Annotated in this window: 54 protein-coding genes (1 of these 54 running past the window's edge); 47 read left to right on the plus strand and 7 right to left on the minus strand. The window is 41.6% G+C overall.

Going from position 1 to position 57,671, the window contains the following annotated elements; translation table 11 throughout:
- The first annotated feature begins 415 nt into the window (after positions 1-415).
- The 3 genes from WMO43_RS06795 (at position 416) to WMO43_RS06805 (ending at position 2,585) form a co-directional block, all read left to right on the plus strand.
- On the plus strand, positions 416-679 hold the full coding sequence (locus tag WMO43_RS06795) for a hypothetical protein (protein WP_353530667.1): 264 nt from the start codon (positions 416-418) through the stop codon (positions 677-679).
- A 20-nt stretch (positions 680-699) separates the two neighbouring features.
- A complete protein-coding gene (locus tag WMO43_RS06800) occupies positions 700-882 on the plus strand; it encodes a hypothetical protein (protein WP_353530668.1) in 183 nt (60 codons plus the stop codon).
- A gap of 920 nt (positions 883-1,802) precedes the next feature.
- Positions 1,803-2,585: a helix-turn-helix domain-containing protein gene (locus tag WMO43_RS06805; protein ID WP_353530669.1), complete on the plus strand. Its 783-nt coding sequence runs from the start codon at positions 1,803-1,805 to the stop codon at positions 2,583-2,585.
- Between the two features lie 86 nt (positions 2,586-2,671).
- Here the strand turns inward: WMO43_RS06805 and WMO43_RS06810 are convergent, their stop codons facing one another.
- The gene (locus tag WMO43_RS06810; RefSeq protein WP_353530670.1) at positions 2,672-3,769 is read right to left on the minus strand and encodes a prephenate dehydrogenase; all 1,098 of its coding nucleotides are present in this window, start codon (positions 3,767-3,769) and stop codon (positions 2,672-2,674) included.
- Positions 3,769-4,782, minus strand: a complete 1,014-nt coding sequence (gene aroF / locus WMO43_RS06815; RefSeq protein ID WP_353530671.1) for a 3-deoxy-7-phosphoheptulonate synthase — start codon at positions 4,780-4,782, stop codon at positions 3,769-3,771. Before aroF ends, WMO43_RS06810 begins: the two co-directional genes overlap by 1 nt.
- Positions 4,783-5,028: 246 nt before the next feature.
- On the opposite strand from aroF, the gene WMO43_RS06820 reads away from it, so the two are divergent.
- The 3 genes from WMO43_RS06820 (at position 5,029) to leuS (ending at position 11,102) form a co-directional block, all read left to right on the plus strand.
- Complete coding sequence (locus tag WMO43_RS06820; protein WP_353530672.1) at positions 5,029-7,116, plus strand: elongation factor G; 2,088 nt, start codon at positions 5,029-5,031, stop codon at positions 7,114-7,116.
- Positions 7,117-7,142: 26 nt separating this feature from the next.
- Positions 7,143-8,447, plus strand: a complete 1,305-nt coding sequence (locus WMO43_RS06825) for an InlB B-repeat-containing protein (RefSeq protein ID WP_353530673.1) — start codon at positions 7,143-7,145, stop codon at positions 8,445-8,447.
- Positions 8,448-8,684: 237 nt separating this feature from the next.
- Positions 8,685-11,102, plus strand: a complete 2,418-nt coding sequence (leuS, locus tag WMO43_RS06830; RefSeq protein ID WP_177962436.1) for a leucine--tRNA ligase — start codon at positions 8,685-8,687, stop codon at positions 11,100-11,102.
- A 110-nt stretch (positions 11,103-11,212) separates the two neighbouring features.
- On the opposite strand, the gene WMO43_RS06835 is transcribed toward leuS, so the two are convergent.
- Both WMO43_RS06835 and WMO43_RS06840 read right to left on the minus strand, forming a co-directional pair.
- The gene (locus WMO43_RS06835) at positions 11,213-11,494 is read right to left on the minus strand and encodes a hypothetical protein (RefSeq protein WP_353530674.1); all 282 of its coding nucleotides are present in this window, start codon (positions 11,492-11,494) and stop codon (positions 11,213-11,215) included.
- Positions 11,495-11,508: 14 nt separating this feature from the next.
- Entirely contained in the window at positions 11,509-11,838 is a 330-nt protein-coding gene (locus tag WMO43_RS06840; protein ID WP_353530675.1) for a hypothetical protein, read from the minus strand.
- A 124-nt stretch (positions 11,839-11,962) separates the two neighbouring features.
- On the opposite strand from WMO43_RS06840, the gene WMO43_RS06845 reads away from it, so the two are divergent.
- Positions 11,963-12,151, plus strand: a complete 189-nt coding sequence (locus WMO43_RS06845) for a hypothetical protein (RefSeq protein ID WP_353530676.1) — start codon at positions 11,963-11,965, stop codon at positions 12,149-12,151.
- 57 nt (positions 12,152-12,208) lie between these two features.
- Here WMO43_RS06845 and WMO43_RS06850 read toward each other — a convergent pair whose 3' ends face one another.
- The gene (locus WMO43_RS06850) at positions 12,209-12,421 is read right to left on the minus strand and encodes a chorion class high-cysteine HCB protein 13 (RefSeq protein ID WP_177962554.1); all 213 of its coding nucleotides are present in this window, start codon (positions 12,419-12,421) and stop codon (positions 12,209-12,211) included.
- A 181-nt stretch (positions 12,422-12,602) separates the two neighbouring features.
- Here WMO43_RS06850 and WMO43_RS06855 point away from each other — a divergent pair, with 181 nt between their 5' ends.
- The 21 genes from WMO43_RS06855 (at position 12,603) to WMO43_RS06955 (ending at position 36,664) form a co-directional block, all read left to right on the plus strand.
- Positions 12,603-13,985, plus strand: coding sequence for a hydroxymethylglutaryl-CoA lyase-like TIM-barrel protein (locus WMO43_RS06855; protein ID WP_353530790.1), 1,383 nt, complete (start codon positions 12,603-12,605; stop codon positions 13,983-13,985).
- Between the two features lie 17 nt (positions 13,986-14,002).
- Positions 14,003-14,698 (plus strand): GntR family transcriptional regulator, encoded by a 696-nt coding sequence (locus tag WMO43_RS06860; protein WP_353530677.1) that lies wholly within the window; start codon positions 14,003-14,005, stop codon positions 14,696-14,698.
- Positions 14,685-15,893, plus strand: a complete 1,209-nt coding sequence (locus WMO43_RS06865; RefSeq protein ID WP_353530678.1) for an NADP-dependent isocitrate dehydrogenase — start codon at positions 14,685-14,687, stop codon at positions 15,891-15,893. Before WMO43_RS06860 ends, WMO43_RS06865 begins: the two co-directional genes overlap by 14 nt.
- 76 nt (positions 15,894-15,969) lie before the next feature.
- Entirely contained in the window at positions 15,970-17,886 is a 1,917-nt protein-coding gene (abc-f, locus tag WMO43_RS06870) for a ribosomal protection-like ABC-F family protein (protein WP_353530679.1), read from the plus strand.
- Positions 17,887-17,916: 30 nt separating this feature from the next.
- Positions 17,917-18,600, plus strand: coding sequence for a redox-sensing transcriptional repressor Rex (locus WMO43_RS06875; RefSeq protein WP_353530680.1), 684 nt, complete (start codon positions 17,917-17,919; stop codon positions 18,598-18,600).
- 20 nt (positions 18,601-18,620) lie between these two features.
- Entirely contained in the window at positions 18,621-19,250 is a 630-nt protein-coding gene (locus tag WMO43_RS06880; RefSeq protein WP_353530681.1) for a hypothetical protein, read from the plus strand.
- A gap of 76 nt (positions 19,251-19,326) precedes the next feature.
- Positions 19,327-20,895 (plus strand): NAD(P)H-hydrate dehydratase, encoded by a 1,569-nt coding sequence (locus WMO43_RS06885; protein WP_353530682.1) that lies wholly within the window; start codon positions 19,327-19,329, stop codon positions 20,893-20,895.
- Positions 20,892-22,070 carry an alanine racemase gene (gene alr / locus WMO43_RS06890; protein WP_353530683.1) on the plus strand — a complete coding sequence of 393 codons (1,179 nt, stop codon included), beginning with the start codon at positions 20,892-20,894 and terminating at the stop codon, positions 22,068-22,070. Before WMO43_RS06885 ends, alr begins: the two co-directional genes overlap by 4 nt.
- 80 nt (positions 22,071-22,150) lie before the next feature.
- Complete coding sequence (locus tag WMO43_RS06895) at positions 22,151-22,498, plus strand: type II toxin-antitoxin system PemK/MazF family toxin (protein WP_353530684.1); 348 nt, start codon at positions 22,151-22,153, stop codon at positions 22,496-22,498.
- Between the two features lie 78 nt (positions 22,499-22,576).
- Positions 22,577-23,470, plus strand: a complete 894-nt coding sequence (locus WMO43_RS06900; RefSeq protein ID WP_353530685.1) for a hemolysin family protein — start codon at positions 22,577-22,579, stop codon at positions 23,468-23,470.
- A 34-nt stretch (positions 23,471-23,504) separates the two neighbouring features.
- Positions 23,505-24,233, plus strand: coding sequence for a YebC/PmpR family DNA-binding transcriptional regulator (locus tag WMO43_RS06905; protein WP_177962674.1), 729 nt, complete (start codon positions 23,505-23,507; stop codon positions 24,231-24,233).
- A gap of 54 nt (positions 24,234-24,287) precedes the next feature.
- Positions 24,288-25,097, plus strand: a complete 810-nt coding sequence (locus tag WMO43_RS06910; protein WP_353530686.1) for a CFI-box-CTERM domain-containing protein — start codon at positions 24,288-24,290, stop codon at positions 25,095-25,097.
- A 12-nt stretch (positions 25,098-25,109) separates the two neighbouring features.
- Positions 25,110-26,393, plus strand: a complete 1,284-nt coding sequence (locus tag WMO43_RS06915) for an O-acetylhomoserine aminocarboxypropyltransferase/cysteine synthase family protein (protein ID WP_353530687.1) — start codon at positions 25,110-25,112, stop codon at positions 26,391-26,393.
- Between the two features lie 33 nt (positions 26,394-26,426).
- Entirely contained in the window at positions 26,427-27,881 is a 1,455-nt protein-coding gene (gene glgA / locus WMO43_RS06920) for a glycogen synthase GlgA (protein WP_353530688.1), read from the plus strand.
- A 140-nt stretch (positions 27,882-28,021) separates the two neighbouring features.
- The gene (locus WMO43_RS06925; RefSeq protein WP_353530689.1) at positions 28,022-28,597 is read left to right on the plus strand and encodes a biotin transporter BioY; all 576 of its coding nucleotides are present in this window, start codon (positions 28,022-28,024) and stop codon (positions 28,595-28,597) included.
- Between the two features lie 138 nt (positions 28,598-28,735).
- Positions 28,736-29,395 carry a ClpP family protease gene (locus WMO43_RS06930; protein ID WP_177962679.1) on the plus strand — a complete coding sequence of 220 codons (660 nt, stop codon included), beginning with the start codon at positions 28,736-28,738 and terminating at the stop codon, positions 29,393-29,395.
- A 148-nt stretch (positions 29,396-29,543) separates the two neighbouring features.
- Entirely contained in the window at positions 29,544-30,422 is an 879-nt protein-coding gene (locus tag WMO43_RS06935) for an undecaprenyl-diphosphate phosphatase (protein ID WP_177962680.1), read from the plus strand.
- A gap of 15 nt (positions 30,423-30,437) precedes the next feature.
- The gene (locus WMO43_RS06940) at positions 30,438-32,954 is read left to right on the plus strand and encodes an FtsK/SpoIIIE family DNA translocase (protein WP_177962681.1); all 2,517 of its coding nucleotides are present in this window, start codon (positions 30,438-30,440) and stop codon (positions 32,952-32,954) included.
- Positions 32,955-33,007: 53 nt separating this feature from the next.
- Positions 33,008-34,678 carry a formate--tetrahydrofolate ligase gene (locus WMO43_RS06945; RefSeq protein WP_353530690.1) on the plus strand — a complete coding sequence of 557 codons (1,671 nt, stop codon included), beginning with the start codon at positions 33,008-33,010 and terminating at the stop codon, positions 34,676-34,678.
- Positions 34,679-34,687: 9 nt separating this feature from the next.
- Entirely contained in the window at positions 34,688-35,533 is an 846-nt protein-coding gene (folD, locus tag WMO43_RS06950; protein WP_177962683.1) for a bifunctional methylenetetrahydrofolate dehydrogenase/methenyltetrahydrofolate cyclohydrolase FolD, read from the plus strand.
- A 3-nt stretch (positions 35,534-35,536) separates the two neighbouring features.
- A complete protein-coding gene (locus WMO43_RS06955; protein ID WP_353530691.1) occupies positions 35,537-36,664 on the plus strand; it encodes a chitobiase/beta-hexosaminidase C-terminal domain-containing protein in 1,128 nt (375 codons plus the stop codon).
- A 66-nt stretch (positions 36,665-36,730) separates the two neighbouring features.
- Here the strand turns inward: WMO43_RS06955 and WMO43_RS06960 are convergent, their stop codons facing one another.
- Positions 36,731-37,306: a xanthine phosphoribosyltransferase gene (locus WMO43_RS06960; protein WP_177962685.1), complete on the minus strand. Its 576-nt coding sequence runs from the start codon at positions 37,304-37,306 to the stop codon at positions 36,731-36,733.
- Positions 37,307-37,419: 113 nt separating this feature from the next.
- Between WMO43_RS06960 and rlmH the strand changes: the two genes are divergently transcribed.
- The 5 genes from rlmH (at position 37,420) to WMO43_RS06985 (ending at position 41,061) form a co-directional block, all read left to right on the plus strand.
- Positions 37,420-37,899, plus strand: a complete 480-nt coding sequence (gene rlmH, locus WMO43_RS06965) for a 23S rRNA (pseudouridine(1915)-N(3))-methyltransferase RlmH (RefSeq protein WP_177962686.1) — start codon at positions 37,420-37,422, stop codon at positions 37,897-37,899.
- Positions 37,900-37,929: 30 nt separating this feature from the next.
- Complete coding sequence (locus WMO43_RS06970; protein ID WP_353530692.1) at positions 37,930-38,655, plus strand: hypothetical protein; 726 nt, start codon at positions 37,930-37,932, stop codon at positions 38,653-38,655.
- A complete protein-coding gene (locus WMO43_RS06975; RefSeq protein ID WP_353530693.1) occupies positions 38,652-39,335 on the plus strand; it encodes a DNA alkylation repair protein in 684 nt (227 codons plus the stop codon). Before WMO43_RS06970 ends, WMO43_RS06975 begins: the two co-directional genes overlap by 4 nt.
- 40 nt (positions 39,336-39,375) lie before the next feature.
- Positions 39,376-40,182 carry a hemerythrin family protein gene (locus WMO43_RS06980; protein ID WP_353530694.1) on the plus strand — a complete coding sequence of 269 codons (807 nt, stop codon included), beginning with the start codon at positions 39,376-39,378 and terminating at the stop codon, positions 40,180-40,182.
- A 141-nt stretch (positions 40,183-40,323) separates the two neighbouring features.
- Positions 40,324-41,061 carry a CAP domain-containing protein gene (locus tag WMO43_RS06985; protein ID WP_353530695.1) on the plus strand — a complete coding sequence of 246 codons (738 nt, stop codon included), beginning with the start codon at positions 40,324-40,326 and terminating at the stop codon, positions 41,059-41,061.
- A gap of 105 nt (positions 41,062-41,166) precedes the next feature.
- Here WMO43_RS06985 and WMO43_RS06990 read toward each other — a convergent pair whose 3' ends face one another.
- Positions 41,167-42,384, minus strand: a complete 1,218-nt coding sequence (locus WMO43_RS06990; protein ID WP_353530696.1) for an ATP-binding protein — start codon at positions 42,382-42,384, stop codon at positions 41,167-41,169.
- A gap of 265 nt (positions 42,385-42,649) precedes the next feature.
- Here WMO43_RS06990 and rsmH point away from each other — a divergent pair, with 265 nt between their 5' ends.
- The 14 genes in view from rsmH to mutS are tightly spaced (at most 58 nt apart) and all read left to right on the plus strand, a layout consistent with a single transcriptional unit that may run on beyond the window.
- Complete coding sequence (rsmH, locus tag WMO43_RS06995; protein WP_353530697.1) at positions 42,650-43,690, plus strand: 16S rRNA (cytosine(1402)-N(4))-methyltransferase RsmH; 1,041 nt, start codon at positions 42,650-42,652, stop codon at positions 43,688-43,690.
- Positions 43,691-43,714: 24 nt separating this feature from the next.
- Complete coding sequence (locus tag WMO43_RS07000; RefSeq protein ID WP_353530698.1) at positions 43,715-45,022, plus strand: pyrimidine-nucleoside phosphorylase; 1,308 nt, start codon at positions 43,715-43,717, stop codon at positions 45,020-45,022.
- A gap of 28 nt (positions 45,023-45,050) precedes the next feature.
- Complete coding sequence (locus WMO43_RS07005; protein WP_177962693.1) at positions 45,051-45,332, plus strand: YabP/YqfC family sporulation protein; 282 nt, start codon at positions 45,051-45,053, stop codon at positions 45,330-45,332.
- Positions 45,333-45,335: 3 nt separating this feature from the next.
- On the plus strand, positions 45,336-46,586 hold the full coding sequence (gene yqfD, locus WMO43_RS07010; RefSeq protein ID WP_353530699.1) for a sporulation protein YqfD: 1,251 nt from the start codon (positions 45,336-45,338) through the stop codon (positions 46,584-46,586).
- On the plus strand, positions 46,573-47,574 hold the full coding sequence (locus tag WMO43_RS07015; protein WP_353530700.1) for a PhoH family protein: 1,002 nt from the start codon (positions 46,573-46,575) through the stop codon (positions 47,572-47,574). The genes yqfD and WMO43_RS07015 overlap by 14 nt, the downstream gene beginning before the upstream one ends.
- The gene (locus WMO43_RS07020; RefSeq protein WP_353530701.1) at positions 47,571-48,770 is read left to right on the plus strand and encodes an HD domain-containing protein; all 1,200 of its coding nucleotides are present in this window, start codon (positions 47,571-47,573) and stop codon (positions 48,768-48,770) included. The genes WMO43_RS07015 and WMO43_RS07020 overlap by 4 nt, the downstream gene beginning before the upstream one ends.
- Positions 48,748-49,245, plus strand: a complete 498-nt coding sequence (gene ybeY / locus WMO43_RS07025) for an rRNA maturation RNase YbeY (protein WP_177962419.1) — start codon at positions 48,748-48,750, stop codon at positions 49,243-49,245. The genes WMO43_RS07020 and ybeY overlap by 23 nt, the downstream gene beginning before the upstream one ends.
- Before the next feature lie 17 nt (positions 49,246-49,262).
- Positions 49,263-50,351: a DUF3048 domain-containing protein gene (locus tag WMO43_RS07030; protein WP_353530702.1), complete on the plus strand. Its 1,089-nt coding sequence runs from the start codon at positions 49,263-49,265 to the stop codon at positions 50,349-50,351.
- A 15-nt stretch (positions 50,352-50,366) separates the two neighbouring features.
- Positions 50,367-52,022 carry a putative polysaccharide biosynthesis protein gene (locus tag WMO43_RS07035; RefSeq protein WP_353530703.1) on the plus strand — a complete coding sequence of 552 codons (1,656 nt, stop codon included), beginning with the start codon at positions 50,367-50,369 and terminating at the stop codon, positions 52,020-52,022.
- Between the two features lie 58 nt (positions 52,023-52,080).
- Positions 52,081-52,437 (plus strand): hypothetical protein, encoded by a 357-nt coding sequence (locus WMO43_RS07040; RefSeq protein ID WP_353530704.1) that lies wholly within the window; start codon positions 52,081-52,083, stop codon positions 52,435-52,437.
- A gap of 47 nt (positions 52,438-52,484) precedes the next feature.
- Positions 52,485-53,246, plus strand: a complete 762-nt coding sequence (locus WMO43_RS07045) for a DUF308 domain-containing protein (RefSeq protein ID WP_353530705.1) — start codon at positions 52,485-52,487, stop codon at positions 53,244-53,246.
- Complete coding sequence (locus WMO43_RS07050) at positions 53,239-54,495, plus strand: BaiN/RdsA family NAD(P)/FAD-dependent oxidoreductase (RefSeq protein WP_353530706.1); 1,257 nt, start codon at positions 53,239-53,241, stop codon at positions 54,493-54,495. Before WMO43_RS07045 ends, WMO43_RS07050 begins: the two co-directional genes overlap by 8 nt.
- On the plus strand, positions 54,492-56,090 hold the full coding sequence (locus tag WMO43_RS07055; protein WP_353530707.1) for an NAD(P)/FAD-dependent oxidoreductase: 1,599 nt from the start codon (positions 54,492-54,494) through the stop codon (positions 56,088-56,090). Before WMO43_RS07050 ends, WMO43_RS07055 begins: the two co-directional genes overlap by 4 nt.
- A gap of 51 nt (positions 56,091-56,141) precedes the next feature.
- Positions 56,142-57,671, plus strand: partial view of a DNA mismatch repair protein MutS gene (gene mutS, locus WMO43_RS07060; protein WP_353530791.1) — the 5' portion only. The gene runs 1,101 nt beyond the window's last position; 1,530 of the gene's 2,631 nt are visible here — the first part of the coding sequence; the start codon lies at positions 56,142-56,144; the stop codon falls past the right edge of the window.

Here is a 57,671-nt window from a genome sequence, read left to right on the forward strand (position 1 = left end):
GGACTAACCGCCTACCGTTATGGCAGTACCCATAATGTAATTATAGCAGTTTTTGACAGATTTTTCCATATTTTTAGATGTAACTTTCATTTCCATTTTCTTTATTTTTAAACTTATAGACTTCAATCGGTTTAAAGTCTATCTGCCTGCAACCAATCAGCTGCACATTGTGTAATGTCTTTTATTTTTTCCAAACAAAATTACCCCACTATTAAAAACTGTATAACAGCTTCCATGTACCGGGTATCCTCCGATACATTTTCCGGATTTTTCGACTTTCTTAGGTTAATCAAAAATTGTGTTACTTTAAAATCGCACAAAAGCAAAGGAATTTTATGCAAAATCAGGTTTTTAATTCAAAGAAGAAAGGAGACGCAGCGGATCGTATTTTAAATCCGCTGCTGATAAACACAAAATGAAAGAAATAAACAATATAGCAGATACAACCGGTCGTGCAACATACCAGTCTTCTCCAACAAAGATTTCTCCGGCTATGGAGCAATTATATTTTGAGATGGAGGATAAAGAGCATGTGTTCCAAATAGGACTTAAAACCATACTTGAATGTATCCTTTTTGGAGCAAAGGAAAAACAACTGCCAGATCTTCCACTTTCATGGTATACTGAGGTGTGTAGCAGGTATGATATTCCTATGTCGGAGTTATTTGGAGAAGATTAGGAATTGGGAAGGAAATGAATATGCCAACATCAACATTCGGAAAACAATTTGAAGTCAGACATGAAAAAGCTGCGGATTTAGTAAAAGAAATGTCTAAATCAGTGACTCCCACGCTGAAACAGGACTTTCATTCCAATATGGTGTTTTTACATCAAAATACTAGATTAAAAGAAAGTCTTATCCGGGCATTAAACGTAAGATGATATAAAAATCCTACATTAACAAGGGTACTGCTCATAATGATGCACGGAATGATAGCTGCAACTGTCAGCTTATGCAGTCGGAAATGGCTATTGTTTTTTATGTAATGAAATATCTGAATCAGAAGAAAGCCTGACATGAGTAAATGGCTAACTCCGTATTTTCAGATATTTGCATTGGTTTATCCGACTGCCACTAAGTAGTATCACAGTATCTCATCCCAAATCATAATGCAGTACCCTTGACTGGATTATATCATAAGTTTTTCTTGGTTTCTATAAATGAATGATGGATAGGCATTTATTTGCACTGGCAATACACAAAAAAATGATGTATTAAAAAGTGTTGTACAAAGATGTGACAAATGATAAGATATAGTTATAAAAGTCATTAAGTAAAGGGTTATAGAAAAATCTATGGCTCTTTTTTTTGAAAAAATATAAGAAGAAATAGAGATTTAGAAACTATGTTGATAGAAGAATTAGGAATCCCACTAAAAAAGAAAGAGATTTAAAATAAAAAAGGCAGAATGTTTTGGCACTGCACAGCTCCATCAGTTAAGAGAGCGTGTTAGTCGGGTACCTATCAGTCCTATTATATTTCAAGGATCATGGAATTTCCTAACAACTATAAAAGAATTCAGTTACTAGTGGATAAAATGTTTTTGTATTGAAAAAGTGTACGGTGAATGATAATATATAATTAAAAATGAACAAGAACTAAAAAATACATTTTTAAAATGCATAATTATTTGTGATTATAGGAAGAAAGAAATAGAGAATATAAGATAGCACACATCAGATTCGGAACAATAAAAAGGCAATAGAATACAAAAGTATCCTATATACAAAGATCACGATAGAAGGAGGAACGGGTTGAAATCATATATTATGTATACCGGATACCAACCCAAAATATAAAAATGATCATAGTACCGGAAAAAGAGGCGTTGATTCGTAAATTTGCAGGGAGAAAAATCAGATTTTATAGAAAAAAAGCAAAAATGACGCAGGATGAATTTGGCATACGTCTTGCAAAAGAGTTAGGAAAAAAGGCGGATATCCAGGCAACAACGATTTCAAATTGGGAATACGGAAGAGTTCCCATTCGTAATCTTGAAGCAATTGCAAAAGTATTAAATGTAACAGTGGATGATCTGATTCCGGGGGAAGAGGAGTTTGAAGAAGAATTGGGAACTAAAAAACTTACAGAACAGGAAGATGTCAGTCTGACATTGACTGATGAAAAATACAAGCTGCAATCAAATTTCCGTTTACCGGTTTCCGTTGAAGAGTTAGAACGCTATGATGGAGAACCTGTGTGGGTTAGAAGCAGAAATTCAATGTATAGTGGGAAATGGGGAATTGTAGATGCACTTCGTCAAACAATTGTTTTTAAAAAAGGAGTTTATACGAAATTTTCGGACATTGATGGTATCATATACCGTTTTCCTCAGCCGTTTTCACTTCCGGTAGATGCAATAGGCAGACCTTTAGCAGTATCAGAGGTAAGAAAAAGTATAGAACCAATCTGGGTTGAAATAATTAGTAGTGATATGACAGAGAAAATATTGATGAAAGGCTGGTACGAGTATTATCACAATTCTGATTGTGTATCGAATAATTCCGGTTCCATTCTTTCTCTATCGCTATATGGAAAAACATGGGTTGCATTCACAGACCCATGTAAAGCAGATGAAGATTAATCTGTTAAAAAATCACGAAAGGACTGCAATTACAAAGTTGCAGTCCTTTTTACATTTATTATCACTATAGAAAAGAGAAGTTTTACTTACCTTCTATGTACCACATAATGGTTATCCTCCATCAGCTTCACAGCCTTTTCAAGAGCATCCTCTTCATAGAACTCAATCTGGAGCACACCGTCCTCATATTCCCGGTTGTGCAAAATTCCGATATTTTTAATACTGATATTGTGGCTTGCCATAATGGTAGCTAAAGTGGCAATGGCACCGGCTTCATCGACAAGATCGCAGTAGACACTGTAATTTTTCTGCAAAGAACCACGGACAGGGGTTGTGATGGAATCACGGTAATCCTTGGCATTTCGGAAAAAAGAAATAATGTCATCGGACTTTGCATCTGCAACAGAAGAGCGGATATTTTGTAATGCATGGATATAGCAATCCGTCAGTTTTAAAATCTGTTCCTGATTGGATAAACAGATATTCTGCCACATCACAGGAGAAGAAGAGGCAATGCGCGTAATATCCTTAAAGCCGCCGGCTGCAATTGTACGCATTGTTTCCTGTTCATCATCTAAATCCGAAACTAAATTGACCAGACTAGAAGCAATAATATGCGGAAGATGACTGATCGCAGCCGTTGCAAAATCATGCTTTTCATAGTCCAGGATCATAGGCACCGAGCCTAAGGATTTGACCAGAGCATGAAAATCTTCAAGCTGTGCAGGTGCTGTCTTAGCCGTCGGGGTGATGATATAGTAGGCGTTTTCCAAAAGATATTCCGTAGCATTAAAAAAACCTGTTTTTTCGGAACCGCACATCGGATGACCGCCAATAAAATTCGCTTCTATATCCAGAGCAGTTACAGCTTTGTGGATATCGCTTTTGACACTGCCGACATCGGTAATGATACAGGAGGGTTTGATGACAGATTTTAATTCCTTTAAATAAATAAGATTCTGCTGCACCGGAGTACAGAGAAAAATGTAGTCACAGTCAGCAAAATCCGAGAGTGGCAGCAGCGTATCATTCTCGATGGTGCCAAAATCGTGTGCTTCCTGAATGGTGTCAGCATGTCTGGCAGTAGCGATCAGGGTTGTGTCTGGATATTTTTTCTTTATGGTCTTAGCAATAGAGCCGCCGATCAGTCCAAGACCGATAAAACCAACTTTTTCAAAAGACATTACAGTGTCCTCCCGGATAATTCAATGTAAGGCTTGATATTGTTCATCACCGAATCGAATTGTTCAAAGTTCAAAGACTGCGGGCCGTCGGAAAGGGCATGGGCAGGATCATTGTGAACTTCGATCATCAGACCGTCTGCACCGCAGGCGATGGCAGCCTTGGCAAGTGGCTCCACATAAGCACGGACACCGGTGGCATGACTAGGGTCAACAATGACCGGAAGGTGTGTTTTTTCTTTTAAAACGCAGACAGCACTTAAGTCTAAAGTGTTGCGTGTAGCGGTTTCAAAAGTACGGATTCCGCGCTCACAAAGGGCAACTTTGGAATTTCCGGCAGCCATGATATATTCAGCAGCATTGAGCCATTCATCGATCGTAGCAGAAAGACCACGCTTTAACAGTACCGGCATACCGGTGCGTCCAACCTCTTTTAAGAGTTCAAAATTCTGCATATTTCTGGCACCGACCTGCAGCATGGAAACATACTGTTCCGCAGATTCTACGGCGTGGGCGCTGGTTACCTCACAAATAGTTGCCAATCCGGTTTCTTTTGCGGCAGTCTGCATATATTTTAAACCTTCTACTTCCAGTCCCTGGAAAGAGTATGGGGAAGTACGCGGCTTATAAGCACCGCCACGGAGGATCGTTGCGCCGGATTTTTTAACGGCATGGGCAATCTTTAAAAGCTGTTCCTCTGTCTCTACGGCACATGGTCCGGACATGATCGTAATGTTGTTTGGACCGATCTTAGTGCTGCCAACGGAGAATTCCATCGGTTCCGGGTGGAACTTCTTATTAGACAGCTTATAGCTTTCCGTGATCGGGACAATTTTTTCCACGGAAGGGAGAGCACAGATAGCATTGGTGTCTAACTTGGATTTGTCGCCGACAACACCGATGATCAGCACTTCCTCGCCCTGGGAAAGATGCGTATGTAAGCCTTTTTCCTCAATTTTTGTAATAATCTTTTTGACGGCGGATTCTTCCGCGTTTGGTTTCATAACAATAATCATAATCGTACCTCTTCTTCTATAAAATAAATCATAAACTAAACATATCATACTATGAAATTTTTAAAAACGCAACACTTCAACGCGTTTAAGTGCTAAAATATTTTTGGAAAATGATTGTTAAAATAATAACATGAAAAATAAATTGTGAAAAATAAATAAAAGACTTGAGAATAATCAGAAAATTTTGTAAAATATAGATATCGGTAATGAGAAGTTGCCAAGATTAGTTTAAGGGAGGATTTTTATATGAATGTTTACACAACTGACAAAATTCGGAACGTAGTTCTTCTGGGGCATGGTGGAGCCGGAAAAACATCCCTGGTAGAAGCAATGGCATATTTATCCGGCATTACAAATCGTATGGGAAAAATCAGTGATGGAAATACTATCAGTGATTATGATAAAGAAGAGACAAAGCGTCTGTTTTCCATTAATACATCTGTAGTTCCAATTATCTGGGACGATGTAAAGATCAACATATTAGATACTCCTGGTTATTTCGATTTTGTAGGCGAGGTAGAAGAAGCAGTGAGTGCCGCTGATGCAGCGATTATCGTAGTATCAGGAAAGAACGGAATTGAAGTAGGAACGAAAAAAGCATGGGAAATCTGTGAAAAATATAAATTGCCACGTATGGTATTCGTAACCGATATGGACATAGACAACGCAAGCTACCGTCAGGTCGTAACGGATCTGCAGGAACTTTATGGAAAGAAGATCGCGCCATTCCATCTTCCAATCCGCGAAAACGAAGAGTTTGTGGGTTATGTCAATGTTTTACAGCAGAGAGCAAAACGCTGGACGGCAGACGGAAATGTAGAAAAAACAGAAGTACCGGAATACTCCAAAGAGAATTTAGGTATCTGCAGGGAAGCTTTGATGGAGGCTGTTGCAGAGACCAGTGAGGAGTTCATGGACCGTTACTTCAACGGCGAGGAATTTTCCGAAGATGAGATCCGACAGGCACTCCGTGTCAACGTAGCAGAGGGAAGCATCGTACCGGTGCTGATGGGCTCTAATATTTTAGCACGCGGAATGTATACCTTAATGGTTGATATCGTAAAATATCTGCCAAGTCCTGAAAAACGTGAATGTACCGGAATCAACGCAAAGACAAACGAAGTATATCCGGCAAATTACGATTTTGCAAAACCAAAATCAGCATATGTGTTTAAGACTATTGTGGATCCGTTTATCGGAAAATATTCATTAATTAAAGTAAATTCAGGTGTATTGAAAGCAGACGATGTGCTTTATAATCAGCACAAAGACGTCGAGGAAAAGATCGGAAAACTTTATGTACTCCGTGGAAATAAGCCGGAAGAAGTAACAGAGCTGCATGCGGGAGATATCGGAGCATTGGCAAAACTTTCAAAAGTCACAACAACCGATACTTTATCGACAAAAGCAAATCCGGTCCTGTATATTCGGACGCAAATCTCCACACCATATACATGCATGAGATATAAAGCAAAGAATAAAGGAGATGAAGATAAGATTTCCCAGACTTTGCAAAAACTGATGCAGGAAGATTTAACATTGAAGAATGTCAATGACAGCGAGAACGGACAGACGCTTTTATATGGTATGGGTGACTTGCATTTAGAGGTAACGGCAAGCAAACTCTTAGAGAAATACAAAGTGGAGATTGAACTCACAAAGCCGAAAGTTGCGTTCCGTGAGACCATTCGTAAAAAAGCAGATGTAGAATACAAGTACAAAAAACAGTCCGGAGGACATGGACAGTATGGTCATGTTAAGATGACATTTGAGCCATCCGGAGATTTAGAGACACCATATGTATTCGAGCAGACCGTTGTCGGTGGAGCTGTTCCAAAGAACTATTATCCGGCAGTAGAAAAAGGTCTGGCAGAAGCAGTGTTAAAAGGACCTATGGCAGCATATCCGGTAGTCGGAGTGAAAGCAGTGCTTTATGATGGATCCTATCATCCGGTAGACTCTTCCGAGATGGCATTTAAAACAGCAGCGATCCAGGCATTTAAGAAAGGCTTCATGGAGGCATCTCCGGTACTCTTAGAGCCAATTTCTTCTCTGAAAGTCATTGTTCCGGATAAATATACCGGAGATGTTATGGGAGATTTGAACAAACGCCGGGGCAGAGTTCTTGGAATGAATCCGATCGATGGCGGAAAACAGGAGATTCTTGCAGACGTTCCGACCATGGAACTCTATGGATATACCACAAGTTTGAGAGCGATCACCGGAGGAAGCGGAGACTACTCTTATGAGTTTGCAAGATATGAGCAGGCACCTTCTGATATCCAGGAAAAAGAGATTGAAGCAAGAGCAAATAAAGTAGAAAAAGCAGATTAAAAATAAAGACGGGTTGGAGATAACAGGTGAAGATCAGAAGGCAGAAAGCAGTTGCATGGATTCTGGTTCTGGTTTTCCTGTTAGAAGACCCTGCAGTTGTAAGGGCATATGGATTTCAGGATGGGAAACCACAGGAATTATCCGAAGATAAGAAAAAGTATCCGACAGATATCACAAAAACAGATCATCTGTTTGAGTACCGGATTACCTATGAGTTGAACGGAGGACAGAATTCAGGGAAAAATGCCGAGTCCTATCGCATGGATGATTTACCGCTTACTTTAGAATCGCCAAGGCGGGTAGGATACAACTTTGCAGGATGGTATGCAGACAATTATTTTGAAAAAAAAGTAACAACCATTGAACAGGACATGGTTGGGAATATGGTGCTATATGCAAAATGGACCAGAAAGATCAACGATGTCGAAAATATCAGCAGGTATTCTTATCATACGGATGCGAAACTTGGCAAAGACACCAAGACACTAAAAGACTGCAATTATAAAGTGTTAGACTATGTCAGCATTCCGGGAATGCCCTCGACAAGACAGGAGGACATCAAAACCCGGCGCATTTTAGATGAGGATCAATGTCCGCAGGGACTATGTCTGACAAAAGATTTTATTTTAGTGACGGCATACAGTTGTGATTGGGATGTGTTAGGGTCACTTTATCTGTTTGACAGAAAGAGTGGAGAGTATCTTGCAACACTCGGAATGAAGAGAAACAGCCACTTAGGCGGTGTTGCCTGTGATGGAAAAAATGTATGGATCTGTCATTCCGACAATAGCACCTTAGAAAGGATCCCATATCAGATCCTTGTGGAACTCGCAAAGGAAAAACCAAAAGAATTTATTGACTGTTCAAAGTCCATAGAGGCTTTTCGGGTGAAAAACCGTCCTTCCTGCATCACCTATCATGATGGAAAATTGTGGGTAGCAACGGAAAACGATTTTTTAAAATCCAAAATGATCTCCTATCGCTTTGCGAAAAACGAATTAAAAGAAATGGATTCCTATACGATACCGCCAAAGGTACAGGGGATTGCATTTGCAGACGATGGCAGAGTGTTTTTAAACACTTCGTTAGGAAGGACAAAATCCTCCTTTTTAAGAATATATCACTCGTTAGAAGCCTTGAATGAAAAGCCGACAAAACCGATGCAGAAGGTAGAAATGCCGCCCTGCTCGGAGGAACTTGAGATTTTTGGACAGAATCTCTATATTCTCTTTGAATCTGCGGGACAGAAGTATTATGAAGGAACGGATGGAAAAGGCAACAGTTTGTCGCCATTAGAAAAGATCATATGTATCAGATTACAATCAGTGTAAAAGAGTAAAAACGCAGGGCAGATTTCCTATGAAAATTGGGAATCTGCCCTGTTGTGTTATGGAGCTGTGTGGTGGTCTGAAATTTGCATTTCGGTTTCATGGAAGGACATGTTTTGTGTCCTTGTTTCGTGGGAATACTTGACAAATACTAGGTCTGTGCTAAAATTTTATCTATATGAGCAAAAATAAGAGAAAGTAGAGATTCGTAAGTCATACGAGTTTAGGAGGAACAGGAAAATGTCAGTCAAAGGAACACCATATAATCACAGAGCCATTGAGCAGAAGTGGCAGAAAATCTGGGATGATGAGAAAGCATTTGCAGCAACCGATGATTATTCCAAACCAAAATATTATGCACTGGTAGAGTTCCCATATCCATCAGGACAGGGACTTCATGTAGGTCATCCAAGACCATATACCGCATTAGATATTGTAGCAAGAAAGAGAAGAATGCAGGGTTACAATGTCTTATATCCGATGGGCTGGGATGCATTCGGACTGCCGACAGAGAACTATGCGATTAAAAATAAGATCCATCCAAGGATCGTAACAGAGAATAACGTGAAGCATTTTAAACAGCAGCTTCATTCTTTAGGTTATTCTTTTGACTGGGATCGTGAGATCAATACAACAGACCCGCAGTATTACAAGTGGACACAGTGGATCTTCTTAAAATTATTTAAAGAAGGTTTGGCTTATAAGAGTGAGATGCCGATCAACTGGTGTACATCCTGCAAAGTCGGTCTGGCAAATGAAGAAGTAGTCAACGGAGTCTGCGAGCGTTGTGGAAGTCCGGTAGTACGGAAAGTAAAGAGCCAGTGGATGTTAAAGATCACGGATTACGCTGAAAAACTCTTAGAGGGATTAGAGGACGTAGATTATATTGAGCGTGTCAAAGTTTCACAGAAGAACTGGATCGGAAAAAGCCAGGGTGCAGAGGTAGAATTCCAGGTTGCCGGCAAGGAGGAAAAACTGACCGTGTATACAACCAGACCGGATACTTTGTTCGGAGCAACCTATATGGTAGTATCACCGGAGCATCCGATGTTAGATAAATATAAAGAAGATATTAAGAACTGGGATGCAATTCAGGATTATCGTGAGCAGGCTGCAAAAAAATCTGATTTTGAGCGTTCAGAACTTGCAAAAGAAAAGACAGGTGTGGCAATTGACGGTTTGAGTGCCATTAACCCGGTCAATGAGAAAGAAATCCCGATCTGGGTATCAGACTATGTACTGATGTCTTACGGAACAGGTGCGATCATGGCGGTTCCGGCACACGATACCAGAGACTGGGAGTTTGCAAAAAAATTCGATCTGCCGATCATCGAAGTAGTGGCAGGCGGTGAGAATGTACAGGAAGAGGCATACACCGAGGTGGCTTCCGGAAAACTGATCAACTCCGGATTTTTAGATGGACTTGAAGTAGCAGAAGCAAAGAAAAAAATGATCGCCTTTTTAGAGGAAAAAGGAATTGGAAAGAGCAAGACCAACTTCAAACTGCGTGACTGGGTATTTTCACGTCAGCGTTACTGGGGCGAACCGATCCCAATCGTAAAATGCGAAAAATGTGGTTATGTTCCGCTTCCGGAGAGCGAGCTTCCGTTAGAGCTTCCGGATGTAGACAGCTATATGCCGACAGACAATGGAGAATCTCCATTAGCAGCAATGACAGACTGGGTCAATACCACCTGCCCTTGCTGTGGCGGACCGGCACAGCGTGAGACAGATACCATGCCACAGTGGGCAGGTTCTTCCTGGTATTTCTTACGTTATACAGATCCGAAGAATACAGAGGCATTAGCAAGCAAAGAAGCACTGAAATACTGGCTGCCAGTAGACTGGTATAATGGCGGAATGGAGCATACAACACTGCATCTTCTCTATTCCAGATTCTGGCACAGATTTTTATATGATCAGGGTGTTGTTCCAACAAAGGAGCCATACCAGAAACGTACTTCCCACGGAATGATCTTAGGAGAAAATGGCGAGAAGATGTCTAAATCCCGTGGAAATGTAGTAAATCCGGATGACATTGTCATGGACTACGGCGCAGATACACTTCGTACTTATGAAATGTTCATCGGAGCATTTGATCTGAGCGCTTCCTGGTCTGAAAATGGAGTAAAAGGATGCCGCCGTTTCTTAGACCGTGTATGGAAACTGCAGGAGATTTTAGTAGACGGAAATGAGTACCGCAGTGCATTTGAAACAAAGATGCACCAGACCATCCAGAAAGTAAGCAGTGATTTTGAAAATTTGAAATATAACACGGCGATTGCTGCAATGATGAGTCTGTTAAATGATTTCTATAAAGAGGGATCTATCAACCGTGCAGAATTCAAAACATTTTTAATTCTCTTAAATCCGGTAGCACCTCATATCACGGAAGAAATCTGGGAGAACTGCGGATACGAAGGAAGAGTCTATGCACAGACCTGGCCGGAATTTGATGAGGCAAAGACCGTAGAAGATACGATCGAGCTTCCGGTTCAGATCAACGGCAAGACAAGAGCAGTTGTAACTCTTCCGGCAGATGTAGATAAAGATACTGCAATTGCTGCAGGAAAAGAACTGATCGCAGATAAGCTGACAGGAACGATCGTAAAAGAGATTTACGTTCCGGGAAGAATTATCAATATTGTGCAGAAATAGTTGAAATAAAATATAAGAACATTGCACAGATGAATGTGCATTTGAAAAGACAGAATGGCGTAGTTTAGTGTAGCACTGACTACGCCATTTTACATAGAAATTGTGTAAAGTTAACGTCTTTTCATATTTTTCATCAGTGAGAGGATCATATCCGTCTTTTTTCGTTCCTCCTCTGACATGTTCTGTTTCAGGATATTGATCATCATATCCCGTTCGTTCTCGGAAAACTCAATCCCTTCCTTTTTGGCGGTAGAAGCAGCCTGCGAAAGCTCGGATGCCATTTCTTTTGCGTTGCCGGAATGGTTCTGATTGGCAAACTGCATTAAGAAGTTGAGCTTTTCAGGGGAAATATTTCCCATATTTCCCTGTTTTAATAAATCTGAAATGTCCATTAGATACCTCCTGATCAGCGGAACAATAAGTCATATGCGGAAAAGAGCTGGAACATATTGATAAAGGAATCAAGATTTTCCGCCTCTTTTTCATTGCAGTATGGGCGGATGTCATTCAGCATATTGACCACATTTTCTTCCGGATTTTCCATGGAACATATATTCAGACTGCTGGAGTCGTTTTCAAAAAAGTGTATTGTCTTCTGCAACTCTAAGATTTTGGCAAAAATTGCGAGATTCTTCTGCTGGGGTTCCTGCAGATAGGGAATTGAGGTTTTCAGAATCTGGAGTTCTTTGCTTTGCAGCTGTTCATCGAAAAGTGTTGGTTTCAGTTCGTCGTCCATAAAATCCTGTAGTTACCCTTTTTCTTTCAATATATGCATCAGAAAAAAAGCTATGCAATATTTTGAAGCCTGCATATAGTAACAGTAGGAGCTTTATGCCAAAATCAAGAATAGGAGCAGAAAAATGGGAAAACTGATCATTGACGGAAATAAAGTATATGAGATAGATGAGGAATGTCTTGAGAAAAAACGCCACAAAGAGCAGGAAGAACGAAAAAGAGAATGGGAACAGAAATGGGAGCGAAACCGTGAAAAAAACAGTCAGAACAGTCGTGAGAAGAACCGTAAAGGTGTAAGAGAAATTTTCCGATAAGAAAAACGGGTACTGCATCAGCAGTACCCGTTTCAGACTGTAGACAAAACAGAAAGGCTAGAAGCATCCGCCACCGCATCCGTTGCCACCGCAGCAGAAGAGTAATAAGATTAACCATAAACAGCTGTTGTTGCCGTTATCGCATCCGCCACCGATACCATTGTTGCCGCATCCGCAACAGCATAACAGGATGATCAACCAGATAATAGAGTTGCATCCTCCTTCGTTTTCGCATCCGCATCCACAGTTTGTTGCTGCTAAATCACTCATTTGAAATCCTCCAAATTTTTACTTACACTTCATCATATGTGGGGAACAAAAAAGTGTTACAGGGCAGCCATAAAAAATAATAAAATGTTGACAATACTTGCATAATTGTATACAATTATGCAAGAAGATAAATTGTATACTAAATAAGATCAGGAGGATGAAGATGAAAGCCATCGGAGATATGAGGGAAGTTGTCAAGAATGAAAAGACAAATCTATTACAGTTAGAGGAACATTTTTACCAGTTAAATGATGTGGCAGAGCCAAACGTATTCAGAAATCTGTTTCCATACGATGAAGTGCCTAAGATCGCATTTAATGACCGTATCGTGCCTCATAATATGCCGGAAGAAATCTGGATTACGGATACGACATTCCGGGATGGACAGCAGTCAAGAGCTCCTTACACGGCAGAGCAGATTGTAACAATTTATGATTATCTGCACAGATTAGGCGGACCAAATGGAAAAATCCGTCAGAGTGAATTCTTTTTATATAGTAAAAAAGACAGAGATGCCGTATATAAATGTTTAGAGCGCGGATACAAGTTTCCGGAGGTTACCAGTTGGATTCGTGCCAATAAGAAAGATTTTCAGCTTGTAAAGGATATCGGATTGAGAGAGACAGGAATCTTAGTCAGCTGTTCCGATTATCATATTTTTTATAAAATGCGAATGACAAGAAGAGAGGCAATGAATCAGTATTTAAGTGTCATCCGGGAATGTTTAGAGACCGGTATTTCACCGAGATGTCATTTAGAGGATATCACACGTTCCGATATCTATGGATTTGTCATTCCGTTCTGTTTAGAACTGATGAAGCTGATGGAGGAATATCAGATCCCGATCCGTATCCGTGCCTGTGATACGATGGGTTATGGCGTGAACTTTGCCGGAGCCGTCATACCAAGAAGCGTACAGGGGATCATTTATGGTCTGACCACACATGCAGGTGTGCCAAGTGAACTGATTGAGTGGCATGGACACAATGATTTTTACAAAGCGGTAACCAATTCCACAACCGCATGGCTCTATGGAGCGAGCGGTGTCAACTGTTCCTTATTCGGTATCGGAGAAAGAACCGGAAATACGCCGTTAGAGGCAATGGTATTTGAATATGCACAGCTTCGGGGAAGTTTAGACGGTATGGATACAACCGTGATCACGGAACTTGCAGAGTATTTTGAAAAAGAATTAGGATATGTGATGCCGGACCGTACACCATTCTGCGGAAAGAATTTTAATGTCACAAGAGCGGGAATCCATGCAGATGGCTTATTGAAAAATGAGGAGATTTATAATATATTTGATACGGAGAAATTTTTAAACCGGCCGGTACTGGTATCTGTATCAAACACTTCGGGGTTAGCCGGCATTGCACACTGGATGAATACTTACTATCATTTAGAGGGAGAACGTGCAGTAGATAAGAATTCAGAGTTAGTTCATCTTGTAAAAGAGAAGGTGGATCAACAGTATGATGATGGCAGAGTGACCGTTATGACGGATGCAGAATTGACAGAAATGATAAATGACTGTTGTCAAAAGCTGCAGATTGAATTATAACTATAGGAGGGTTTATAATGAGTGAGGATGGTCATTCCCTGAGTGCGCGTGTGTTTCATACCCTTCGGGAAGAAATTTTATCCGGAAAATATCAAAAAGATGAGGAACTCAAAGAAAAGACGATCGGAGAGGAACTCGGAGTCAGCCGGACACCGGTGCGGGAAGCCTTAAGGCAGTTAGAATTAGAAGGTTTAGTCACGATAATTCCAAACCGGGGAGCTTTTGTGGAGGGAATATCCAAAGATGATATCCAGGACATCTATGAGATCCGTTCCCTTTTAGAAGGACTTTGTGCGAAAAAGGCGGTCACCGGGATCACAGATAAAGAATTAGAAGAATTAGAAGAGAATCTTTATCTTACGGAGTTTCATATCCAAAAAGAACATTTTGAACAGATATTAGAATTAGACAATCGTTTTCATGAGATTTTGTATGAGGCGTCCAAGAGTAAGATGTTAAAACATGTGCTCAGCGATTTCCACCACTATGTGGAACGGGTACGGAAGGTTTCCCTTTCCGGGACAAAACGTGCAAAGGAGTCGAACGAGGAACATAAAAGGATTGTCGAGGCTTTGAAGGCTCATGATGCGGAAAAAGCCCAGCAGCTTGCAAACCAGCATATTATGAACACCATCCACAGCTATGACCGCTACGGATGGGATAAGCTATTAAATATGAACAGTATGGAGGAAGAAATTCATGGAAAAAATTAAGATGGCAACACCGTTAGTTGAGATGGACGGAGATGAAATGACAAGAATCCTGTGGCAGATGATCAAGGATGAACTGTTAAATCCATTCATCGAACTCAATACCGAATATTATGACCTTGGTTTAGAGCATCGTAATGCAACCGACGATCAGGTAACGGTAGATTCCGCAGAAGCGACAAAAAAATATGGAGTTGCCGTAAAATGTGCGACGATCACACCGAATGCAGCCCGTATGGATGAATATGACTTAAAAGAGATGTGGAAAAGTCCAAACGGAACGATCCGTGCGATCTTAGACGGAACCGTATTCCGTACCCCGATCGTAGTAAAGGGAATCGAGCCATGTGTACGCAACTGGAAAAAACCGATCACGATCGCAAGACATGCTTATGGTGATGTATACAAAGGTGTGGAGATGAAGATCCCGGCAGCAGGAAAATGCGAACTTGTATACACAGCAGAGGATGGTACCGAGATGAGAGAGACCATCCATAACTTTACCGGTGCGGGAATCGTACAGGGACAGCACAACGTAAATGCTTCTATTGAGAGCTTTGCAAGAAGCTGCTTTAACTATGCACTGGATCAGAAACAGGATTTATGGTTTGCAACCAAAGATACCATTTCTAAAAAATATGACCATACATTTAAAGATATTTTCCAGGAAATCTTTGATGCAGAATACAAAGAAAAATTCGATGCCGCAGGAATTGAATATTTTTACACATTGATTGACGATGCCGTGGCAAGAGTCATGAAATCAGAGGGCGGTTATATCTGGGCATGCAAGAACTATGACGGAGATGTTATGAGTGATATGGTATCTTCAGCATTCGGTTCTCTTGCAATGATGACTTCCGTATTGGTATCTCCGGACGGATATTACGAGTATGAGGCAGCACACGGTACCGTACAGCGTCATTATTACAAACACTTAAAAGGCGAAGAGACATCTACGAACTCCGTAGCAACTATTTTTGCATGGACGGGAGCACTCAGAAAACGTGGAGAACTTGACAACAATCAGGCATTATCAGACTTTGCGGATAAGTTAGAGAAAGCATGTATTGCAACGATCGAGTCAGGAAAAATGACAAAAGATTTAGCATTGATCACATCTTTAGAAAATGTAACCGTATTAAACAGCGAGAACTTTATCAAAGAGATCCGCAAGACATTAGAAGAGATATTATAAGCGCAGAGAACATAGAAATGATACTTCGAAAAGAGGTGCCCACAGAGGCACCCTTTTTCGGGTAATGAGGTGAAATATGATACTATCCGTTCAGAATGTCAGCAAATCATTTGGAACAGACGAAATTCTAAAAAATGTGTCTTTTCATATTGAAGATCATGAAAAGGCAGCCGTGGTCGGCATCAACGGTGCCGGAAAATCCACACTTTTAAAAATCATAGTAGGAGAACTGACTCCTGACACCGGAGAGGTCATCACTGCAAAAGGTAAATCCTTAGGCTATTTAGCACAGCATCAGGATTTAGAGGGTGACAGGACCATTGAAGAAGAATTGCTTTCCGTAAAGAGTGATGTGATCGCAATGGAGCAAAAGATCCGTGCGATGGAAGAACAGATGCATCATGTAGAAGGGGCAGAATTAGAAAAACTTTTAGAGGACTATAACCGTATGCATCATCAGTTTGAATTAGAGGGCGGTTACAGTTACCGGAGTGAGGTTTACGGTGTCTTAAACGGACTCGGTTTTTCACAGGAAGATTATCAAAAGAAGATCAGCCAGCTCTCAGGAGGACAAAAGACCAGAGTTGCGCTTGGAAGACTGCTTGTTACAAAGCCGGACATCATCCTGTTAGATGAGCCGACGAACCATCTGGATATGAACTCTATTACATGGTTAGAAACCTTTTTGATGAACTACAAAGGTGCGGTAGTCATCGTGTCCCATGACCGTTATTTTTTAGACCGTGTCGTGACAAAAGTCATTGAAGTGTCGCTGCATCAGGCGCAGGTCTATGAAGGCAATTATTCTGAATATGCCGTAAAAAAAGAAAAAGTCCGCGAGGCACAGCTAAAAGCCTATTACAATCAGCAGCGGGAGATCAAACATCAGGAAGAAGTCATTACCAAGCTGAAATCCTTTAACCGTGAAAAATCCATAAAGCGGGCAGAGAGCCGTGAAAAGCTGTTAGATAAGATCAATCGTTTAGAAAAACCGGTGGAAGAACATACCGATATCAAGATCACATTAGAGCCGAATATATTAAGCGGTAATGATGTCTTAAGTGTCGAGGGTTTAGCAAAATCTTTTGGCAGCCAGAAACTGTTTGAAAATCTGGATTTTGAGATCAAGCGTGGAGAGCATGTTGCCCTGATCGGAAACAACGGAACCGGAAAAACAACGATCTTAAAGATATTAAACGGAATGCTCAAAGAGGATGCGGGAGTCATCCGGCTTGGAAGCAATGTCTATATCGGATATTATGACCAGGAGCATCAGGTACTCCATATGGAAAAAACACTGTTTGAAGAGATCAGTGATGCATATCCGGAACTGAACAATACACAGGTGCGAAATACCTTAGCGGCATTTTTGTTTACCAATGATGATGTCTTTAAAAGAATCGGTGATCTGAGTGGTGGAGAGCGTGGACGTGTGTCTTTGGCAAAGCTGATGCTTGGCAAGGCGAATTTTTTAATTCTCGATGAGCCGACGAATCATTTGGATATTTTTTCAAAAGAAATATTGGAATCGGCATTGAACCACTATACGGGAACCGTCTTTTTCGTGTCCCATGACCGTTATTTTATCAATAAGACGGCACACCGGATACTGGATCTGTCTAACGGAGTGCTGACAAATTATCTGGGAAATTATGACTATTATATAGAAAAACGTACAGAGCAGGAAACGTTAACGCCGTCAGATGCAGAAACCGTTTCAAAAGAAAAAGCAGAGACAGAGAACAAACAGGACTGGCAGAAACAAAAGCAGGAACAGGCACGCCGCAGAAAAATTGCCAATGAACTGCAAAAAGTAGAAGCCGAGATTGAAATGTGCGAGCAGAAAATCGCCGAGATCGATGAGCAGTGTCAGGACCCTGCGATTGCAGTAAATTCCGCAAAATTAAATGAACTTGGAAGCGAACGAGCCGTTTTTTCTGAAAAACTCGAAGCTCTGTATGAGCAGTGGGAAGTGCTGTCAGAAGATAGTTAAATTTTTGACACATTGACAGTAAAACTACAAATGCTTATAATATATGTAGTTGGCTTAGGAGGAATTAAAGTGGAAAAAGAGATTTCACAGGCAGTAATTCGCAGAATGCCCAGATATTATAGATATTTAGGGGAACTTTTAGACGAAGGCGTAGAGCGTATCTCGTCGAATGAACTTAGCAGCAGAATGAATGTCACTGCGTCACAGATACGCCAGGATCTGAATAACTTTGGCGGATTCGGACAGCAGGGATATGGATATAATGTAAAATTTTTGCACGATGAGATCGGTAAGATTTTAGGCTTAAATCAAAGACACAATATTATTGTAGTCGGAGCCGGTAATCTGGGGCAGGCACTTGCGAATTATGTAAAATTTGAGAAACTGGGCTTTGTGATCATTGCCCTGTTTGATGTAAATCCTGCACTGAAAGGAAAGACAGTGCGTGGAATAGAAATTCATATGATTGATGAAATGGAAGACTTCTTAAAGACACACGATGTGGATATTGCGGCATTGACCATGCCAAAACAAAAGGCAGACGCAGTTGCAAAGAAACTGGTGGATTCCGGCGTACATGCGATCTGGAATTTTGCACATGTGGATTTAGAACTGACAGATAAGGACGTGGTAGTAGAGAACGTTCATCTGTCCGACAGTCTGATGCAGTTGTCCTATAACATTGTAAAAAATCAGTCAGCAAAAGAAAAATAGAGTAGGGACGGGGATTTCACATGAAAGAGAAAGAATATTTCAAAGGAGCCTTGATCAATAAGAAAGTACCGATTCTGGTCTTAGACCAGAAGTGGCACCGGCTGTTTGCGATTCATGGAAAATCAGACGAGATTCAGAGTACGGAAGAAGAATTGAATCATCTCATAGCCAGACAGGGGCAGGCAAATCAGGATATCAAAGACTTAAAAAAAGTCAAAGCCAGTCTGATGGAGAGCATTGTTGCACATATGGATGAGAGTGATGAGCAGAGTAACCGACCGTCAAATGATAAGATCATGGATGAGAACACCCGCCTGATCAACGAAGTAAATGAAAAGATAGAAGCATGTGAGGATGAACTGTTAGAACTGCCAAAACAGATCAAAGACGCAAATGAAAGACTCATGTTAGCAAGCATGGAGTTCTGTTATGAGAAACTTCGCACAAATGATGAAGAGATCAAAGAAATCGATGCCTGGATCAAACAGGTGCGGATCGATCTGAAAAAGAATATCATCAAAAAGCAGAACCGTGAGATCAACAGTAAGGAAATCTATTCCTATATGCATGATATCTTTGGTGCGGAGATCATAGATGTCTTTGACCTGAAAGAGGAAGAAGAACAGGAACAGAAAAAAGAAGAAGAATAAAAAAGCGGGCGCTTTACCGGTTCGGTAGAGCGTTGTTTTTGCATTAGGAATCCTACAAAAAGGGAGAAGTGATAAAATGCAGTATTTGCTGAATGCAAGAGAGATGAAGCAAATTGATAAGAATACGATAGAAGTCTTTGGAGTGCCATCCCTTGTTCTGATGGAACGGGCGGCACTGCGTGTTGTGGAAATGATAAAAAAGGAAGCAGCAGATGCGAAGAGAACACTTGTAGTCTGTGGTACCGGAAACAATGGCGGAGACGGTATGGCAGTGGCACGGATGCTTTATTTAGAAGGCAATGAGGTAGAGGTATGGCTGATCGGAAATCCCGAAAAGTGTTCCGAAGAGACGAAAAAGCAGTATGATATCTTAAAAGCATATGGCATTCCAGTCGTGGAACAAAAAGAGGGATTTTGTGAGCAGTTTTGCGTGCAGGAGCCGGATTCAGAACAGGCACAAATACAGACACAAATGCAGACACAGATACAGGCACAGACTGCGTATACCCTGATCATAGATGCTCTGTTTGGGATTGGGCTTTCAAGGAATGTTGAGGGAATCCACCGGGAAGCAATCGAAGAAATGAACCGGTTAGAAGGAACAAAAATAGCGATTGACATCCCATCCGGAATCCATGCGGACAGTGGGGCAGTCATGGGAAACTGCTTTTATGCGGACCACACCGTGACCTTTGCATACAATAAAACAGGATTGTGGCTGTATCCGGGAGCAGACGCGGCGGGGCAGATCCATATTGCAGATATCGGGATCACAAAAGAGAGCTTTTTAGAAAAAGAGCCACAGATGCTGATGCCACAGGCAGAGGATTTAACAAGACTTCCAAAAAGAAAAGCAGATTCGAACAAAGGAACTTACGGAAAAGTGCTTGTCATAGCCGGAAGTGAAGAAATATCAGGAGCGGCATATTTTTCAGCAAAGGCGGCATATCTAAGCGGCTGCGGACTGGTCAAAGTCTTTACACATGAAAAGAACAGGACGATGCTGACTACAAGGCTGCCGGAGGCAATCCCGGTTACCTATGACGGAAAAAAGAATCTGAAAGAATCCCTGATCGCCGCAGTACAATGGGCAGACGTATTGGTACTTGGACCGGGACTGGGGCGCTCGGACACGGCAAGACAGATTGTAAAACTCACGATACAGACAGCGGCAGTTCCGATCATTGTGGATGCAGATGCACTGAATCTGTTATCCGAAGAATTAGAAATATTAAAAGGTCCGCATACGGATCTGATCGTAACACCGCATTTAGGCGAGATGTCACGACTGGTAGATATGCCGATAGAGTATATTAAGAAAAATATCTTAATGACGGCACAGGATTTTTCAAGAGAATACAATGTGATCTGCGTTCTGAAAGATGCAAGGACGATCACAAGTATTCCTTATGGAAAAACATATGTAAATACTTCCGGAAATCATGGCATGGCAACCGCGGGAAGCGGAGATGTTTTAACAGGGATCATAGCAGGCTTCCTTGCAGGCGGGCTGACACCGGAAGAAGCCGCGGTGTTCGGAGTCTATGTGCATGGACTTTCGGGCGATGCAATGGTAGAAAAAACAGGTTACTACAGCCTGATGGCAGAAGATATATTAGATGGAATCAAAGAGGTATTAAAATGAAAACAGAGCAGGATTATCAGCGTGTTTATGCAGGAATTAATCTGGATGCAGTCATGCACAATTTAGAAAAGATGCATACATTAATAAAAGACGATACGAAGATCATCGCAGTCATCAAAACAGACGGATATGGTCACGGTGCCGTTCCGATTGCGAAAAAAATCGAAAGTCTCCCATATCTTTGGGGATTTGCAGTGGCAACACAGCAGGAGGGAACGGTTTTAAGAAGACATGGAATAAAAAAGCCGGTCCTGATCTTAGGCCACAGCTTTGAAGAAGAATTTGAAAGAATTGTAGAGGACGACTTAGAGCCGGCAATTTTTACTTATGAATCGGCAAAGGTGTTGTCAGAGACTGCAAAACGTCTTAAAAAGACTGCAAAGATACACATTAAGATCGATACGGGAATGAGCCGTATCGGTTATCAGGTCAGCGAGGCAAGTGCGGATGAGATCGCAAAGACGGCAGAACTGAAAAACTTGAAGATCGAAGGCGTATTTACACATTTTGCAAAAGCAGATGAAGCAGATAAGACCCATGTACATGGTCAGATCGCTGCTTATCAGAAAATGCTTACAATGTTAGAAGAGCGTGGCGTTGAAATTCCGTTAAAACACTGTTCCAACAGTGCAGGGATCATTGATCTGCCGGAAGTGAATATGGATGCCGTGCGGGCAGGAATTATTTTATACGGACTGTTACCGTCGGATGAGGTACAAAAAGAACGCATTGATTTAGAGCCGGTGATGACTTTAAAATCAAAAGTCATTCATATCAAGACGTTAGAAAAAGGAAGAACGATCAGTTATGGAGGCACTTATGAGGTAACACATACGGAAAGGATCGCAACGATCCCGGTCGGTTACGGGGATGGTTATCCGAGAAGCCTGTCGAATAAGGGCTGGGTGCTGATACACGGACAAAAAGCACCAATCTGCGGAAGGATCTGCATGGATCAGTTTATGGTAGATGTGACCGATATTCCAAAAGTCAGAGTAGGCGATGAGGTGACACTGATCGGAACAGACGGCAGTGAGACGTTGAGTATGAATGAACTCGGAGAACTTTCAGAGCGGTTTAATTATGAGTTTGCCTGTGACCTTGGCAAGCGTATTCCGAGAGTTTTTTACGCAGACGGAAAAATTGTCGATACCAAAGATTATTTTGACGAATAAGATACTCCGTATAAAAATTCGTATACACTCGAAAAATTTGGGAAATACTTACTGTAAATTCCAATTTTGGAGTGAAAGATATGGTAATTCATAGAGGAGATATTTATTATGCAGATTTAAGACCGGTGGTAGGATCAGAACAGGGTGGAGTACGTCCGGTGCTGATCATACAGAATGACATTGGGAATAAACATTCACCGACGGTCATCTGTGCCGCGATCACGAGTCAGATGAACAAGGCAAAACTTCCGACGCATGTGGAGCTGGATTCAAGCCGGTATGCACTGGTCAAAGATTCTGTAGTGCTGTTAGAGCAGCTTCGTACCATTGATAAAAAAAGACTCAGAGACAAGGTCTGTCATCTGGATCGGGAAATACTGCGAAAAGTAGAACGTGCATTGCTTATCAGTCTGGATCTGAATACATAATCTTGACTAATATGCATAGAAATGATACGATTTTCTCAAAAAGAATGATTCATTACCAAGGAAAAGAAGGAGAATGATATGGACGAGGGTGGGAGTAGGAATCCGTTTTTAAGACTATTTTCAAAGAAAAAAACAGATGATGAACAGATGGAACAAGAGATCATCTCTATGGTAGATGAGGCACACGAACAGGGTGCCCTGCGGGAGAGTGAATCCATGATGATACACAATGTCTTAGCGTTAGATGAAAAAGAAGCAAAGGACATTATGACACATCGGAAGAATATCGTTGCCATTGATGGGAATACACCATTTAGTAAGGCAATGGATTTTATCATAGAAGAGACACATTCGAGGTTTCCGGTTTATGAAGAAGACATTGATAATATTATCGGTGCAATACATATCAGGGAAGTATTGATGTATGCAAAGGATTCATCGGTTCAGAACATGCCGATCAAGGACATCCCAAATCTGATCTTTGAAGTGGATTTTATTCCGGAGACAAAAAATCTTGATGCATTATTCAAAGAGATGCAGATGAAAAAGAGTCATATCGTGATCGTTGTGGATGAGTATGGACAGACTGCGGGTATCGTAGCCTTAGAAGATATTTTAGAGGAGATCGTCGGAAATATCTTAGATGAGCATGACGAGGAAGAACATACCATAGAGCAGCTTACGGAGGATACCTGGATGATGCAGGGAATGACACCGTTAGAAGAAGTAAGCGAGATTTTAGGGATTCCGTTTGATTTAGAAGATTATGAGACGTTGAACGGATATCTGATCTCACTGGTTGGAAAAATACCGTCTAAGAACGAAGAATTTTCTGTGGAAGGCAACGGCTGTCAATTCGATGTCCTCTCCGTAGAAAATAAAATGATAGGGAAAGTGCGTGTGAAAAAGCTGTCCGATCAGGTGGCGGAAGATGCACAGACTTGTCAGAACGAGGAAAAAATGGTAGAATAATTCAAGAAAAACGAACAGAAAAGAGGAACTATATATGTCAGGACATTCCAAGTTTGCCAATATCAAACACAAGAAAGAAAAAAATGATGCGGCAAAAGGAAAAATATTTACAATTATCGGACGTGAGATCGCAGTTGCAGTAAAAGAAGGCGGTGCAGATCCTGCAAACAACAGCAGATTAAGAGATGTGATCGCAAAAGCAAAAGCAAACAACATGCCGAACGATACGATCACAAGAGGAATCAAGAAAGCATCCGGAGATGCAGCTTCCGTCAATTACGAATATGTAGTATATGAAGGATATGGACCAAGCGGAACAGCAATCATCGTAAAGGCACTGACCGACAACAAGAACCGTACAGCGGCAAATGTCAGAAATGCATTTACAAAAGGAAAAGGAAATATCGGTACACAGGGTTGTGTATCTTATATGTTTGATACCAAAGGACAGATCATTGTTGCAAAAGAAGATACAGAGATCGAAGCGGATGATCTGATGATGATGGCATTAGATGCCGGAGCAGAGGATTTTTCGGAAGAAGAAGACAGCTTTGAGATCATTACAGACCCGGACGATTTTTCTAAGGTCAGAGAGGCACTAGAAGCAGAGCAGATTCCAATGGCATCTGCCGAGGTGACCATGATTCCACAGACTTATGTACAGCTTACCGATGAGCAGGACTTATACAATATCAATAAGACACTTGATTTATTAGATGAAGATGAGGATGTTCAGGAAGTGTATCATAACTGGGATGAATAATCACAAACACCCCGGCAGTGCCTGCCGGGGTGTTTGCTACAGGAGGAATTGTTCATGGATGGGGGATTAGAACAACCACAGATAGATGAGATCGAATATCTGAAACTGACGGATGAGTTAAAGCGTGAGATGCCGGATTTACTGACAGATATCAAGAATCCGTTGGATGGTTTTAAAAAAGATGAATATGAGCAGGCATTTCTTGCATATATTAAGGAACATGACGATATTTTACGGGAGATAGAAGATGTCTATGTCTGTAGTACAAATGCAAAAGAAGGGATGCAGACACTGGCACAGGAGTTCGTAGAATATGTAAAAACAAGCCTTGAGACAGAGACGAAGAAAAGAAAACGCTCACAGAAGCTGATGGACTACAATATGATCTTAGTCGTCTATCTGTTTCCGGCACTTTTAAAACAGAACCAAAGATCAGGAGAAGCCTTTGCAAAGGCATTATTGCAGGAGTGGAAGCAGGCGTTTCCAAAGACAAATCTGCATTTAGCTTCTTATGAAGAGATCGCAGAAGGATTCCGGCAACGGTTTTGCTATATTACGACAGCAGTCTGTCAAAGTCTTAACAAAGGGGACAACTGTGAGGAACTTGTGCTGTTACGCGGTTACCGTGACGGTTATCTGATGGGACTTCCGGGCGGTCAGAGAGTGATACAGGAGTATTATGACGTTGCACCTACGATCGTTAAGCATATTAACCGCAGGGAAAATGCAGAGGACATTTACCGTGGTATCTATGAGACTTATCTTCGGACATGTATCGGTCTGATCCGCGAGGATAAAAACGAGCAGTGTCGGAAGGTGTATACGGATATGGTATATGAACTAGAGGATAAATATTTTTCATAAAGGAGCTAGAAGATGAGTAATAATTATAAGATTGAGACAAAGTGTATCCAGTCCGGCTGGCAGCCGACAAAGGGAGAGCCGAGAGTTTTACCGATCTATCAGAGTACAACTTTTAAATATGATACCAGTGAGCAGATGGGAAGACTGTTTGATTTAGAGGACAGCGGATATTTTTATACAAGACTTCAGAATCCGACCAATGATGCGGTTGCACAGAAGATCACGGAGTTAGAGGGCGGTGTAGCAGGAATGCTGACTTCCTCAGGCCAGGCAGCAAATTATTATGCGGTATTCAATATCTGCGAGGCAGGAGATCATATTGTCAGTGCATCTACTATTTATGGAGGAACCTTTAACCTCTATGGAACAACCATGAAGAAAATGGGCGTAGACTGTACCTTTGTGGACCCGGATGCATCTTATGAAGAATTAGAAAAAGCATTTCAGCCAAATACAAAATGTGTGTTTGCAGAGACCATTTCCAATCCTTCATTAGTGGTACTGGATATAGAAAAATTTGCAAAATTAGCACATGCACACGGTGTACCGCTGATCGTAGACAATACGTTTGCAACACCGATCAACTGTCGTCCGTTTGAGTGGGGAGCAGATATTGTGACACATTCCACGACAAAGTACATGGACGGACATGCCATGTGTGTAGGCGGAGCTATTGTAGACAGCGGAAATTTTGACTGGGAAGCTCATGCAGACAAATTTCCGGGACTGACACAGCCGGATGAATCCTATCACGGTATCATCTATACACAGAAATTTGGAAAAGGTGCATACATAACAAAAGCAACTTCACAGCTCATGAGAGATTTAGGTTCTATCCAGTCACCACAGAATGCATTTCTTTTAAATGTCGGACTTGAAACACTTCATTTAAGAGTACCGAGACATTGTGAAAACGCGCTGAAAGTGGCACAGTATTTAAAGAACCATGAAAAAGTGGCATGGGTACGTTATGCCGGATTAGAAGATGATCCGTATTATGAGCTTGCACAGAAATATCTTCCGAACGGAACCTGTGGAGTCCTTTCCTTTGGATTAAAAGGTGGACGTGATGTTTCCGTTGGATTTATGGATAAATTAAAACTTGCTGCAATTGTGACCCATGTGGCAGATGCAAGAACCTGTGTTCTTCATCCGGCAAGTCATACACACAGACAGATGAATGAGCAAGAACTGATCGAGGCAGGAGTACAGCCGGATCTGATCCGTTTTTCTGTTGGAATTGAAAATGCAGAGGATATTATCGCTGATTTAGAGCAGGCGCTTGAAACAGTTTAGAATCATTAACTAATACCAGTATGGAGGGTTTTTATGAAAAGAGTTCTTTTTGCAGCCTCAGAATGTGTTCCGTTTATCAAGACCGGAGGCCTTGCGGATGTATGTGGAGCATTACCAAAGGAATTTGACAAATCAGAGTGGGATGTGCGTGTCGTCATACCAAACTATAGCTGTATTCCGGAATCTTTCCGAAATGAATTCAGATATGTGACCCATTTTTATATGAGTACAGGCTCCTACATACAGAATAAATATGTCGGTGTTTTGCAGTATGAACTGGATGGGATCAAATATTACTTTATTGACAACCAGGAGTATTTTGACAGTTTTCTTCCATATGGAAATGTACGTTATGATATTGAAAAATTCTGCTTTTTTGATAAAGCAGTGTTATCCATGCTGCCGTTGATCGGCTTTAAACCGGATATCATCCACTGCCATGACTGGCAGACCGGTCTGATCCCGGTCTATCTGAAAAATGAATTTCAGGGGGATATGTTCTTCTGGGGCATTAAATCCATTATGACGATCCACAATCTGAAGTTCCAGGGTGTGTGGGATATTGAAACCATGCAGGGTTTAACAGGACTGAACGATTCTTTCTTTACACCGGATAAGTTAGAGTTTCAGGAAGATGCGAACATGTTAAAAGGTGGTTTGGTCTATGCAGATTACATCACAACGGTCAGTGATACCTATGCACAGGAGATCCAGACAGCGTACTATGGAGAGGGATTGGATGGACTTTTAAGTGCACGTCATATGGATATGCAGGGCATTGTCAATGGTATTGATTATGAGGCGTATGATCCAAAGACAGATGCAAAGATTCAGACACATTATGACAGTACGGATTTCAGAACAAAAAAATGGAAGAACAAAGTAAAGCTGCAGGAAGATTTAGGCTTAAGCGTAGACAAGAAGAAATACATGATCGGTCTGATCTCAAGGCTGACCGATCAAAAGGGTGTGGATCTGATCGACTATGCGATCGAGCGTATTGTGGATGACTATACACAGTTAGTTGTAATCGGAACCGGAGAAGCAGATTATGAGAATATGTTCCGTCATTTTGCATGGAAATATGGTGACCGGATTTCTGCAAATATCTGTTATTCTGATGATTTAGCACATAAACTGTATGCGTCAGCGGATGCGTTTTTGATGCCTTCCAGATTTGAGCCGTGTGGTCTGACACAGCTGATCTCTTACCGGTATGGTACGGTTCCGATCGTGCGTGAGACCGGAGGATTAAAAGACACGGTTGTTCCATATAATGAATATACGAATCAGGGCGAAGGTTTCTCGTTTGCAAACTACAATGCAGAAGAGATGCTGAACACGATCAATTATTCAAAATATATCTTCTTTGAGAAAAAGAGACAGTGGAACCAGATGGTGGAACGTGGCATGAACCTGGATTATTCCTGGAAAAAATCCACAGAACGCTATGTGGGATTGTACCGCTATCTGTTAGGGGAAGTATAGTCAGGGTGCTGATAAAAAAAGCGATAGTCAACTAAATGGTTAACCTAGTGACAAATAAAGGTTGACAAACAACAAGAAAAGCGGTATTCTATTGTTATCTTAAAAATATAAAAGGTTAACAATAGGAGGAGCTGTTCGTTATGTTTGAATCTACAGCAGAAAAAACAGAGAAGAAAGTAAATGTAAAAGATATGACGGTCATTGCACTGGTTACAGCAGTCATTTGTATCATTGCACCGTTTTCTATCCCAATCGCAATTTCGCCGATCCCGATCACACTGGCACTGTTTGCACTGTTTTTAGCAGGCATCATCTTAGGAAAGTGGAAAGGTGTGGTGTGTACCGTGATCTATCTGCTTTTGGGTATGGTAGGGCTTCCGGTGTTCAATGGTTTTAGCGGCGGAGTGCAGAAACTGGTGGGACCAACCGGTGGTTATCTGATCGGTTACTTGTTTTTGGTATTTTTCACAGGATTATTTGTTGAAAAATTTCCAAACAAAATTCCAATGTACTTTGTAGGCGGTATTATCGGAATTATCGTATGCTATGCATTTGGAACGGTATGGTTTGTTTTACAGTATAAGGTAGGTTTTCTTGAAGCGCTGACCATGTGTGTATTCCCATATATTCCTATGGATTTAGTGAAGTTAGTAGCGGCAGTCATTATCGGTTCACAGGTGCGAAAGATTCTGATCCGTCAGAATCTGATCTCATAAATATTCTGAAAAAAATTACATAGACTATAAAGATGAAAAGGATAGAGAGTAAGATTCTCTATCCTTTTTTCGTCAGGACCGATTTGATAGAACAAAACGGACTGCAGAAAAGAAAATACAGTGACAAGGAGAAGATTTATGGGAGAAGACAGAAACAGCAGTGACGATGGACAGCGACTTTTAGATAAAAATGACAAACAGCACAAGATACACTTACTCTCTGTGATCGGAGAAGTAGAAGGGCATGAGACACTTTCCGCTAATACCAAGACAACGAAATATGAGCACGTTCTGCCAAAGTTAGCAGAGATTGAAGATTCGAAAGAGGTGGACGGCCTGTTGCTCCTGTTAAATACGGTCGGTGGAGATGTGGAATCCGGACTTGCAATCGCAGAAATGGTTGCATCACTGAGCATTCCGACGGTTTCACTGGTATTAGGAGGAAGCCATTCGATCGGAGTACCGTTAGCGGTATCCGCAGACTATTCCTTTATCGTGCCGAGTGGAACGATGGTCATCCATCCGGTCAGATTGAGCGGAACGGTCATTGGAGCACCACAGACCTACGACTATTTTAAACAGATGCAGGACCGTATTATCGGATTCATCTGTGAGCATTGTTTTGCAAAGCCGGATCAGATGGAACGTCTGATGATGAATACGTTTATGCTGTCAAAAGATTTAGGAACGATCTTAGTAGGAAAAGAAGCCGTGGAGGAAGGCATCATCAATGAAGTGGGCGGCATGAAAGAGGCACTTGCCAAGCTTCATCAGATGATTGATGCGGGCATAAAATAAGAAATTAAGACTGAAAATCTTAGGAAAGTTTTAATGACAAGCATGCTCAAATGTGATATTATAACCGTGTATGGTTAGAATTTGTCAGTGTAAAGCATACTTTACGCTTTTTGGCATATAAACTAGAAGAGAAAATCAGGAGGGTACTATGTCATTATTACAAGCAATCATCATGGGAATTATACAGGGAGTTACAGAGTTTCTTCCGGTAAGCAGCAGCGGTCATCTTGCAATTTTTAAGATTTTATTTCATATGGAGACCGACACAGGACTGTTATTCGATGTTATCCTGCATTTAGGAACGCTGATCGCGATCTTTGCAGTATATTATAAGGATATTTTACGGATGATCGTGGAAGGTGTCTGTATTATCAGGGATGTATGTATCAATATTGCCCGCTTTTTCCGTAACAAATTCATGCATGAAGAGAATGAATATCTGAAAATCGTAAAAAACGGTTATCGTAAATTTGTAATGTTAGTCATTGTATCTACGATTCCGACCGGAGTAATCGGTTATGCGGCATCTGACCTTGTAACAATGGCATCCCAGATCCTTTTAGTTCCGGGCATCTGCCTGATCGTGACAAGTGTTCTGCTCTTTATTGCAGACAGGATACAGACCGGTCATAAGGGGCCAAAGAACATCAGCTATACCAATGGATTTATCATTGGAATCTGTCAGGGAATTGCAACTCTGCCGGGACTTTCACGTTCCGGAACCACGATCGCATCCTGCCTGATCAGCGGATTTGACCGTAAGTTTGCAGTGAAGTATTCTTTTATCATGTCAATCCCGGCAGTGCTTGGTGCGGCAATTTTAGAGTTGAAGGATTTTTCACCGGCTTCTGTCAGTGGAACCGAGGTTGCGTATTATCTGGTAGGTATGGCAGTTGCGGCAGTAGTCGGCTATATCTGCATTAAGACGATGTTAGTGATCGTCAGAAACAAAAAATTTACCATCTTTTCGATCTATTGTCTTCTGATGGGGGCATTTTCGATCGGAGCATATTTTTATATGGCATAAGGGCTGGAGGAAATCATGGCATCAGCTTCAAAAAGAAAGAAATCAAAGAAAAAAAATACAATGGAAAGTGCAGCGTTCCAGAGAGATGAGATCATTCTCTGGGTCGTGTTAGCATTTTCCATTATTCTGTGTCTGAGCAATTTCGGCATAGGCGGAAGCGTTGGAAACAAACTGAGTTCCGTATTTTTCGGGCTGTTTGGTCTGGTATCTTATATCTTTCCGATCGGTCTGGTACTGCTGACCGCATTCGGACTATCGAATAAAGGAAATAAGGTCGCGTGGCTCAAGGTGGGGGCATCCATCCTCTTTTTGATGTTATTGTGCCTGTTTATGGAGCTGACGATCAGTGGAAGTGCCAAAGACACGGCAGCAGCGGCATTTACATATGGAAAAGAGCATAAGAGCGGCGGTGGATTTTTCGGCGGTCTGTTCACGGGAATCCTTTTGCCGGCATTTGGGTTGATCGGTTCCTATGTCATAGATATTATCGGACTGATCATTACCTTAGTGATCATTACGGAACGCTCGGCATTCCGTGGTATGCAAAAAGGCAGTCAGAAGGTGTATCATGCGGCTAAGGAAGAAAATACCAGACGACGGGAACAGAGAGAGGAGAGGCAGCAGAAACGTCGTGACCGTGTGGTAGAAGGCGTAGCAATGGATACTTCGGTAAAACCGGTCAAAAAACCTGCTGCTTTAGATAAGAAGACTTCTTTAAAGAAAAATAAAGCAGTAAGACAACCGGATTTATCCGATGCAATGAATGAGATCAATATTGACGATATCTTAGAGACACCACCGGTCAGCGAAGAATCCCATGTGGTACTGACACCGGATGGAAGTGCATATGCACAGCCGCAGGAGATCGTACCGGAGCCTGCAGTAAGCAGACAGCAGAGAAATCAGGCAGAAACTGTCGCACCACAACCGACAGTGGACGAGCCTGTGGCAGAACGGACGGAAAAGAGGATGGTCAGACCACGTCAGTCCGAAACAGAGATTGAACAGGGAATTTCCGGTATTGCGGAGGAAATCCGGCAAAATGACCATAAGGACAGCCACTATGTATTCCCTCCGGTCAGCCTGTTACAAAAGGGCTCTTCAAAGACAATGGGGGATACCAAAGCGCATTTGCAGGAGACCGCAAATAAATTACAGCAGACATTGAAGAATTTTGGCGTAAACGTTACGATCACGAATGTAAGCTGTGGACCGAGTGTGACGCGTTATGAATTACAGCCGGAAATGGGTGTGAAGGTCAGCAAGATCGTGAACCTTGCAGATGATATCAAATTGAACCTCGCAGCATCCGATATCCGTATCGAGGCACCGATCCCCGGAAAAGCGGCGGTTGGTATCGAAGTGCCGAACAAAGAGAATGTAACCGTAGCATTTCGTGAGTTGATCGAATCGGAAGAATTTAAAAAACATCCTTCCGATATTGCATTCGCCGCAGGAAAAGATATTGCAGGCAAGGTGATCGTAGCAGATATTGCAAAGATGCCACATCTTCTGATCGCGGGAGCGACCGGATCCGGAAAGTCTGTATGTATCAATACGATCATTATGAGTATTCTCTATAAGGCAGATCCTGAGGATGTCAAACTGATCATGATCGACCCGAAGGTAGTTGAACTCAGTGTATATAATGGAATCCCACATCTGTTCATTCCGGTTGTGACAGACCCGAAGAAAGCATCAGGAGCACTGCACTGGGCAGTATCGGAAATGACCGACCGTTATCAGAAATTTGCTGAATACGGAGTGCGTGATCTAAAAGGATATAATAAAAAAGTCGAGGGCATCAAAGACATTGAAGATGAGAATAAGCCAAAGAAAATGCCACAGATCGTCATTATCGTGGACGAGCTTGCCGATCTGATGATGGTAGCACCGGGAGAAGTTGAGGATGCTATCTGCCGCCTGGCACAGCTTGCAAGAGCGGCGGGAATCCATCTGATCATTGCAACACAAAGGCCATCCGTAAATGTTATCACCGGTCTGATCAAAGCCAATATGCCTTCGCGTGTGGCATTTGCCGTTACCTCCGGTGTGGATTCGAGAACCATTTTAGATATGAATGGTGCGGAAAAACTGTTAGGAAAAGGAGATATGCTCTTTTATCCGCAGGGCTACAGTAAACCACTCCGTGTCCAGGGAGCATTTGTATCGGATAAAGAAGTACAGTCAGTTGTTGACTTTTTAACAGAAAAAAATGGAAATGCATCGTATGATCCGGGAATTGAAGATCAGATCCACGCGGCAGCCGCTTCGACGGGAGCAGCGGCGGGAATGTCAGATGCAAATGAGAGAGATGCCTATTTTGCCGATGCGGCAAGATTGTTAATGGATAAAGACAAGGGTTCTATCGGAATGCTGCAGCGCTATTTTAAGATCGGGTTTAACCGGGCAGCAAGGATCATGGATCAGTTAGAAGAAGCTGGTGTGGTAGGTCCGGAAGAGGGAACAAAGCCAAGAAAAGTCTTAATGAGTCCGGAACAATTTGAGCAGTATCAGGAGGAGTATCTCTAGGATAAGGGAAACACGTTTACAAAAACATTTTACATATATGATGGAGGAATAAGATGAAAAGTGATATTCAGATTGCACAGGAAGCTGTTATGGAGCCAATTACGGAGGTGGCAAAAAGACTTGATATCAGAGAGGATGAATTAGAATTATACGGAAAATACAAAGCAAAATTTTCCGATGAGTTATTAGAACGGTTAAAAGACGAACCGGATGGAAAACTGGTACTTGTTACCGCGATCAATCCGACTCCGGCAGGCGAGGGAAAGACGACAACCAGTGTCGGCTTAGGACAGGCATTTGGAAAACTTGGAAAAAAAGCAGTCATTGCGTTAAGAGAACCATCTTTAGGACCGTGCTTTGGTATCAAAGGCGGTGCGGCAGGCGGCGGATATGCCCAGGTGGTACCAATGGAAGATCTGAATTTACATTTTACCGGAGATTTTCATGCGATCACTTCTGCGAATAATCTGTTAGCAGCACTTTTAGATAATCATATCCAGCAGGGAAATGAGCTTGGCATCGATCCAAGACAGATCATCTGGAAAAGATGTCTGGATATGAATGACAGAGTCCTTCGAAATGTGGTAGTGGGACTCGGAAGCAAGATGGATGGAATGGTAAGAGAGGATCATTTTGTCATTACCGTTGCTTCTGAAATTATGGCAGTTCTTTGTTTAGCAGATGATATGGAGGACTTAAAACGCCGTCTTGGAAATATCATCGTAGCTTACAATTTTGAAGGAAAACCGGTTACTGCAGATGATCTGCATGCAACAGGTTCTATGGCGGCACTGTTAAAAGATGCATTAAAACCAAACCTGATCCAGACCTTAGAGCATACACCGGCGATCGTACATGGCGGACCGTTTGCAAATATTGCACATGGCTGTAACAGTGTGCGTGCAACAAAGGCTGCTTTAAAATTAGCAGATATTGTTGTGACAGAGGCTGGATTTGGTGCAGATTTAGGTGCAGAGAAATTTTTAGATATCAAGTGTCGAAAAGCAGGTTTAAAACCGGACGCAGTCGTTCTTGTGGCAACCGTCCGTGCTTTAAAATACAACGGAGGCGTACCAAAAGAAAATCTCTCTGATGAAAATTTAGAGGCATTGAAAAAAGGTATCGTAAACCTTGAAAAACATATCGAGAACGTACAGAAATATCATGTTCCGGTAGTCGTAACACTGAATTCCTTTGTTTCAGATACAGAGGCAGAAGTTGCATATATCGAGAACTTCTGTAAGGAGCGTGGCTGTGAATTTGCACTTTCTGAGGTTTGGGAAAAAGGCGGCGAAGGTGGAATCGCTCTTGCAAACAAAGTGTTAGAGACTTTAGAGAACAAAGAAAGCCACTTTGCACCGATCTATGAGGACAGCCTTTCCTTAGAAGAAAAAATTGAAACGATCGCAAAAGAAATTTACGGAGCAGATGGCGTCACCTATTCACCGGCAGCAAAGAAAGAGTTAAAACGCATTACGGATATGGGCATGGGACATTTTCCGGTCTGTATGGCAAAGACACAGTATTCCCTTTCTGATGACCCGAAGAAATTAGGTCGTCCGAGTGGATTTACCGTGAATGTGCGTGAGGTTTATGTATCCGCAGGTGCGGAATTTGTTGTTGCAGTCAATGGTTCGATCATGACCATGCCGGGACTTCCGAAAAAACCGGCAGCTTTTGGCATTGATGTAGATGCAAATGGAACGATTACAGGATTATTCTAAGGAGGAGTCATGGCAAAACGAATTGATGGAAAAGTAATCTCAAAACAGATCAAAGATGAATTAAAAGAAGAAGTTGCACAATTAAAGGCAAAAGGGATCGAGGGAAGCCTTGCCGTGATCCAGGTAGGAAATGATCCGGCGTCCTCTGTGTATGTCAATAATAAGAAAAAAGCCTGCGAGTATATTGGAATCGGCTCTATTTCTTACGAATTACCGGAAGAGACAACGGAAGCAGAGCTTTTAGATATCATTGAAGACCTGAACAAAAGAGAGGATGTCTGTGGGATTTTAGTACAGCTTCCGGTACCAAAACACATCGATGAGGATAAGATCATTCAGGCAATTTCACCAAAGAAAGATGTGGATGGTTTTCATCCGCAGAGTGTAGGTGCAATGACTATCGGAGAACCGGGCTTTTTATCCTGTACACCGGCAGGAATTATCCAGTTGTTAAAACGTTCGAATATTGAAATAGAAGGAAAACATTGTGTAGTGATCGGCAGAAGCAACATCGTAGGAAAGCCGATGGCGTTACTGATGCTTCGCGAAAATGCAACCGTTACCATTGCACATTCTAAGACAAAAAATTTAAAAGAGTTATGTAAACAGGCAGATATTCTGATCGTAGCGATCGGAAAACCAAAATTCATTGATGAATCCTATGTAAAAGAAGGGGCAGTTGTCATTGATGTTGGAATTCACCGCAATGAAGAAAACAAACTCTGCGGAGATGTGGATTTTGAAAAAGTAGAACCTCATACATCAGCGATCACACCGGTGCCGGGTGGTGTCGGACCAATGACGATCGCAATGCTCATGAACAATTGTGTGGAATCAATGAGAGGACAAAAATAATCTATGAAATGTGCAAATTGTGGTGCAGAGATCAGGGTTGGATGTGTCTATTGTCCGGTCTGTGGAAAAGAGGCACAGATTGTATCCGATTATAATATTTTAGAGGATGATTATCTCGATTCCCTGCTTCAGGAAGGAGAGAAGCCTTCGGTTCCTTCAAAAAGCAAGCAGAAGGAAAAAGCAGCAAAGCCCAAACAGGAAAAGCCGACAGGAAAAAAATCGAAAAAAAGCCTGTATATCGTCTTTTTCATTCTTTTGTTTGTGGCAGCGTTCGCACTGATCGGCGGGATTTTGTTTGCAAAAAGCCTTTCTTATGAAGGAAGGATGGAAAAGGCGGAGGATGCCTATGAGAAAAAGGCATACGAAAAAGCAATTTCCTATGCGAAGCAGGCATTAGAGAAGAAAAAAGAGGATGCTTTGGCATATGCAGTCATTGGAAAATCCTATTATCAGAAAAAAGAAGACGAGGCAGCAAAGGCATATTTAGAAAAAGCAGTTGAGAAGCAGCAAAAAGACACAGAGGTCTATCGTTTCTTGATCGATCTGTATGACAAAGATTCTGACTATGAAGCCATCAGTGATTTATACGATGAAATTAAGGATTCATCCATTCAAAAATTGTTTCAGGATTATATTGTAGAGGCACCGGTGGTAGAACCGGAAGCAGGCAGTTATGGAGAGTATCCGACGATTACGATAAACAGTGAGTATGGAGCGGATATCCTTTATACGTTAGATGGAAGCAGCCCGAAGGAAGACGGAATGTTTTATCAGGAGCCGTTCCCGATTGAAAAAGAGGGAAAATACACACTGCGGGCAGTCTGTGTTGATGCGAGAGGAATCTACAGCAAAGAAGTCAAAGTGAAGTATGAGATTGATTTAGACGTACCGGATCTGCCGACGGCATCTCCTGCAAGTGGAACGTATACACAGCCGACAAAGATCACAATTGATGTTCCGGTCGGCTGCAGGGCATATTATGCATGGAATGCCAATCCGGGAGAACAATCCACACAATATACAGAACCGTTTGATATGATCGAGGGCAACAATGTCCTTTCAATTATCCTGATAAATGAAAGCGGACAGACGAGTGGAGTACAAAAATACAACTATGTCTATATGCCTTAAGATTAAAAAAAGCCATGACCAACGATTAGAGATAATCTGAAAGTCATGGCTTTCTTATGTATGTAATTAGTCTTTTACAAATTCGATCACACCTTCACCGAGCTTTGCAATTCTTGCTAAGGAATAGACATCAATGCCCTGTTCCGTTAACTTTTCATATCCCGGCTGGAAAGATTTTTCAATTAAAATACCAACGCCTGCAATGGTTGCATGTGCCTTACGGATCAGACGGATCGCACCGGTAGCCGCTTCGCCGTTTGCTAAAAAGTCATCAATGATCAATACATGGTCATTTTCTGAAATAAAATTCTTAGAAAGAGTCAGTTCGTAACTGGTTCCTTTTGTATAGGAAGTTACAACAGTCTGGTAAAGATCCTGATTTAAGATTTTAGAAGGCTGCTTTTTTAAGATCAGCATCGGTACATTCAGGGCAAGAGCCGTCATCAGTGCCGGAGCAATGCCGGAACTTTCGATGGTTGCAACCTTTGTGATACCCTGTCCCTTAAAATGCTCGGCAAATTCATCACCGATATTTTTCATCAGTTCCGGGTCAACCTGATGGTTTACAAAGCTGTCCACCTTCAAAATATCCTCATTCACGGCAATACCGCGCTCTAAGATCATATCTTCTAATATTTTCATACGTCACACCTCGTCTATTTTTCTATAGTATATCACTTTTTATGACAGGAAAAAACCTTTTCCTGAAAAAAAGAGAGGTTAACACAAAAAGAATCCTATGGTATACTCAAAACATGAAGATTACAATTGTATGCGTTGGAAAAATAAAAGAAAAATTTTACCGTGATGCGGTAGAGGAATACAAAAAAAGACTGGGCCGCTACTGTAAAATGCAGATTGTGGAAGTGGCAGATGAAAAGACACCGGACAAGGCATCAGAAGCCTTAGAAAACCAGATCAAAGAAAAAGAAGGAAACCGGATTCTTTCCCATATTTCGGATAGTGACTATGTGATAGCCTTAGCGATTAACGGTAAGGAGCGGGATTCCGTAGAACTTGCAGAGCATATCCGATCATTGGGACTACATGGAAAGAGCAGTCTTACCTTTGTGATCGGAGGTTCGCTCGGTCTGTCAGAAGAAGTTTTAAAGCGGGCAGATGAAAAACTGAGTTTTTCTAAAATGACCTTTCCGCACCAGCTGATGCGGGTGATCTTAGCGGAGCAGATATACCGGAGTTATCGGATCATTCATGGGGAACCGTATCATAAGTAGAGATATAGAAATAAAAAGGAAGTGGATAATATGCAGATATCTTGGGAAAACGTTCAGATCCAGATAGGAATACTTGTTTCTCTTGTGACATTATTAGTAACGTTAGGAAAGTTCTTATATAAATGTGTAACAATCGAAAACATTGATAAGGTTTTTTTTAGTAAAGAAAAGCAATGGTCCATATCATTAGGAAGAAGGATACTTGTTATCTTATGGTATAGTATAGCTTTTTTTGCCATAGGCTTTTGTAATCCGAATGAAAAATTAGCATCAAGGACAGTAATATATATTGTGCTTATAGTGCTGATAATATTATTAATAATTAGAATATATTTGAAAATTGCACAAAATAATGGAAAGACTAAAAAATTCTTAAAATTAGAAGAGAAGTGGAGGTTTATCATATCTTTTTCATTATACTATGTTGTTTTGTTTATTTGTGAAGTTATTATAGAAAATAGTGTATATGCTACGCGTCCGAATATACATTTTTTAGGAAGAATTGTATTTAGTATAATTCTTTCGGTGTGTTTTTTTGAAATTTGTGTTGACTTTTTGCTTAATATAGAAAAAATTATAAACAGGACGATGGTTTACATTGAGCATGAACAATATGGAACATTAATATTATTATATGCTGTTGATAAAAATACGATGTTGTGTAAAGTGGATGGGGAAGAGGAAACTTATGTACGAGTTTTGAAAGAAGATTTAACGAATGTTAAAATACATGTAAAGACGGAGAAATTACAATGACCACAGAAGATATCCGGGCAGAACTACAACAGAATATCGATGAAAAATACAGAGCCTTTCATGCATCGTTAGTTCCCGGAATCGGCACGTTTTTAGGTGTGCGAGTTCCGAAAATGCGAGAAATTGCAAAAAAAGCCGCAAAAGAAGATTATCAGACCTTTTTTGCAGAGGCAGATGTTAGTGTTTACGAGGAATTGATGATACGGGGAATGATCCCGGGGTATGCAAAACTCACGATCAAACAGCGAAAGCAGGAGTTAGAGTGTTTTGTACCATATATTAATAATTGGGCAGTCTGCGACTGTTGCTGTGCAACGTACAAATTTATGAAAAAAGATCAGGACGAATGGCTTGCGTTTTTAAAAAAGTATTTATCGAGTGAGAAAGAGTATGAACTGCGCTTTGCAATCGTCTGTCTGTTGGATTTTTTTATCAATGATACCTATATTGATGAAGTGTTAGAACTGTTAGCGGATATTCATCATGATGCCTATTATGTAAAAATGGCAGATGCCTGGGCGTTGTCCGTTTGTTATATTAAGTTTCCACAAAAAACGGAACCTGTTTTAGAGTGTGAGACATTAGATGGCGAAATCCGTAAAAAAGCGGTGCAGAAAATTCGTGAGTCCCTGCGGGTATCAAAAGAAGAAAAAGAGCGGTTGAAGAAAAAATTTTACTGATGTATGATAATATCAAATACACATGGAGAGGAGAGCAACAATGTATCAGTTTACAGAGGATTGCCGGATTGGAATACCGGAGATTGACGAGGAACACAAAAAACTTTTTCAGATGGTGAATGAAGCATTTGTCCTGTTAGCAGAGCCGTCTGCAACGGTTGTTGGAGTAAAAAATTTAGTATTGGCACTTAAAAAGTATGCGGCTACACATTTTATCCATGAAGAGGCATATATGGATGAAATCAAAGACCCGGAGCTGCCAAGACAGAAAAAAGAGCATGAGCAGTTTAAAGAAAAAGTCAATGAAGTGGATTTAGAGGCACTAAATGACGAGAATGGCAAAGAAGTTTTAACGGAGTTGTTGGAGTTTCTTTCACGCTGGCTGTATCATCACATTTTAGGCAGTGATACCATGATCGGAAAGATGCCGGCATTAGACGAGGAAGAAGATCCGTTTGCCTTTACGGAAAAATATAAACTCGGTGTAGAATTGATCGACAGTGAACACCAGAGACTGTTTGAGATCATCCGCGAGACAAATGAGCTGACCAATGATGTGCTTTTTAACGATAAATATGATGACATAAAGAAGATCATTTCTGAATTAAAGGACTATACCATCAAACATTTTGGAGATGAAGAAGAATATATGGAAAAAATCGGATATTCCGGTTTAGAAGCACAGAAGGTTGCACATCAGGCATTTGTAGACAGACTGAATGAAGTGAATTTAGAAGCAGTAGACGGTGACCAGGAAGGTTATCTGCATGAATTGATCGAATTCCTGTTAGGCTGGCTGGCAAATCATATTTTAAAAATGGATAAAAAGATTCCGATGGAAGAATAAAAAAATGGAAGGATAAAAACTGGAAAGCCTGCCAGTTATCGCCTATATCTTTTGCGTAGTACATATGATAAGATTCTGCTTGTAACAAAAATGTAACAACTGTTACATAAATTTGTAATAAATAAGCAGGAGGTTTTTCAAATGAAAAAAGTAACCGTATGTGCAATGATAGCAGCGATGACAGTAACCGGTGCAGCAGCACTTCCGGTACAGGCAGCAACAAATGCCGGAAACAGTGCAAATTGCAACGGAAAAGGATACTATGTTTTTACCGGAGGAAAAGTCAGTGATCTTGAGAATATCAAGAGCAGATTAGATGAGCTTTGCGGACAGTTAAACGGTAATACCACAACGATCACGTTCCCGGGATGTAACTTGCCGGAGAATAAGCCGGAGACAACTCCACCGAGTGAAGATACAAATACACCGGAAAGTAAACCGGAGACAACTCCACCAAGTGAAGATACAAATACACCGGAGAATAAGCCGGAAGCAGACAAAGAACTGACATTTGCTGAGCAGGTCGTAGAACTGGTAAATCAGGAGCGGACAAAGGCAGGTTTAAGTGCTGTTACGTTAGATCAGAACATTGCATCCGCAGCACTTGTCCGGGCGAAAGAGATTGAAACATCTTTTTCCCATACCCGACCGAATGGAAGTAAATTCAGCACCGCTCTTACAGAGCAGGGTGTTACCTTCAAAGGTGCAGGAGAGAATATCGCATGGGGACAGAAATCTCCGGAGGCGGTTATACAGGCATGGATGAACAGCGAAGGTCATAGAGCCAATATCCTGAATAAGAATTTTACAAAAATCGGTGTGGGATATTATCAGAATGCTGCCGGACGTAACTTCTGGACACAGTTATTTACCTACTAATTTCCTTAGAAAAATTTAGAGTTAGAGATTTAGAATGTAAAAAGGCTGTTATCTTACAAAAAATGTAAGGTAACAGCCTTTTTGCTAGAATATAGTATATGAGAATCAGTCTAATAACCAGTCCATCACATTGACGACCTGGATACCATCGTAGTTTCCGGAAGAAAAATGGTCTAAAGTCAGGACGATTTTCGGATAATTGTCCCGGATATTTGTAAAAGGACGCATTTCACGCTGGAAAGTCTCTTCGGAAGTCATATCTGCAGTGACCTGAAAATAGGTGATTTCTCCCTGCTTTTGGGCGACAAAGTCGATCTCTGTATTTTCATATTTTCCAATATTGACGCGGTATCTGCGTCGGAGCAACTCTAAATATACAATATTTTCAAGAGTAAAACCTAAGTCATAGTGTCTGCGTGGTAAAATATAATTTCGTAATCCGGTGTCAACGATGTACCATTTTTTATTCGATTTCAGAATTTGCTTACCGACTAAGTCAAAACGTTCTACCGGATAGAAAATAAAGGCTTCTGCTAATGCATCCATATAGTCATCAACAGTGTTAGCGGAGATTTTTCTTCCGTTGGAACTTAAATAATCTGTGACACTTTTGACAGACACAGGGCTGCCGACGACGCTGGATAAATATTTAGCAATCGTTTTTAAAAGCGAGATATCATTAATTTTCCGCTTGGAGGAATTGCCCTTTGGCCGGCTTTGACGTTCTTCAATATCTCTGACAATGACGGTATTATAGATTCCTTCTAAATACATATCTGCTTTTTCATCTGTTTTATCCATTGCAGCTACATAGGGAAGTCCTCCATAGCGCATATAGTCAGAAAAAGCATGTTCAGAAGTATCGTTTGTAAGCTGGGCATATTCTTTAAAGGACAGCGGGAGCATGGAAAGTTCCACATAACGTCCGGTCAGTAGGGTCGCAAGGTCACTGGAAAGCATATAGGCATTAGAACCGGTAAGATAAATATCCGTGTGTTCTTTAATATGCAGACTGTCCACGACTTTTTCAAAGCTGTCTACTTTCTGGATCTCATCTAAAAAGATATAAGTCATTTTGTCTTTACAAAGTCTTTTTTGAATATAATCATATAAGGTTTTATAATCTAACAATTCTTCATATTGTAAATCTTCAAAATTAACAGAAATAATCTGGGAGTCGTCAATCCCCTGTTCTTTTAAATGCTCCTGATACTGTAAGAGCAATGTGGATTTACCACAACGCCGGATGCCGGTAATCACCTTGATTACTTTTTCATCTTTCCAATCCAGTAATTTTTGAAGATATTTCATACGCGTTACCATCTCGATCACCTCTCTCTTATAATTCCCATTTTGATAGATTTTATGAAAATTGTCAAGAAAAATTCCTATTTCGGAATTTTTACAACCAAACAACATAAAAAATTCCCATTTTGGAATTTATATAATAAAAAACGAGAAAAATTCCCATTTCGGAATTTTTTAGAACACAAATATGCCTGTATACACAAACTACATAGATTTTGACACATACGAAAGAAGCGGATATAATAGAGCATAAGTTTGTATCAGCGGAGGATAACAGAGCATGGAACAGCAGACACACAAGCGGCGCGTCCGCTATAAAGGTACACATCCAAGAACATATCAGGAGAAATACAAAGAGTTAAATCCTGAAAAATATAAAGACACTATCGAGCATGTCATACAAAAAGGGAATACTCCTGCGGGAATGCATATCTCCATTTGTGTAAAGGAAATTTTGGATTTTTTACAGATCCGGCCGGGACAGACCGGATTGGATGCAACGCTCGGCTATGGAGGACATTCCACAGAGATGTTAAAATGTTTAGAGGGCAGGGGACATTTGTATGCTTTAGATGTTGATCCGATTGAAATCGAAAAGACGAAAAGGCGGTTAGCAGAGCGTGGATTTGCAGAAGATATATTAAGCATTAAGCAGATGAATTTTGCAAATGTAAAAGAACTGCTCCCGGAGTCAGGAAAGTTTGATTTTGTGTTAGCAGATTTAGGAGTCTCTTCAATGCAGATCGATAACCCGGAGAGGGGATTTTCCTATAAATTTGACGGACCACTGGATCTGCGCCTTGATCCGCAAAAAGGAGTTCCGGCAAGTGAGCGTCTGCGTGAGATGAGCAGAGATGAGATCGCAGGTATGCTGATAGAAAATGCGGACGAGCCTTATGCAGAGGAGATTGCAAAAGCAATTTCCATACAGCAGAAAAAGAAGCCGATCAGGACAACGACGGATTTGCGGGAAGTGATAGAAAAAGCACTGACTTTTTTGCCAAAAGCCGAGCAGAAAGAAGCAGTGAAAAAGTCATCCCAGCGGTCTTTTCAGGCACTTCGGATTGATGTGAACAGTGAATATGAAGTGTTAGAGAGCTTTTTAGAAAGCCTGCCGGATATTTTAGCACCGGGTGGCAGAGTGGCAATTCTGACATTTCATTCGGGAGAAGATCGTCTGGTAAAAAAATCATTCCAGCGTTTTTATAAAGAAGGAATCTATGAAGATATCGCAAAGAATGTGATCCGCCCAAGTGCCGAAGAATGTAACCGAAACAGCAGGGCACATTCCACAAAAATGCGCTGGGCAATCAGAAAATAGAGAAAACATAAGGAGGAAATGCCAATGAGAATGTACGATCTGATTCTCAAAAAAAAGCAGGGAAAAGAATTAAATACAGAAGAAATTAACTGGATGATAAAAGAGTTTACCGAGGGCAGGATCCCGGATTATCAGATGTCGGCAATGACCATGGCAATCTGTTTTCAGGGTATGGACAAAAGGGAAACTTTTGATCTGACCATGGCAATGCGTGACAGCGGAGATGTACTGGACTTAAGCCGTATTGATGGGATCAAGGTCGACAAGCACAGCACCGGTGGCGTTGGAGATAAAGTATCGTTAGTGCTGACACCGATCGTTGCATCCCTTGGCGTTCCGGTAGCAAAGATGAGCGGAAGAGGGTTAGGACATACCGGAGGAACGATCGACAAACTGGAATCGTTTTCGGGATTTTCCACGGAAATATCGGAGGAAAAATTCATTGACAGCGTCAATACCATAGGAATCGCAATTGCCGGACAGACAGCAAACCTTGCACCGGCAGATAAGAAGCTTTATGCACTTCGGGATGTTACGGCAACCGTAGATCAGATGTCTTTGATCGCAAGCAGCATTATGAGTAAAAAATTAGCATCCGGGGCAGATGCCATTGTGTTAGATGTCAAAACCGGAAATGGTGCATTTATGCAAAAAGAAGAGGATGCGATCGCACTTGCAAAAGCCATGGTAGATATTGGCAACCGGGCAGGAAAGCAGACCGTAGCCGTTATTACGGATATGGATGAGCCGCTTGGAAATGCGGTGGGAAATGCCTTAGAGATCAAAGAAGTGATCGATGCATTGCACGGTGACGGGCCGGAAGATCTGATGGAAGTCGTTTATGCATTGGGCACACAGATGTTATTGCTTGCAAAACGGGCAGAGGATGAAGAGATTGCAAGAAATCTGATCACAGAGTCCATACAGGAGAGAAAAGCCCTGAAAAAATTTGCAGAATTTATTGAAAACCAGGGCGGAAACCGTGAAGAAATCCTGCATCCGGATATGCTGCCAAAGGCACGTTATGTCATTCCGGTCTTAGCAGAAGAGGAAGGCTGTATTGAGCGGATCTTAGCACAGGATATCGGGATTGCCTGCATGACCTTAGGTGGTGGCAGGGAAAATAAAGAAAGTACGATCGACCACGGTGTCGGGATCATTTTAACGAAAAAGATATCGGATACAGTAAAAAAAGGAGAGACCTTAGCACTGATCCATGCAAATTCCAAAGAAAAAGCGGTGCTTGCATCCGGTCTGGTAAAAAATGCATACCGGATCGCAAAAGAACCGGCGAAAAAAGCTCCGATGGTGAAGTGTATTATCCGCGAATAAACAACTTGTTTTTTCCATATAGTAGACTATGAAACATAACAAGTTAAAGTCCGTCAAACAGAATATGGTAGAAACATTAGAACTCCCAAAGGATCTGATGTATGGAGATTCCATCGTGACGATTACCGGCAGGAGAGAAGTTCTGATAGAAAATTATAAAGGTATCTTAGAATATACCGGGGAATATATCAAAATCCAGACGAAAAACGCAAAACTGACCGTCTATGGAAAAAAGCTGAGCATTGAATATTATACAAATGAAGATATGAAAGTTGTCGGATTTGTAAAATCAATAGAATATGAGGCTTAGAGAATGACTGCGTTATTACGATATCTATCCGGTTATGTCTGTGTGGAACTGACCGGTTATGCAACCGAGCGTTTTTTAAATCTGTGCACAAACCATGATATCAATCTCTGGAACATGGATCATAAAGAAGATACTTATACCTTTTGTATGAGTTTAGAAGATTTCCGGAAGATCCGTCCGATGGTAAAGAAAACAAGGACAAAGATACGGATTACAAAGAGATGCGGATTGCCATTTTTTTTGTACCGCTATCGGAAAAGAAAGATGTTTTTATTAGGACTTCTGCTCTGTGTCGGCATTGTCTATGCTTTTTCATGTTATGTCTGGAATATTGAGATCTGTGGCAACTCTACCTTATCAGATGATACGGTATACCGCTATTTAGAATCGGAGAAAATCCGTGTCGGTACGGCAAAAGGAAAGGTAGATTGTGAAAAATTAGAGGCAAAGATCAGGCAGCATTTTTCCAATGTCATCTGGACATCGGTGCGTTTAGAAGGAACAAAGCTGACGGTGGATGTAAAAGAAAATCTGATCACACAGGAACCACAGGAAAAGCAGGAGACCGAAACGGAAGAAGCGCAGGATTTAGTAGCAGACAAAGATGCCGTGATCCTAAGTATTGTCACAAGAAACGGTACACCGAAAGTTAAAGCCGGTGATAAGGTAAAAAAAGGAAAAGCACTGGTCTTAGGAAGGATCGACATCTATAATGATGCAAAAGAGATTGCCGGCTATCAGTATTGTAAGGCAGATGCAGACATTGTTGCACAAACGTCCTATCCCTATCGTTATGAAGTTCCAACGCTGGTACAAAAAAAGGCATATACCGGAAAAGAGAAAAAACGCTATTCTTTCTGGTACCGCAATAAATACATAGGTCTTTATCAAAACGGGATTTCCTATCGGTTTTATGACAAAGAGAGTGAAAAAGAGCAACTCTGTGTGATGGAGAATTTTTATCTGCCATTTTATATCCAGACCGATATTTACCGGGAATACCAGATGAAGAACCATAAGATAGATAAAAAAGAAGCAAAGAAAATGGCGGCAGACAATTTAGAACTTTTTCTTTCAAAATTAGAAGAAAAAGGACTTCAAATTATTGAAAAAAATGTTATGATGGATAAGGAGAAAAATAGTTATATATTTCAGGGCACCGTTTTGACGAAGGAAAAGTTAGAATCCTATCGGGTAACAAAACAGTTAGAAGTGCCAAAAGAAGAAGGAACTGTAGAAAATGAATCTGAATGAGGAAATCTTTGACATCCCGACAGAACATATGGCAAATGTGTTTGGCGGATGTGATAAAAATATAAAGAAAATTGAGCGTGCCCTGCATGTAACGATCGCTGTCCGAGAGGGAGGAATGAAGATCCTTGGAGAAGCAGCAAACGTCAAGAGTGCATCACGGGTATTTATGGAGTTAGTGAACCTGAGTAAACGTGGCAATGAGATCACCGAACAGCAGGTGGATTATGCCTTAGATTTAGCGGCAAAGCAGGAAAATGTAGGTGTGATGTCAGAAATGGATGATGACCTGATCTGTCATACAACAGCAGGAAAACCGATCAAGCCAAAGACATTAGGACAAAAAGCCTATGTGGATGCGATCCGTAAACAGATGGTTGTCTTTGGGATCGGACCGGCGGGAACCGGAAAGACCTATCTTGCAATGGCAATGGCGATTACCGCATTTAAAAACGAAGAAGTGGGACGTATCATACTGACAAGACCGGCAATCGAAGCCGGAGAAAAGTTAGGATTTTTGCCGGGAGATCTGCAAAGCAAGGTGGATCCGTACTTAAGACCGTTGTATGATGCACTCCATCAGATCATGGGAGCAGAGAATTTCCAAAAGAATATGGAGAAGGGATTGATCGAGGTCGCTCCGCTTGCCTATATGAGAGGACGGACACTCGATAACGCATTTATCATATTAGACGAGGCGCAGAATACGACTCCGGCACAGATGAAGATGTTTTTAACGCGTATCGGATTCGGTTCAAAAGTAGTCGTAACCGGAGATGCAACGCAAAAGGATCTGCCAAAGGGTACTACATCAGGACTGGATGTAGCACTGAAGGTATTAAAAAAAGTAGAAGGCATTTCCATCTGTGAACTGACGAATAGTGACGTAGTGCGTCATCCGCTGGTACAAAAAATCGTACAGGCATATGATGCTTATGAAAAAAGAGAGTCAAAGGACAGTAAGAATAAAAGGAAAAGGACACGCACATGAAAGAAGAACGTCTGGTAAAAAGAAGAGTAGTGCCGGTAGTTATCCTGACGGTTCTGACACTCCTGTTTACGTTCTTAATGGGTATACGAAATACCATGCCGTTAGATGAAGTGGTGGTACTGTTCTTTTTAGATTTGATATTTTTAGCGGTATTTATCTATTTTTTAGAAGAAGAAAGACTGTTAAAACAACTTCCGACAGAGGAATGTAATGATTTTAAAAGTATAGCTGTTGTCTATGGATTGGGACTTGTGGCATTCTATATAAGCTCTTATCTGCCGGATTACAGCAGTTTTTCCTTTTGCTTTGCGGCTGCAATGGCTGTAGTGGCAAACCGGGAAATGGCACTCAGTACAGGAATTTTTCTAAATCTCCTTGCAGCGTATACGCAAAACTGGGACATCCATGTGCTGATGGCATCCGTTTTGCTGCTCTTATTGGGGACGATGTTAGCGTTGGCGGGAAAAGAGAAACATTTGCATTTATGGGTGCAATTTATATCATTTTTTGGTACAATAGTCATAGTAACATCCTGTTACTATGCACAGGACTTCATAATCAAAGGCAGAGTGTTTGTGCTTGCTGCAGTCATCGGTGGTGTGAATCTGTTGTTTTTAGAGATTCTGACAAGATCTTTAGAACCTGATGTGCAAAGAACCGGGGAAGAACACTATTTAGAACTGCTCAAAGATAACTATCCGTTAGTAAGGTCTATCCGGCGTTTTTCAGAGATGGATTATTCCCATGCTTTGCGGGTTTCGGAGATTTCCGGTGAATGTGCAGGGAAGTTGGGATTAAAAGAGAATCTCTGTCGGGCAGCGGGATTTTATTATCGTATCGGACGTATGGAGGGAGAGCCTTATACGGAGAATGGGGTGTTGCTTGCACAGAATGCCTGTTTTCCGGAAGAACTGATACAGATCTTAAGAGAATACAATGGAGAACTGATGGCGATTTCCACGAAGGAATCGGCAATCGTACATATGGTAGATAAAGTGGTGACAAAGTTAGATCTGTTAGATAAAGAGACTTTTTCTACTACCTGGAATCAGGACATGGTCATCTATCAGACCTTAAACGAGAACTCGGCAACAGGAATTTATGATGAGTCGGGACTCAGTATGAATCAGTTTCTTACGATACGGGATTTTTTGGTGAAAGGAGATCATCTTTTTGACAGTAACAATCGAGAGTGAGACAGAAGTCCCATTTGATTTTGAATATGAACAGACAGCAAGAGAAGTCATTGCACAGGCAATGGATTCGGAAGAGTTTCCCTATGAGGCAGAGGTCAACCTGCTTTTAGTGGATAACGATATTATACATGAGCTGAATTTAGAACACCGGGGAATTGACCGGGCAACTGATGTGTTGTCTTTTCCGATGTTAGATTATCAGGAAGCCGGGGATTTTTCAGCTATCGGAGAGGAACAGGAATGGAACTGCAATCCTGACACCGGGGAGATTCTTTTAGGAGATATCATTATCTCTGTTCCAAAGGTGTTAGAACAGGCCAAAGAATACGGACACAGTCCGAAAAGGGAATTTGCTTTTTTAATTACGCATAGTATGCTGCATCTATTCGGTTACGATCATATGGAACCGGAAGAAGCGGCAATTATGGAAAATAAACAGGAAAAAATTCTGGAGGTTCTTGGAATTTCCAGATAAATAAGGGAGGAACTACAATGAAAAAACGCATGATGACGTTTTTGTTAGCAGTGAGTGCTTGTGCACTGTTAGCAGGATGTGGAAAGGACACTGCTCCGAAAAAAGACACATCCGCAAAAAAAGAGACTACAACAAAAAAAGATGACAATCATGACAACGATGCAAAGAGCCCGTTGACAGGTGAGTGGATCGATGCAGAGTTAGCAGGAAAACGTCCGGTTGCCGTGATGATCAGTAACATTAAGGATGCACTTCCACAGTATGGTACAAAAGCAGCAGACGTGATCTATGAATGTCCGGTAGAAGGCGGGATCACCAGAATGATGGCGATTTATCAGGATTATTCAGGATTAGAGAGAATCGGTTCCGTAAGAAGCTGCCGTCTCTATTTCCCGAAGATCGCAAATGAGTTTGAAGCAATTTATGTTCATTTTGGACAGTCTGATTTTGCACTTCCATACTTAGATGGCGGAAAGATCGATAACTTAAACGGTATCAAATCCGAAGGAAGTACAGTATTCTATCGTACAGATGATAAGAAGCCGCCACACAATGCATTTACCAGTGAAAAAGGAATCAATGCAGGAATCAAAAAGAAAAATTACGAAACAAAGTTATCTGCTGATTACACAGGACACTATACCTTTGCAGAGGATGGCAAAGAAGTGGAGCTGACAAACGGAGAAGATGCTGTTGTAGTACAGCCTGGTTACAGCGTAGATAAACCTTGGTTTGTATATGATAAAAAAGAAGGCGTTTACAAACGTTATGAGTATGGTGCAGAGCAGAAGGATGCTGCAGTAGGCAAACAGCTTACCTTTAAAAATGTGATCCTTCAGTGCTGCAGCTGGCAGTATGAGAGTGATAAGTATACTTTAAACATCGACGTGAACGGCGGTGGTTCCGGTTACTATATCACAAATGGAAAAGCAATCCCGGTAACATGGAAAAAAGATTCAACAAATGCTCCGGCACGTTATTACGATGCTGACGGCAATGAGATTACCATGAATCAGGGTAAGACATGGGTCTGCGTACTACAGGATTCTTATGCAGACAAGATTAAGTTCTACAGCAGTGAAGACGACTTTAAAGCTGCAAAATAATTTTGAGGTTTTTTTATGGGCAATAAGAAAAAATCAGAGTCCGGCTTTTTAGTACAGGGTTCGATTTTAGCAATTGCTTCCATTATCAGCCGTATCATAGGGCTCCTTTACAGGGTCCCTTTGACGGCGATTATTGGAAACAACGGAAACAGTTATTACAGTTGTGCATATGAGATTTATAGCATGCTGCTTTTGATATCCTCTTACAGTCTGCCGATGGCAGTCTCAAAGCTGGTATCAGCAAGAGTGGCAAAGGGCGATTTTAAGAATGCCTTTAAAGTATTTAAAGGGGCATTCTTATTTGCTGTCTGCTCGGGAATTGTGGCAATGCTGATCGTGTTCTTTGGCGCAGAGATGATCACGCGTCTGATGAAGACACCGCTTAGTATCTTTGCACTGAAAGTCTTAGCACCAACGCTGGTGGTTATGGCGGTATTAGGCGTTATGCGTGGATTCTTTCAGGGACTTGGAACGATGATGCCAAGTGCAGTTTCACAGATCATAGAGCAGATCATCAACGCAATTGTCAGCGTGTGGGCTGCATATCTGTTAGCAGATTACGGAAACAAGGTCGGTGCCGTACTTGGAAACGGTGAAGATTATGCAGCAGCCTATGGTGCAGCGGGCGGTACATTAGGTACAGCCTTAGGTGCCGTATTTGCATTGCTGTTTTCGATTTTTGTATTTGCAACGTATGTTCCTGTTTTTAAAAACAGGATGAACAACAGCAGAACGAAAAAGAACGAAAGCTATGGTTCCATTATGCGTATCCTGATCATGACGATCGTACCGGTGCTCTTAAGTACAACGATTTACAATATCAGCTCTGTGATCGATCAGGGAATCTATAAGAATGTTGCACTGTTACAGGGAAGTACGAACCGTCAGATGGATGAGCTTTGGGGAATCTTTTCGGGAAAATATAAAGTTCTGATCAATGTACCAATCTCCATCGCTTCTGCAATGGCTGCTTCCTGCGTTCCGAGTCTGGCAGCCGCCTATGCAAAAAAGGATGCCAAACTGGTAAGAAGCCGTATCAATTCGTCCATTCGTTTTATTATGGTCATCGCATTTCCGTGCGCGGTAGGAATCGGCGTATTGGCATCTCCGATCATGCAGCTGTTATTCGGGGACGGAGGCAAAGAAATCGAACTGATGCTTCGGATCGGAGCCGTATCTATCGTGTTCTATTCTCTGTCGACGTTAACGAATGCATTATTGCAGGGAGTAAACCGGATGCAGGCACCGGTAAAAAATGCGTTGATTGCGTTAGTACTGCATATTATTGTTCTGCTTGTCTGCATGTATGGACTGAACCTTGGTATCTATTCCGTGGTCATCGCCAATGCGTTTTTTGCACTCTTTATGTGTACTTTGAACAGACGCTCGCTCAAAAGGTACACAAGATACCGTCAGGAGGTTGGAAAGACATTTATCGTACCGGCAATTTCCTCGGCGATCATGGGTGTCGCAGTATTTTTTGCCTATGATGCACTGCATAAGCTGATTCATTCGAATGCGATCTCCACAGTAGTATGCATCGCATTAGGAGGAGTTGTCTATATCGTATGTCTGTTCCTGTTCAAAGGGTTTTCTGAAGAGGAACTTATAAACTTCCCGAAGGGAGCAACGTTAGTGCGTATTTTTAAAAAATTGCATTTACTGCGATAAACAGAATTATCCTGGTATAAAAACAAAAAATAGCGTGAATACTGTTTGGGGTGATATTATGACGAAAACAAACCGTATTCGCGCTTCTTTTATTTTAGGAGCAGCGATCCTTACCGGAGCAGGCTGTCTGTGGAATGCTTCTTTAGAGACGGCTCCGGAAAAAAATGAAGAAAAAAGCAAACCAAAACAGGAAGAGATGAAGGAGACCTCTGGCAGTGAGACTCCCTATGAATATGTCGTAGTCAATGACAATGGATATCTGACGGTGTATCAGAAAGACTTAAAGACCGTGTATTTCCAGACCGATATTCCGTATGCGGAATTACACACCGAATTGCAGAAAAAGATCGATCAGGGCTACCTGATACAGGATGCAGAAGAACTGTATGACTTTTTAGAAAATTATTCTAGTTAAACAGGACAGAATATGATATAATTCTCCCTAAAGGGAGTGTGATAAATTTGAAGACAAAAGAGAAAAAAGAATCATCTTTTTTGAATAGGCTGTTTACAGGTGTTTCACTTGTATATCTGTTGCTTGGTATACTGCTGATCGTGCTACCGGATCTGCAGATGGAATATGTATGTTATGGGATCAGTGTTGTGCTGGTCATAATAGGTATCATTCTGATCGTAAAATATTTTTTAGAAGAATCCTATAAGAATCTGAACCAGTATGGATTTTCCATTGGAGTCTTTTTAGTCATTATCGGAGTCTGCACACTGGTCAAAAATCAGGAGATGGCAAAGAGCTTTCAGCTCTATATCGGAGTCTGCATCCTGTTAACTGCCATTATAAAATTGCAAAATGCCATGGATTTAAAAGCATTAAAGGATCGGACCTGGGGAGTCATCTGTGTTGTATCCTTAGTGATCGTAGTATGTGCGGTTCTCATTATCATGAATCCGTTTTCTGACCGGAACTATGAGATTGCACTTACATATTTCAGTCTGTTATTTGACGGAATCATCAGTCTGTTCAGTTATCATTATCTGGCATTCAGAATCCGCCAGAAAGAGAAAAAGAGCCGTGTCAGAAAAGAGACAAAGGAGTTTGCCGAAAAACAGGAACTGGAATTTTCAGATGCACCGTCTATGGATGAGAGTACAGAACCGGAAGATTTACAGCAGACAACGGACAATGCGGGCAGTACAGGAGATGAATGGGAATTAGAAGAAAAAGAGCAGGAAGATGACAGCGAACAAGGAGATATCCATGTATGATGTAATTGTGATCGGCGGAGGTGCTGCGGGTATGATGGCGGCAATTGCGGCGGCGAGAGAAAAAGCATCCGTTCTGATCTTAGAACATATGGAACTCTGCGGAAAGAAAATCCTTTCTACAGGAAATGGAAGATGTAATTATACAAATAAAATGCAGGGCATCGAATACTACAGAGGCGATGACCCTGCCTTTGTATTGCCGGCACTCGAACAGTTTGGATGTGAGCAGACGATCCGTTTTTTTCAGAGTATCGGGATCGAACCAAAGGAAAAGAACGGCTATGTCTATCCAAGAAGCATGCAGGCGGCTTCCGTGCGGGAAGCACTTTTGTTAGAACTTCGCAGACAGAGGGTAAAAATCGAATTAGGATGCGGAATCCGACAGATATTACCGAAAAAAGGAAGTTGTGAAATTTGCACAAAAAATGGCAATTTTCATGCAAAAACCTGCATTTTAGCGACCGGAGGAAAAGCGGCAAAGCATACGGGAAGTGACGGAAGCGGATTCCTATATTTAGAACCACTTTCTCATCATGTCATAGATTTAGTGCCTGCACTCACGGGTTTGCAGGCAAAACCGCCATTTCCTAAGAACCTTGCAGGAATCCGTGCAGAAGCGGAAGTGAAGCTCTTTGTGGAAAATGCACAAATTGCATCGGACTTTGGAGAAGTTCAGATGACCGCAGAAGGGATATCAGGGATTCCGGTGTTTCAGGTCAGCCGGTTTGCCGCAAAGGCGCTTGTAAACGGGAAAAAAGTGTGTGCAGAGGTGGATTTTTTTCCGGAATATGATTCTTTAAACGAATTAGAAGAGTATCTGACCGGGCGAATGAACAGGATGAGAGATCGGACGATCCGTGAGGCATTAGAGGGACTGTTAGCAGACAAGCTGATCGATACCGCACTAAAAGAGATCGGTCTTTCTTCTAAGAAGCAGGCAGGCGACTGTACAAAACAGGAGGTTAAAGTACTTGCTAAGTATTTAAAACAGTTCACTTGTGAAATTATGAGCACACGCAAATTTGAACAGTCACAGGCAACTGCCGGAGGGGTGTCAACGCAGGAGATCTGTGCTAACACAATGGAGTCCAAATTATGTCCGGGACTCTTTTTTGCGGGAGAAGTGATCGATATTGATGGAATGTGCGGCGGCTATAATCTGCAATGGGCATGGACAAGCGGCTATGTTGCAGGAACGTCCGCGGCGAAAAAAGCAAGGCAGTCAGAGTCAGGAAAGGGACAGAAATGATTCGGATACAGCAGTTAAAAATGCCCTTATCTCATAAGAGGGAAGATATCATAAAAAAAGCAGCAAAACGCTGCAAGATCAAACCGGAACAGATATTAAATTTAGAAATTGTCAGACGATCGGTGGATGCCAGAAAGAAAAGTGAGGTCTGCTATGTTTATACCATAGACCTTACGGTCGAAAATGAAATCGGAATTCTGAAGAAAGTTAACGATAAAAATATTATGTTGACTAATCGAAAGAAATATCAATTTCCAAAGGCAGAAGTTTCACAAAAAGAAACAAAATATCGCCCGGTGATCATTGGTGCCGGTCCGGCAGGACTTTTTTGTGCCTATGAACTGACGAAAGCCGGTTATGCTCCGATTTTATTAGAACGTGGAAAATGTGTGGAGGAGCGTACCGAAGATGTGAAGCGTTTCTGGGAGAGTGGTGTGTTAGACACAGAGTCGAATGTGCAGTTTGGAGAAGGCGGGGCCGGTACTTTTTCCGATGGAAAGCTGAATACATTGGTCAAAGACCGTTTTGGACGAAGCCGTCATGTCTTAGAGACTTTTGTGGAATTTGGGGCAGATGCAGCAATTTTATATGATGCAAAACCGCATATCGGAACGGATGTTTTAAGTCAGGTGATCGCAAATATGCGTGCCTATTTATTAGAGCACGGGGCAGAGATCCGTTTTTCGACACAGGTTACGGATTTTTTAGTGGAAGATCAGAGATTGCAGGCAATTCGGTTAAATCATGACGAATGGATGAACATCGATGCGGTAGTTTTAGCGATCGGACACAGTGCAAGAGATACGTTTGAAACACTGCAAAAACGGCAGATTCCAATGGAAGCAAAGGCATTTGCCGTTGGTTTTCGTGTAGAACATCCACAGGATATGATCAATCATATGCAATATAAGGGGGCAGATATGCGTTATCTAAGCCCGGCTTCTTATAAATTGACCGCTAATTTTGAGAACCACAGAGGGGTCTATTCCTTTTGCATGTGCCCGGGTGGTTATGTGGTAAATGCATCTTCGGAAGAAGGCAGACTGGCAGTCAATGGGATGAGTTACCATGACCGTGCCGGAAAAAATGCCAATACGGCAATGATCGTATCGGTAACACCGGAGGATTTTCCGGGAAAAGATGCATTAGCAGGTGTGGTATTTCAAAGGGAGCTTGAAAAGAAAGCATTTGCAATGGGAAACGGAAAGATACCGCAGCAGCTCTATGGCGATTTTGTAAAGAAACGCATCAGTTCTGAGTATGGGGGATTTGCAAGCTGTACCAGAGGAAAGACAGCATTTGCACCACTGCATGAATTGCTGCCACAGGAGCTGACAGAGACTTTTATCCGCGGCATGGAACAGTTCCCAAGGTATATCGAGGACTATAACCGTTATGATGCGATCTTATCGGGAATTGAGAGCCGTACCTCTTCTCCGGTCAGGATCTGGAGAAACGAGGAGTTCGAGAGCGAGATCAAAGGGTTATATCCCTGCGGAGAGGGCGCGGGATATGCAGGCGGGATCATGTCGGCAGCTATGGATGGGATCAAGATCGCTGAGATGATCGCAAAGCAGTATGCACCTGTAAAATAAGATGAAGATTAAAGAAATGAAAGGAAATAAAAAGTGGCAGAATATTCACCAATGATGCAGCATTATCTGCAAACCAAAGAAGAATACCCGGATTGCATCCTGTTTTATCGTCTTGGCGATTTTTACGAGATGTTTTTTGAGGATGCCAAAATTGTATCAAGGGAGTTAGAGCTGACCTTAACGGGAAAAAGCTGCGGACAGGAGGAACGGGCACCAATGTGTGGAGTGCCGTTTCATGCCTATGAAAGCTATATGAACCGTCTGGTGGCAAAAGGATATAAGGTTGCTATCTGCGAGCAGATGGAAGACCCGAAACAGGCAAAGGGAATGGTACGGCGAGAGGTGATCCGCGTGGTGACACCGGGTACCAATATCAATGAGCAGGCATTAGACGAGGGAAAAAATAATTATATCATGTGTATTGTGTCTTTGTCAGACCAGTTCGGAGTTGCAACGGCAGACGTTACCACCGGTGATTTTTTTGTAACAGAGGTGGACAGCAAAAGAAGGCTTTTAGATGAGATCTATAAGTTTTCGCCGACCGAAGTGGTCTGCAATGAAGCACTGTTTATGAGCGGATTAGATATCGACGACCTGAAGAACCGTGTGGGCATTGTCCTGTATTCCCTAGAGCACTGGTATTTTGACGATTCCCTCTGTGAGAATACATTAAAAGAGCATTTTCGGGTCAACTCTTTAGAAGGACTTGGACTTGCGGATTTAGAATGCGGAATGATCGCATCAGGTTCTCTGCTAAAATATCTCTATGAGACACAGAAAAATTCCTTAGAACAGATTTCCGCGATCCATCCGTATACGACCGGAAAATTTATGGTATTAGACAGTTCGACCAGAAGAAATTTAGAACTGGTAGAAACATTGCGGGAAAAAGCAAAGCGGGGTTCCTTACTCTGGGTGTTAGATAAGACCAAAACAGCCATGGGAGCCAGGATGTTACGCTCTTTTGTGGAACAGCCATTGATTGAAAAAGAGGAGATCGAGGGACGGTTAGATGCCATTGAGGAGCTGATGCAAAGAGCGATCGACAGAGAAGAACTTCGGGAATATCTAAACCCTGTCTATGATTTAGAGCGACTCTTAACAAGGATTACATATCAGTCAGCAAATCCAAGAGATCTGACGGCATTTAAAAGTTCGATCGGAATGATCCCACATATCCGGGGGATTTTATTAGAATTGCAGTCAAAAGAGATACAGGGGATCTGTGAGGATATGGATACCTTAGAGGATCTGTATACATTAATCGATGCAGCTATTGAGGAAGAACCGCCGATCACGGTCCGCGAAGGCGGCATCATAAAAGACGGTTATCATGAAGAGATTGACCGTCTGCGTGAGGCGAAGAGTCAGGGAAAGAACTGGCTTGCCGAATTAGAGGCAAAGGAACGGGAAAAGACCGGGATCAAGAATTTAAAGATCAAGTTCAATAAAGTATTCGGCTACTATTTAGAGGTAACGAACTCCTTCAAAGATTTAGTGCCGGATTATTATACCAGAAAACAGACCTTAACCAATGCAGAGCGCTATATCACACCGGAACTCAAAGAGATGGAGGATATG

It is taken from the genome of Maccoyibacter intestinihominis, assembly GCF_040096355.1.
GTDB lineage: Bacteria > Bacillota > Clostridia > Lachnospirales > Lachnospiraceae > Maccoyibacter > Maccoyibacter intestinihominis.

Coding starts and splice junctions, on each gene's coding strand:
- WMO43_RS06795 (WP_353530667.1), top strand. CDS start 416: ATGAAAGAAATAAACAATATAGCAGATACAACCGGTCGTGCAACATAC.
- WMO43_RS06800 (WP_353530668.1), top strand. CDS start 700: ATGCCAACATCAACATTCGGAAAACAATTTGAAGTCAGACATGAAAAA.
- WMO43_RS06805 (WP_353530669.1), top strand. CDS start 1,803: ATGATCATAGTACCGGAAAAAGAGGCGTTGATTCGTAAATTTGCAGGG.
- WMO43_RS06810 (WP_353530670.1), bottom strand. CDS start 3,769: ATGTCTTTTGAAAAAGTTGGTTTTATCGGTCTTGGACTGATCGGCGGC.
- aroF (WP_353530671.1), bottom strand. CDS start 4,782: ATGATTATTGTTATGAAACCAAACGCGGAAGAATCCGCCGTCAAAAAG.
- WMO43_RS06820 (WP_353530672.1), top strand. CDS start 5,029: ATGAATGTTTACACAACTGACAAAATTCGGAACGTAGTTCTTCTGGGG.
- leuS (WP_177962436.1), top strand. CDS start 8,685: ATGTCAGTCAAAGGAACACCATATAATCACAGAGCCATTGAGCAGAAG.
- WMO43_RS06835 (WP_353530674.1), bottom strand. CDS start 11,494: ATGGACATTTCAGATTTATTAAAACAGGGAAATATGGGAAATATTTCC.
- WMO43_RS06840 (WP_353530675.1), bottom strand. CDS start 11,838: ATGGACGACGAACTGAAACCAACACTTTTCGATGAACAGCTGCAAAGC.
- WMO43_RS06845 (WP_353530676.1), top strand. CDS start 11,963: ATGGGAAAACTGATCATTGACGGAAATAAAGTATATGAGATAGATGAG.
- WMO43_RS06850 (WP_177962554.1), bottom strand. CDS start 12,421: ATGAGTGATTTAGCAGCAACAAACTGTGGATGCGGATGCGAAAACGAA.
- WMO43_RS06855 (WP_353530790.1), top strand. CDS start 12,603: ATGAGGGAAGTTGTCAAGAATGAAAAGACAAATCTATTACAGTTAGAG.
- WMO43_RS06860 (WP_353530677.1), top strand. CDS start 14,003: ATGAGTGAGGATGGTCATTCCCTGAGTGCGCGTGTGTTTCATACCCTT.
- WMO43_RS06865 (WP_353530678.1), top strand. CDS start 14,685: ATGGAAAAAATTAAGATGGCAACACCGTTAGTTGAGATGGACGGAGAT.
- abc-f (WP_353530679.1), top strand. CDS start 15,970: ATGATACTATCCGTTCAGAATGTCAGCAAATCATTTGGAACAGACGAA.
- WMO43_RS06875 (WP_353530680.1), top strand. CDS start 17,917: ATGCTTATAATATATGTAGTTGGCTTAGGAGGAATTAAAGTGGAAAAA.
- WMO43_RS06880 (WP_353530681.1), top strand. CDS start 18,621: ATGAAAGAGAAAGAATATTTCAAAGGAGCCTTGATCAATAAGAAAGTA.
- WMO43_RS06885 (WP_353530682.1), top strand. CDS start 19,327: ATGCAGTATTTGCTGAATGCAAGAGAGATGAAGCAAATTGATAAGAAT.
- alr (WP_353530683.1), top strand. CDS start 20,892: ATGAAAACAGAGCAGGATTATCAGCGTGTTTATGCAGGAATTAATCTG.
- WMO43_RS06895 (WP_353530684.1), top strand. CDS start 22,151: ATGGTAATTCATAGAGGAGATATTTATTATGCAGATTTAAGACCGGTG.
- WMO43_RS06900 (WP_353530685.1), top strand. CDS start 22,577: ATGGACGAGGGTGGGAGTAGGAATCCGTTTTTAAGACTATTTTCAAAG.
- WMO43_RS06905 (WP_177962674.1), top strand. CDS start 23,505: ATGTCAGGACATTCCAAGTTTGCCAATATCAAACACAAGAAAGAAAAA.
- WMO43_RS06910 (WP_353530686.1), top strand. CDS start 24,288: ATGGATGGGGGATTAGAACAACCACAGATAGATGAGATCGAATATCTG.
- WMO43_RS06915 (WP_353530687.1), top strand. CDS start 25,110: ATGAGTAATAATTATAAGATTGAGACAAAGTGTATCCAGTCCGGCTGG.
- glgA (WP_353530688.1), top strand. CDS start 26,427: ATGAAAAGAGTTCTTTTTGCAGCCTCAGAATGTGTTCCGTTTATCAAG.
- WMO43_RS06925 (WP_353530689.1), top strand. CDS start 28,022: ATGTTTGAATCTACAGCAGAAAAAACAGAGAAGAAAGTAAATGTAAAA.
- WMO43_RS06930 (WP_177962679.1), top strand. CDS start 28,736: ATGGGAGAAGACAGAAACAGCAGTGACGATGGACAGCGACTTTTAGAT.
- WMO43_RS06935 (WP_177962680.1), top strand. CDS start 29,544: ATGTCATTATTACAAGCAATCATCATGGGAATTATACAGGGAGTTACA.
- WMO43_RS06940 (WP_177962681.1), top strand. CDS start 30,438: ATGGCATCAGCTTCAAAAAGAAAGAAATCAAAGAAAAAAAATACAATG.
- WMO43_RS06945 (WP_353530690.1), top strand. CDS start 33,008: ATGAAAAGTGATATTCAGATTGCACAGGAAGCTGTTATGGAGCCAATT.
- folD (WP_177962683.1), top strand. CDS start 34,688: ATGGCAAAACGAATTGATGGAAAAGTAATCTCAAAACAGATCAAAGAT.
- WMO43_RS06955 (WP_353530691.1), top strand. CDS start 35,537: ATGAAATGTGCAAATTGTGGTGCAGAGATCAGGGTTGGATGTGTCTAT.
- WMO43_RS06960 (WP_177962685.1), bottom strand. CDS start 37,306: ATGAAAATATTAGAAGATATGATCTTAGAGCGCGGTATTGCCGTGAAT.
- rlmH (WP_177962686.1), top strand. CDS start 37,420: ATGAAGATTACAATTGTATGCGTTGGAAAAATAAAAGAAAAATTTTAC.
- WMO43_RS06970 (WP_353530692.1), top strand. CDS start 37,930: ATGCAGATATCTTGGGAAAACGTTCAGATCCAGATAGGAATACTTGTT.
- WMO43_RS06975 (WP_353530693.1), top strand. CDS start 38,652: ATGACCACAGAAGATATCCGGGCAGAACTACAACAGAATATCGATGAA.
- WMO43_RS06980 (WP_353530694.1), top strand. CDS start 39,376: ATGTATCAGTTTACAGAGGATTGCCGGATTGGAATACCGGAGATTGAC.
- WMO43_RS06985 (WP_353530695.1), top strand. CDS start 40,324: ATGAAAAAAGTAACCGTATGTGCAATGATAGCAGCGATGACAGTAACC.
- WMO43_RS06990 (WP_353530696.1), bottom strand. CDS start 42,384: ATGGTAACGCGTATGAAATATCTTCAAAAATTACTGGATTGGAAAGAT.
- rsmH (WP_353530697.1), top strand. CDS start 42,650: ATGGAACAGCAGACACACAAGCGGCGCGTCCGCTATAAAGGTACACAT.
- WMO43_RS07000 (WP_353530698.1), top strand. CDS start 43,715: ATGAGAATGTACGATCTGATTCTCAAAAAAAAGCAGGGAAAAGAATTA.
- WMO43_RS07005 (WP_177962693.1), top strand. CDS start 45,051: ATGAAACATAACAAGTTAAAGTCCGTCAAACAGAATATGGTAGAAACA.
- yqfD (WP_353530699.1), top strand. CDS start 45,336: ATGACTGCGTTATTACGATATCTATCCGGTTATGTCTGTGTGGAACTG.
- WMO43_RS07015 (WP_353530700.1), top strand. CDS start 46,573: ATGAATCTGAATGAGGAAATCTTTGACATCCCGACAGAACATATGGCA.
- WMO43_RS07020 (WP_353530701.1), top strand. CDS start 47,571: ATGAAAGAAGAACGTCTGGTAAAAAGAAGAGTAGTGCCGGTAGTTATC.
- WMO43_RS07030 (WP_353530702.1), top strand. CDS start 49,263: ATGAAAAAACGCATGATGACGTTTTTGTTAGCAGTGAGTGCTTGTGCA.
- WMO43_RS07035 (WP_353530703.1), top strand. CDS start 50,367: ATGGGCAATAAGAAAAAATCAGAGTCCGGCTTTTTAGTACAGGGTTCG.
- WMO43_RS07040 (WP_353530704.1), top strand. CDS start 52,081: ATGACGAAAACAAACCGTATTCGCGCTTCTTTTATTTTAGGAGCAGCG.
- WMO43_RS07050 (WP_353530706.1), top strand. CDS start 53,239: ATGTATGATGTAATTGTGATCGGCGGAGGTGCTGCGGGTATGATGGCG.
- WMO43_RS07055 (WP_353530707.1), top strand. CDS start 54,492: ATGATTCGGATACAGCAGTTAAAAATGCCCTTATCTCATAAGAGGGAA.